This is a genomic window from Oerskovia sp. Root918 (genome assembly GCF_001428945.1).
GTDB lineage: Bacteria > Actinomycetota > Actinomycetes > Actinomycetales > Cellulomonadaceae > Oerskovia > Oerskovia enterophila.
Genome location: NZ_LMJG01000018.1, coordinates 1 through 56,709, shown reverse-complemented (window position 1 = coordinate 56,709; position 56,709 = coordinate 1). Strand labels below are relative to the sequence as shown.

Annotated in this window: 47 protein-coding genes (1 of these 47 only partly in view); 14 read left to right on the top strand and 33 right to left on the bottom strand. The window is 72.6% G+C overall.

Annotated features, from left to right (window positions below; genetic code table 11):
* Nucleotides 1-662: the 3' portion of an alpha/beta fold hydrolase gene (locus ASE27_RS19250; protein WP_056654507.1), read on the top strand. The gene continues 166 nt to the left of window position 1, outside the view; 662 of the gene's 828 nt are visible here — the last part of the coding sequence; its start codon lies off the left edge, out of view; it ends in the stop codon at nt 660-662.
* A 16-nt stretch (nt 663-678) separates the two neighbouring features.
* On the opposite strand, the gene ASE27_RS19245 is transcribed toward ASE27_RS19250, so the two are convergent.
* Nucleotides 679-1,356, bottom strand: coding sequence for an alpha/beta hydrolase (locus ASE27_RS19245; RefSeq protein ID WP_235535502.1), 678 nt, complete (start codon nt 1,354-1,356; stop codon nt 679-681).
* A gap of 104 nt (nt 1,357-1,460) precedes the next feature.
* Nucleotides 1,461-1,850 (bottom strand): YccF domain-containing protein, encoded by a 390-nt coding sequence (locus ASE27_RS19240; protein WP_056654502.1) that lies wholly within the window; start codon nt 1,848-1,850, stop codon nt 1,461-1,463.
* A 185-nt stretch (nt 1,851-2,035) separates the two neighbouring features.
* Here ASE27_RS19240 and ASE27_RS19235 point away from each other — a divergent pair, with 185 nt between their 5' ends.
* Nucleotides 2,036-2,806 carry a YggS family pyridoxal phosphate-dependent enzyme gene (locus tag ASE27_RS19235; protein WP_082609155.1) on the top strand — a complete coding sequence of 257 codons (771 nt, stop codon included), beginning with the start codon at nt 2,036-2,038 and terminating at the stop codon, nt 2,804-2,806.
* Nucleotides 2,807-2,999: 193 nt separating this feature from the next.
* Complete coding sequence (locus ASE27_RS19230) at nt 3,000-3,371, top strand: hypothetical protein (RefSeq protein WP_056654500.1); 372 nt, start codon at nt 3,000-3,002, stop codon at nt 3,369-3,371.
* Between the two features lie 101 nt (nt 3,372-3,472).
* Here the strand turns inward: ASE27_RS19230 and ASE27_RS19225 are convergent, their stop codons facing one another.
* The 7 genes from ASE27_RS19225 to ASE27_RS19195 form a co-directional block, all read right to left on the bottom strand.
* A complete protein-coding gene (locus ASE27_RS19225) occupies nt 3,473-4,447 on the bottom strand; it encodes an N-acetylmuramic acid 6-phosphate etherase (protein WP_082609154.1) in 975 nt (324 codons plus the stop codon).
* Nucleotides 4,444-5,760, bottom strand: coding sequence for an anhydro-N-acetylmuramic acid kinase (locus ASE27_RS19220; protein ID WP_056654498.1), 1,317 nt, complete (start codon nt 5,758-5,760; stop codon nt 4,444-4,446). The genes ASE27_RS19225 and ASE27_RS19220 overlap by 4 nt, the downstream gene beginning before the upstream one ends.
* A complete protein-coding gene (locus ASE27_RS19215) occupies nt 5,757-7,322 on the bottom strand; it encodes a glycoside hydrolase family 3 N-terminal domain-containing protein (protein ID WP_056654496.1) in 1,566 nt (521 codons plus the stop codon). Before ASE27_RS19215 ends, ASE27_RS19220 begins: the two co-directional genes overlap by 4 nt.
* Nucleotides 7,319-8,155, bottom strand: coding sequence for a carbohydrate ABC transporter permease (locus ASE27_RS19210; protein ID WP_369819027.1), 837 nt, complete (start codon nt 8,153-8,155; stop codon nt 7,319-7,321). Before ASE27_RS19210 ends, ASE27_RS19215 begins: the two co-directional genes overlap by 4 nt.
* A gap of 86 nt (nt 8,156-8,241) precedes the next feature.
* On the bottom strand, nt 8,242-9,249 hold the full coding sequence (locus tag ASE27_RS19205; RefSeq protein ID WP_056654494.1) for a carbohydrate ABC transporter permease: 1,008 nt from the start codon (nt 9,247-9,249) through the stop codon (nt 8,242-8,244).
* Nucleotides 9,250-9,256: 7 nt separating this feature from the next.
* A complete protein-coding gene (locus tag ASE27_RS19200; protein WP_056654492.1) occupies nt 9,257-10,564 on the bottom strand; it encodes a sugar ABC transporter substrate-binding protein in 1,308 nt (435 codons plus the stop codon).
* A 356-nt stretch (nt 10,565-10,920) separates the two neighbouring features.
* A complete protein-coding gene (locus ASE27_RS19195) occupies nt 10,921-11,970 on the bottom strand; it encodes a biotin/lipoate A/B protein ligase family protein (RefSeq protein ID WP_056654588.1) in 1,050 nt (349 codons plus the stop codon).
* A 211-nt stretch (nt 11,971-12,181) separates the two neighbouring features.
* Here ASE27_RS19195 and ASE27_RS19190 point away from each other — a divergent pair, with 211 nt between their 5' ends.
* Genes ASE27_RS19190 through ASE27_RS19180 form a run of 3 tightly spaced genes read left to right on the top strand, consistent with a single transcriptional unit; the run spans nt 12,182 to nt 17,147 of the window.
* Nucleotides 12,182-13,360 (top strand): N-acetylglucosamine kinase, encoded by a 1,179-nt coding sequence (locus ASE27_RS19190; protein WP_056654489.1) that lies wholly within the window; start codon nt 12,182-12,184, stop codon nt 13,358-13,360.
* The gene (locus ASE27_RS19185) at nt 13,357-14,244 is read left to right on the top strand and encodes a MurR/RpiR family transcriptional regulator (RefSeq protein WP_056654487.1); all 888 of its coding nucleotides are present in this window, start codon (nt 13,357-13,359) and stop codon (nt 14,242-14,244) included. The genes ASE27_RS19190 and ASE27_RS19185 overlap by 4 nt, the downstream gene beginning before the upstream one ends.
* Nucleotides 14,241-17,147, top strand: a complete 2,907-nt coding sequence (locus ASE27_RS19180; protein ID WP_056654486.1) for an FAD-binding and (Fe-S)-binding domain-containing protein — start codon at nt 14,241-14,243, stop codon at nt 17,145-17,147. Before ASE27_RS19185 ends, ASE27_RS19180 begins: the two co-directional genes overlap by 4 nt.
* A 100-nt stretch (nt 17,148-17,247) precedes the next feature.
* Here ASE27_RS19180 and cimA read toward each other — a convergent pair whose 3' ends face one another.
* Nucleotides 17,248-18,912 (bottom strand): citramalate synthase, encoded by a 1,665-nt coding sequence (cimA, locus tag ASE27_RS19175; protein WP_056654484.1) that lies wholly within the window; start codon nt 18,910-18,912, stop codon nt 17,248-17,250.
* Between the two features lie 386 nt (nt 18,913-19,298).
* Between cimA and ASE27_RS19170 the strand changes: the two genes are divergently transcribed.
* Complete coding sequence (locus tag ASE27_RS19170) at nt 19,299-19,868, top strand: hypothetical protein (RefSeq protein WP_056654483.1); 570 nt, start codon at nt 19,299-19,301, stop codon at nt 19,866-19,868.
* An 82-nt stretch (nt 19,869-19,950) separates the two neighbouring features.
* Here ASE27_RS19170 and ASE27_RS19165 read toward each other — a convergent pair whose 3' ends face one another.
* From ASE27_RS19165 to ASE27_RS19155, 3 genes are all read right to left on the bottom strand, one after another.
* Nucleotides 19,951-21,081 carry a branched-chain amino acid aminotransferase gene (locus ASE27_RS19165; RefSeq protein ID WP_056654480.1) on the bottom strand — a complete coding sequence of 377 codons (1,131 nt, stop codon included), beginning with the start codon at nt 21,079-21,081 and terminating at the stop codon, nt 19,951-19,953.
* 204 nt (nt 21,082-21,285) lie between these two features.
* Nucleotides 21,286-22,329, bottom strand: a complete 1,044-nt coding sequence (locus ASE27_RS19160; RefSeq protein ID WP_056654478.1) for a 3-isopropylmalate dehydrogenase — start codon at nt 22,327-22,329, stop codon at nt 21,286-21,288.
* Between the two features lie 122 nt (nt 22,330-22,451).
* Nucleotides 22,452-23,408, bottom strand: coding sequence for a thermonuclease family protein (locus ASE27_RS19155; protein ID WP_157257724.1), 957 nt, complete (start codon nt 23,406-23,408; stop codon nt 22,452-22,454).
* Nucleotides 23,409-23,749: 341 nt separating this feature from the next.
* On the opposite strand from ASE27_RS19155, the gene ASE27_RS19150 reads away from it, so the two are divergent.
* A complete protein-coding gene (locus tag ASE27_RS19150) occupies nt 23,750-25,012 on the top strand; it encodes an ROK family transcriptional regulator (protein ID WP_056654474.1) in 1,263 nt (420 codons plus the stop codon).
* A 132-nt stretch (nt 25,013-25,144) separates the two neighbouring features.
* Here ASE27_RS19150 and ASE27_RS19145 read toward each other — a convergent pair whose 3' ends face one another.
* From ASE27_RS19145 to ASE27_RS19120, 6 genes are all read right to left on the bottom strand, one after another.
* A complete protein-coding gene (locus ASE27_RS19145) occupies nt 25,145-25,990 on the bottom strand; it encodes a PIG-L deacetylase family protein (RefSeq protein ID WP_056654468.1) in 846 nt (281 codons plus the stop codon).
* Nucleotides 25,987-26,535: an ASCH domain-containing protein gene (locus tag ASE27_RS19140; RefSeq protein WP_056654466.1), complete on the bottom strand. Its 549-nt coding sequence runs from the start codon at nt 26,533-26,535 to the stop codon at nt 25,987-25,989. Before ASE27_RS19140 ends, ASE27_RS19145 begins: the two co-directional genes overlap by 4 nt.
* Before the next feature lie 417 nt (nt 26,536-26,952).
* A complete protein-coding gene (gene ilvC / locus ASE27_RS19135; protein ID WP_056654464.1) occupies nt 26,953-27,981 on the bottom strand; it encodes a ketol-acid reductoisomerase in 1,029 nt (342 codons plus the stop codon).
* Nucleotides 27,982-28,073: 92 nt separating this feature from the next.
* The gene (gene ilvN, locus ASE27_RS19130) at nt 28,074-28,598 is read right to left on the bottom strand and encodes an acetolactate synthase small subunit (RefSeq protein WP_056654462.1); all 525 of its coding nucleotides are present in this window, start codon (nt 28,596-28,598) and stop codon (nt 28,074-28,076) included.
* Between the two features lie 20 nt (nt 28,599-28,618).
* Nucleotides 28,619-30,538 carry an acetolactate synthase large subunit gene (locus tag ASE27_RS19125; protein ID WP_056654460.1) on the bottom strand — a complete coding sequence of 640 codons (1,920 nt, stop codon included), beginning with the start codon at nt 30,536-30,538 and terminating at the stop codon, nt 28,619-28,621.
* 440 nt (nt 30,539-30,978) lie between these two features.
* Nucleotides 30,979-32,796: an alpha-glucosidase gene (locus tag ASE27_RS19120; protein ID WP_082609152.1), complete on the bottom strand. Its 1,818-nt coding sequence runs from the start codon at nt 32,794-32,796 to the stop codon at nt 30,979-30,981.
* A gap of 131 nt (nt 32,797-32,927) precedes the next feature.
* On the opposite strand from ASE27_RS19120, the gene ASE27_RS19115 reads away from it, so the two are divergent.
* On the top strand, nt 32,928-33,392 hold the full coding sequence (locus ASE27_RS19115) for a GatB/YqeY domain-containing protein (RefSeq protein ID WP_056654456.1): 465 nt from the start codon (nt 32,928-32,930) through the stop codon (nt 33,390-33,392).
* 187 nt (nt 33,393-33,579) lie between these two features.
* On the opposite strand, the gene ASE27_RS19105 is transcribed toward ASE27_RS19115, so the two are convergent.
* Complete coding sequence (locus ASE27_RS19105; RefSeq protein WP_056654452.1) at nt 33,580-34,524, bottom strand: alpha/beta fold hydrolase; 945 nt, start codon at nt 34,522-34,524, stop codon at nt 33,580-33,582.
* A 123-nt stretch (nt 34,525-34,647) separates the two neighbouring features.
* Here ASE27_RS19105 and ASE27_RS19100 point away from each other — a divergent pair, with 123 nt between their 5' ends.
* Nucleotides 34,648-35,247: a TetR/AcrR family transcriptional regulator gene (locus ASE27_RS19100; RefSeq protein ID WP_056654450.1), complete on the top strand. Its 600-nt coding sequence runs from the start codon at nt 34,648-34,650 to the stop codon at nt 35,245-35,247.
* A 114-nt stretch (nt 35,248-35,361) separates the two neighbouring features.
* Here ASE27_RS19100 and ASE27_RS19095 read toward each other — a convergent pair whose 3' ends face one another.
* Genes ASE27_RS19095 through ASE27_RS19075 form a run of 5 tightly spaced genes read right to left on the bottom strand, consistent with a single transcriptional unit; the run spans nt 35,362 to nt 41,477 of the window.
* The gene (locus ASE27_RS19095; RefSeq protein ID WP_235534592.1) at nt 35,362-36,315 is read right to left on the bottom strand and encodes an NAD(P)-dependent oxidoreductase; all 954 of its coding nucleotides are present in this window, start codon (nt 36,313-36,315) and stop codon (nt 35,362-35,364) included.
* A complete protein-coding gene (locus ASE27_RS19090; RefSeq protein WP_056654448.1) occupies nt 36,312-38,243 on the bottom strand; it encodes a class I adenylate-forming enzyme family protein in 1,932 nt (643 codons plus the stop codon). The genes ASE27_RS19095 and ASE27_RS19090 overlap by 4 nt, the downstream gene beginning before the upstream one ends.
* Complete coding sequence (locus ASE27_RS19085; protein ID WP_200955988.1) at nt 38,240-39,523, bottom strand: cytochrome P450; 1,284 nt, start codon at nt 39,521-39,523, stop codon at nt 38,240-38,242. Before ASE27_RS19085 ends, ASE27_RS19090 begins: the two co-directional genes overlap by 4 nt.
* Complete coding sequence (locus tag ASE27_RS19080) at nt 39,520-40,329, bottom strand: glycosyltransferase family 2 protein (RefSeq protein ID WP_056654446.1); 810 nt, start codon at nt 40,327-40,329, stop codon at nt 39,520-39,522. Before ASE27_RS19080 ends, ASE27_RS19085 begins: the two co-directional genes overlap by 4 nt.
* Nucleotides 40,326-41,477: a 3-oxoacyl-ACP synthase III family protein gene (locus ASE27_RS19075; RefSeq protein ID WP_235535500.1), complete on the bottom strand. Its 1,152-nt coding sequence runs from the start codon at nt 41,475-41,477 to the stop codon at nt 40,326-40,328. The genes ASE27_RS19080 and ASE27_RS19075 overlap by 4 nt, the downstream gene beginning before the upstream one ends.
* A 99-nt stretch (nt 41,478-41,576) precedes the next feature.
* On the opposite strand from ASE27_RS19075, the gene ASE27_RS19070 reads away from it, so the two are divergent.
* Nucleotides 41,577-42,845 (top strand): cytochrome P450, encoded by a 1,269-nt coding sequence (locus ASE27_RS19070; protein ID WP_056654444.1) that lies wholly within the window; start codon nt 41,577-41,579, stop codon nt 42,843-42,845.
* A 91-nt stretch (nt 42,846-42,936) separates the two neighbouring features.
* Here the strand turns inward: ASE27_RS19070 and ASE27_RS19065 are convergent, their stop codons facing one another.
* Both ASE27_RS19065 and ilvD (ASE27_RS19060) read right to left on the bottom strand, forming a co-directional pair.
* Complete coding sequence (locus ASE27_RS19065; protein ID WP_056654442.1) at nt 42,937-43,599, bottom strand: VOC family protein; 663 nt, start codon at nt 43,597-43,599, stop codon at nt 42,937-42,939.
* Between the two features lie 181 nt (nt 43,600-43,780).
* Nucleotides 43,781-45,481 carry a dihydroxy-acid dehydratase gene (gene ilvD, locus ASE27_RS19060; RefSeq protein WP_056654440.1) on the bottom strand — a complete coding sequence of 567 codons (1,701 nt, stop codon included), beginning with the start codon at nt 45,479-45,481 and terminating at the stop codon, nt 43,781-43,783.
* Between the two features lie 85 nt (nt 45,482-45,566).
* On the opposite strand from ilvD (ASE27_RS19060), the gene ASE27_RS19055 reads away from it, so the two are divergent.
* The gene (locus ASE27_RS19055; RefSeq protein WP_056654438.1) at nt 45,567-46,172 is read left to right on the top strand and encodes a hypothetical protein; all 606 of its coding nucleotides are present in this window, start codon (nt 45,567-45,569) and stop codon (nt 46,170-46,172) included.
* Between the two features lie 72 nt (nt 46,173-46,244).
* Here ASE27_RS19055 and ilvD (ASE27_RS19050) read toward each other — a convergent pair whose 3' ends face one another.
* On the bottom strand, nt 46,245-48,107 hold the full coding sequence (gene ilvD, locus ASE27_RS19050; protein WP_056654436.1) for a dihydroxy-acid dehydratase: 1,863 nt from the start codon (nt 48,105-48,107) through the stop codon (nt 46,245-46,247).
* A 380-nt stretch (nt 48,108-48,487) separates the two neighbouring features.
* Between ilvD (ASE27_RS19050) and ASE27_RS19045 the strand changes: the two genes are divergently transcribed.
* On the top strand, nt 48,488-49,081 hold the full coding sequence (locus ASE27_RS19045; protein ID WP_157257722.1) for a DoxX family membrane protein: 594 nt from the start codon (nt 48,488-48,490) through the stop codon (nt 49,079-49,081).
* Between the two features lie 144 nt (nt 49,082-49,225).
* On the opposite strand, the gene ASE27_RS19040 is transcribed toward ASE27_RS19045, so the two are convergent.
* Nucleotides 49,226-50,788, bottom strand: a complete 1,563-nt coding sequence (locus ASE27_RS19040) for a peptide MFS transporter (protein WP_082609150.1) — start codon at nt 50,786-50,788, stop codon at nt 49,226-49,228.
* 86 nt (nt 50,789-50,874) lie between these two features.
* Here ASE27_RS19040 and ASE27_RS19035 point away from each other — a divergent pair, with 86 nt between their 5' ends.
* A complete protein-coding gene (locus ASE27_RS19035; RefSeq protein ID WP_056654434.1) occupies nt 50,875-52,263 on the top strand; it encodes a deoxyribodipyrimidine photo-lyase in 1,389 nt (462 codons plus the stop codon).
* A gap of 87 nt (nt 52,264-52,350) precedes the next feature.
* Here the strand turns inward: ASE27_RS19035 and ASE27_RS19030 are convergent, their stop codons facing one another.
* Genes ASE27_RS19030 through gatC form a run of 4 tightly spaced genes read right to left on the bottom strand, consistent with a single transcriptional unit; the run spans nt 52,351 to nt 56,274 of the window.
* Nucleotides 52,351-52,923, bottom strand: a complete 573-nt coding sequence (locus tag ASE27_RS19030) for a GNAT family N-acetyltransferase (protein ID WP_082609149.1) — start codon at nt 52,921-52,923, stop codon at nt 52,351-52,353.
* Between the two features lie 32 nt (nt 52,924-52,955).
* Nucleotides 52,956-54,464, bottom strand: coding sequence for an Asp-tRNA(Asn)/Glu-tRNA(Gln) amidotransferase subunit GatB (gene gatB, locus ASE27_RS19025; RefSeq protein WP_056654431.1), 1,509 nt, complete (start codon nt 54,462-54,464; stop codon nt 52,956-52,958).
* Complete coding sequence (gene gatA / locus ASE27_RS19020; RefSeq protein ID WP_056654430.1) at nt 54,461-55,978, bottom strand: Asp-tRNA(Asn)/Glu-tRNA(Gln) amidotransferase subunit GatA; 1,518 nt, start codon at nt 55,976-55,978, stop codon at nt 54,461-54,463. The genes gatB and gatA overlap by 4 nt, the downstream gene beginning before the upstream one ends.
* Complete coding sequence (gatC, locus tag ASE27_RS19015) at nt 55,978-56,274, bottom strand: Asp-tRNA(Asn)/Glu-tRNA(Gln) amidotransferase subunit GatC (protein WP_030152198.1); 297 nt, start codon at nt 56,272-56,274, stop codon at nt 55,978-55,980. The genes gatA and gatC overlap by 1 nt, the downstream gene beginning before the upstream one ends.
* Between the last annotated feature and the right edge of the window lie 435 nt (nt 56,275-56,709).

Sequence of the window (56,709 nt, the reverse complement as noted above, 5' to 3'; positions counted from 1 at the left end):
CGCGGGCCACGAACGTCGTCCCCGACCTGCCGGGATACGGCAAGAGCGAACGGTGGGACTACACGCTCGGGATCCCTGCCCTCGCGCACGCGCTCGTCAAGATCCTCGATGCCCTCGGGCTCGAGAAGGTGGTCCTGGTCGGCAACTCGATGGGCTGCCCCATCAGCCTCGAGGTCGCCCACAGCGCTCCGGACCGGGTCGAGCGCATCGTGCTCGTGTCCCCTGCCGGGGGTGTGCACAACCAGGGCCTCGGGCGGGCCATCCGGCAGCTCGCAGCCGACGGTCCGCGCGAGAGCCGGCAGATGGCGCGCGTGGCGGTCCCGGACTACGTGAAGTTCGGGCCGATCAACACGTTCCACCTGTTCAGCGAGCTGACCCGGTTCCCCTCGCTCGAGCGCATCATCACCTCGTCCGTGCCCACGCTCGCGGTCATCGGCAGCAGGGACCCGCTCATGCCGCCGCCTGCGCGCGTGCGGGAGGTGGGACGCCTCGCGGGCGACAACACCACGGTCGCCCTCATCGAGGGGGCCGCGCACGCGATCAACTTCAGCCACCCCGGTGAGCTCGCGCACGTGATCGGGTCCTGGTTGGACGGCGTCGAGATCGTCGACGACCCGGACTCCCCCGGCCTGACCCGCGTCCTGCAGCTCCCCCGCGACTGACCGCCCGCGGAAAGCCCTACGCCCCGACGATCCGTTCGAGCAGCAGCGCGTGCAGCCGGGGGTCGGCGAGCGGGCGGAAGTGGCCGGGGGTGTCGAGCACGACGTCCTGCGCGCCGTCGAGGAAGCTGCCCGCGGGGATGTGCGGATCCCACCGGCTGTGCACCGAGGTGATGCGCTCGTTCACGGCCCGCTCGGCGGACAGCGCCACGATCGTCGCGTCGTTCGGGATGAACGCGCGGACCGCGGGCGCGACGAACCAGCGCGCGTAGGCCGAGCCGGCGAAGGGCGTGTTGATCGCGATCATCGACGCGATCCGGTCGTCGGGGTCGTCGCGCACCATCGCGAGCTTGCCGATGAGCCCGCCCTTGCTGTGCGCGACGACGACCACGTCCCGCAGGTCGTGCTCGCGGACGTAGCGGCCGAGGACGGCGGCCCCGGTGGCGACGGGCCGGCGGTTGTCGCCGAGCTCGGGGAGCACGTGGACGGCCACGCCGTGCTCGTGCAGCAGGGTGGCGAGCGGCAGGAGGAAGTGCCACGACTCGTACACGCCCGGGACGAGCACGACGGGCGGACCGACCGGCTGTGCCGGGGCGCGCAGGTCGTCGGGGTCCACCCGGGACGTGATGCCCGCGGCCTGCCAACGGAGCACGCTGGCGTAGTCGAGCACGCGCCACCAGGTGCGTCGCAGGCTCAAGCTCGGACGCACCCCCTCGACTCCGCTCCCACCCCGCACGGCTCTCCCGTCGTCGTCACGTCAGGTCACCGTCGACGTCGGCGGCCCCACCCGATCCTGACGCCTCAGGTGCCGAAGCGCGCGTTCGTCGGCACGACCTGCTTGCCCAGAGGCAGGAGCGAGACGGGGATCATCTTGAGGTTGGCGATGCCCATGGGGATGCCGATGATCGAGACGAACAGCGGGATCGAGGTGATCACGTGCCCGATCGCGAGCCAGATCCCGGCGAAGATCACCCAGATCACGTTGCCGATCGTGGAGAACGCGCCGGCCGTCGGCTTGTCGACCACCGTGCGCCCGAACGGCCACAGCGCGTAGCCGGCGATGCGGAAGCTCGCGATCCCGAACGGGATGGTGATGATGAGGATGCAGCAGATGATGCCGGCCAGGACGTAGCCGAGCGCGAGCCAGAGGCCCGCGAAGATCAGCCAGATGACGTTGAGGATCGCGTTCATGCCCCGATTCTCCCCCAGCCCGGCCACCCGGAGGGGTCGGCCGCGCCACAGGACCTGCGCGGCCCGCGACCGCCCGGCTCGCCCCACCCCGGTGCGCCGCCCTCCCGGGGCGCGCGACGCCGTCGGGCAGGGCTCTCCCCGGCCCGGCGCGCGCCCGCCCGCCCGCCGAAAACTAGACTGCTCGCGTGTCCTCCCACCACTCCGCCCCCGGCAGCTCTCCTCTCGGCACGACCCCGACCATCGCCGACCGCTACGCCGCGGTCCGCGCGCGCATCGACGCCGCAGCCCTGGCCGCGGGCCGGACCCCGGAGGAGGTGCAGCTCCTCGTCGCGACCAAGACGCAGGACGCCGCGGCGGTCCGCGCGGTCGTCGCCGCGGGCGCGACGCTGATCGGCGAGAACCGCGTCCAGGAGCTCGTCGCCAAGGCCCCCGACCTCGCCGACCTGGTCGCGGACGGCTCCGTCCGGGTCCACATGATCGGGCACCTGCAGCGCAACAAGGTCAACCAGGTCCTGGCCACGGCCACGGGTGTCGAGTCGGTCGACTCGCTCGCGCTCGCCGAGGCCCTCGCGAGCCGCTGCGCGCGCGAGGGCCGCATGCTCGACGTCATGGTCCAGGTCAACGTGTCGGGCGAGGAGTCCAAGGCGGGGGTGGGGCCCGACGGCGCCGCGCACCTCTCCCGTCAGGTCGCCGCCCTGGAGGGTCTTCGCCTCACGGGGTTCATGACGATCGGGGCGAACTCCCCCGACACCGCGCTGGTGCGCGCCGGGTTCGAGCGGCTGCGCGAGATCCGTGACGAGGTGCTCGCGAGCGAGGCCCCGGGGACGGGAGAGGCGCGTGAGCTGTCGATGGGCATGAGCGGCGACCTCGAGGCGGCGATCGCCGAGGGCGCGACGATCGTGCGCGTGGGGACCGCGGTGTTCGGGGCACGTGCCGTCACCGCGCCCGTCGGTTGACGGGCCCGCGAGCCCGGCCGCCCGCGCGGCTGACCGGCCCGCACCCCCGGCCGTCCGTCCGTCAGGACTGCCGTCGATCCCGTCGACGGACGGGGCTGTTCACCACGACCGGTTGCCGCCATACTCGTCGTCGTCCTCGGACGCGCCTGCCCTGCCTGTGGGTCGGGCGCTCGGCCACGACGAACGGAAGACCATGGCCTCCACGCTCGACCTCCACACCTCCGCCCACCCGGACGCGGCGCGCGACATCGCCCACGCGACCCTCACCGAGGCGGGCGTCCGGCTCACCCCGACGGGCACGCACAGCGCCGACGGCGAGCGGGGCACCCGCTGGGTCACCCTGCTGTTCGGTGCGTTCGCGGGCAAGGCCAGCCAGCACCTGAAGATCCAGGTCAGCACGTTCGCGCTCGGCGACTCGGGCTCGATCGTGCGGGTCTCGCTCGTGAGCACGGGCATCGCGGCCGGTGCGATCGGCGCGGCACGGGCCCAGACGATCATCACCGAGCTCCAGGCGCAGGTCGCCGCGGCGCTGCCCGCTGCGGTCCCTGCGGCCGAGCCCCGGTAGGGACGACGGATCCCGGCGGTCGAGGTCGACCGCCGGGATCGGCGCGCACAGCAGTCAGGCGCGCGGGCTCGTCCTGCGCACACCCCGGGCGGCCTCGGTCCTCAGGCCCCCAGCAGCTCGAGCGCGCGGCGCACGCCGGGCGCCCCGGCCCCGCGCAGGGCCTCGCGCGCCTCGTCGACCCCGACGCCGGCAAGCAGCATGACGAGCGCGACGTGGATCTCGCCGCCGGCCCGGTGCAGGGTCTGCTCGCACTCGTCGGTCTCGAGCCCCGTGGCCTGGACGAGCATGCGCACGATCCGGGCGCGGAGCTTCTGGTTGGTCGGGCGGACGTCGATCATGAGGTTCGAGTAGGTCTTGCCGAGCCGGATCATGGTCGCGGTCGAGAACGTGTTGAGCACGAGCTTCTGCGCCGTGGCGGCCTTCATGCGGGTCGAGCCCGTGACGACCTCGGGGCCCGTGTCGAGCAGGATCGCGACGTCGACGCGCGACGCGAGGCGCGCCTGCGGGTTGGCGCTCACGAGCACGGTCGCGGCGCCGCGCTCGCGGGCGACGTCGAACGCGCCGCCCACGTAGGGCGTGCGGCCGCTCGCCGCGAGACCCACGACCAGGTCGCCGGAGCGCACCTCGTCGGCGTCGGCGCGACCGAGCTCGACGTCGTCCTCGGCTCCCTCGACCGCGAGCATCATGGCGCCCGCGCCCCCGGCGAGGTGCGCCTCGAACCACTCCTCGCCCACGCCGTACGTGGGCAGCAGCTCGACCGCGTCGAGCACGCCGAGGCGGCCCGACGTGCCGGACCCGAAGTAGTGCACCTTGCCGCCTCCGCGCAGCGCGGCCACGGCGAGGTCGACGGCCGCGGTGATGCGGTCGGCCTCGGCACGCACGGCGTCCGCGACGCCCGCGTCCTCGTCCGTGATGCGTCGCACGACCTCGGCCGTGGGCAGCAGGTCGATGTCCGTGGTGCGCAGGTTGCGCTCCTCGGTCGGCGACGCGAGCCGGAGCACCTCCTGCCAGTCCTCGGCGGCGGAGGCGTGCCCGGCCGAGAGCTCCCCCTGGGTGGCGGGGCGGGTGTCGGTCATCGGTGCGTTCCCTTCGGCATCGGGGCGAGCCCGAACGGGGTGTTGGCCAGCACGAGCCGGCGGATGGGCCCGGTGAACGCGGGCCAGATCAACGGGGTGGGCGGGGTGAGCGAGCCGAGCACGGTCGCACGGCGCGCCCCGGTCGAGCGTCGACGCTGCTCGCCCTTGGCGGTCCCGGCGACCCCATGGGCCGACAGGAAGCCGAGGAGCGCGAACAGGTACGCCTCCTTGGCGTCGATCGGCATGCCGAGCTGGTCGGCCGTGAGGAGTTCGCACCCCTCGGGCAGGTAGGCGCGCAGCCGTGCGAGCAGGGTCGGGTTGTGCGCCCCACCGCCCGAGACGACGACGCGACGCACCTCGCGCTGCGGGTCAGCCTCGCCGAGGGCCGGGTCGCGCGGGGCGCCGTGCCCGGCAGCAGCCTGCGCGACCGAGAGCAGGCCCTCCGCGATGGTCACGGCGGTGAGCTCGGTGAGCGTCGCGACGAGGTCGGCCCCCGTGAGGTCGGGGCGGACTGCGGCGAGCTTGCGCGGCACGTAGGTCGCGTCGAACAGCTCGCGACCGGTCGACTTGGGTGCCTTGGCCGCGAAGTACGGGTCGTCGAGCAGCGCGCGCAGCGCGGCCTGGTCCACGGTCCCGGTCGCGCCCAGGGCGCCGTCCCGGTCGTACGGCTCTCCCGTGAGCTGGCGCATCGTGAGGTCGATGAGGCAGTTGCCGGGCCCGGTGTCCCACCCGGTCACGGGTGCCTCGACCTCGCCGACGAGCGTGACGTTCGCGATCCCGCCGATGTTGAGCGCCGCGCTGAGCCCGGCCGGCGCGCCGTCCGGGGACTGCGGGTCGCGCCCGAGCCAGAGCGCGTCGAGCACGCTCACGAGCGGTGCGCCCTGCCCGCCCGCGGCGATGTCCGCGACCCGGAAGTCGCTGATGACGGGGCGGCGGGTGCGCTCGGCGATCCAGGCGGCGTTGCCGAGCTGGAGGCTGCCGTGCGCACGGGCGCCCACGACCCAGTGGTAGAGCGTCTGCCCGTGCGACGCGACGAGGTCGACGTCCCCGCCCGCGACGTCGTCGATGGCCTGGCGTCCGGCGCGGCCGAACTCCTGCCCGATGAGCGTGTCGAGCTGCGTGACCTCGCCCATGTCGACGGGGGCCGGCGGCAGCGCCTTGAGGATGCGTTCGCGCAGCGCGGCGGGCCACTCGTACTCCGTGTGCCCCAGCGGGCGCATGCGCAGGACCCCGTCGGGGCCCAGGTGGAAGTCGGCGGCGGCCGCGTCGATCGCGTCGACCGACGTTCCGGAGGACAGGCCGAGGACGATCATCGGGGCACCTCCGCGGTGGTGGTGGTCAGCTGCCCGACGGCGGCGCGCGCGTTGGCACGCCCGGTGCCGCACGCGACGACCACGGTGGTCTCGTCCCCGAACCAGGCGGGGACGGCGTCGGGGAACCCGGTGTGCACCGCGACGAGCCCGGGGCGCGCGGCACGCAGGGCGTCGAGCATGGCGGCCTCGCGGCTGCCGGGGACGGGTTCGCGCGTGATCACGACGAGGGGGCGGACGGGGTCGCCGGCGGGCCGGGCCGTCGAGACCGCGGCGAGAGTCGCCTCCCACCCGGCCGGGTCGGAGAAGACGTGGACCTCGGTGCCGGGGAACGTCGCACGGAGCGCGTTCTGGACGTGCTGGGCGGTGCGCCCGGCCGCGTGGTCGAACCGCTGGCGCAGGTCGATCACGTCGGGTGCGGGGCCGGAGGGGTCGAGGCGTGCGAGAGGTCCGTGCGTCCGCACGGCCCGCTCGGCGGCCTCCTGCCCGACGGCGGCGAGCGCCTCGAGCGCGGCGGTCGCCTCGGTCGGACCGCACGTCGCGCCCGTGGACGCCTGGAGCTCGCGCACCCGGCGCACCGTGCGCGCCGTGCGGGCCGCGGACTCGAGCAGGCGCTCGACCGTGACCCGGCCCTGCTCGACGGCCGCGAGGAGCGCGCTCTGCGCCTGGCGGAACAGCTCCTCGTCGTCCCGGCCTACCGTCGTGCCGAGGCACAGCAGGTCGGCGCCTCCCTCGATCGCCTGGACGGCGACCTCGCCGATCCCGTCGGCTCCCTTGACGGCCCCCATGTCCAGGGCGTCGGTGATGATGGGCCCCTCGAAGCCCAGCTCGCGCGCCACGAGGGCGGCCGCGGGCTCGAGCGAGACGGGCCGCGGGCCGATCGCCGGGACCAGCAGGTGCGCGGTCATGATCGAGTCGATCGCGACGTCGGGCTCGAAGGCCCGGACGAACGGTGGCAGGTCGCGCTCGCGGATCGTCTCGAGCGGGTCGTCGACCACGGGCAGCGACAGGTGGGAGTCCACGTCGGTCGCGCCGTGACCCGGGAAGTGCTTGCCGCACGCCCCGACCCCGGCGCGGTGCAGGCCCTGCACGAACGCGGCCCCGTGCCGGGACACCAGGTCGGGCGTCGCACCGAACGCGCGCACGCCGACCACGGGGTTCTCGGTCCGGGAGTTGACGTCGAGCACGGGCGCGAGGTCGAGGTCCACGCCCGTCGCGGCGAGCAGGCGGCCGAGCGCGAGCCCGACCCGCTCGGTGAGGTCCACGTCGTCGATCACGCCGAGGGCCGCGGCCCCCGGGATGCTCGACCCCGTGGCGGCCTCGAGCCGGCTGACGTCCCCGCCCTCCTCGTCGATCGCGATCAGCAGGTCGGGCGCGGCCTCGTGGAGGCTCGCCGAGAGCCTGGCCGTCGTGGCGACGTCGGGCGTGTTGTACGCGAAGTAGATGACGCCCGCGAGACCCTCCTCGCAGGCCGAGAGCAGCCAGGCCGGGGCGTCCGTCCCCGTGAAACCGGGGAGCAGGACGCCGTTGACGGCGCGCAGCGCGTCGTGGTGCACGGTGGTCATCCCTTCACCGACCCAGCGGTCAGGCCGGAGGACAGGTTGCGCTGCACGAGGACGAAGAAGACGATCACGGGCAGCGTGATGAGGGTCGAGGCGGCCATGACCGCGCCCCAGTCGGTCGTGTTCTCGCCGAAGAACTTCTGCAGGCCGATCGGCACGGTGTACTTGGCCGACTGCTGCAGGAAGGTCAGGGCGAAGATGAACTCGTTCCAGGCGGTGATGAACGAGAAGACGCTCGTGGCGACGACGCCCGGAGCGACGAGCGGCAGCAGGATCTTCCAGAACATGCGACCCCACGAGGCGCCGTCGAGGTACGCGGCCTCCTCGAGCTCGACCGGGACGGCCGCGACGAACCCGCGCAGCATCCAGATCGCGAACGACAGCGAGAAGGCGATGTAGACGATCGTCAGACCCAGGAGCGAGTTGAGCATGCCGAGGGTGCGCATCTGGAGGAACAGCGGGATGACGAGGGCCTCGAGAGGCACCATCTGCACCATGAGGACGAGCACGAGGATCGACTTGCGGAAGCGGAACCTGAAGCGGCTCACGGCCACCGCGGCGAGCAGTGCGAGCACCGAGGAGAACACGACGGCGCCGATCGCCACGACGATCGAGTTGCGGAGGTACTGGCCGAACCCGCCGTCGTCGATCACGGTCACGAAGTTGTCCCACGTGACGCCCGCGGGCAGGATCCGTGCCCCGCGGGTCGCGGCCTCGGGGTCGATCGCCGAGGAGAACATCCAGTAGGCCGGGAACAGCGCGAAGACGAGCAGCGCGACGATGCCCACGACCTTGCCCGCGGTGGGCAGGGGGCGCTTGCGCGCCTTGGTCCGCAGGACCTGCGGGGCACGCTCGTCGGCCGTTCCACCCGCCGTGCGGTCTCCAGCGCGCGGGGTGCTGGACGGGGTACCGGTCAGGGCGCTCACAGCTCCTCCTCCTTGAACAGGGTGCGCATGTACACGACGGTGATCCCGAGCAGGATCAGGGTGAGCAGCACGGCGATCGCCGAGCCCATCCCGTACTTGCCCTGCGCGAAGGACTGGATGTACGACCACACGCCGAGGTTGAAGACCTCCTTGTTGCCGCCGTTGCCGCCCGGCATCAGGTAGATCTGCGTGAAGACCTTGAAGTCCCAGATGGTCGACAGGATCGTGACGACCGCGAAGACGGGGCGCAGGATGGGCGCGGTGATGGCCCAGAACCGGCGCCAGGGAGTGGCACCGTCCATCATCGCGGCCTCGTGCAGCTCCTTGGGGATCGTCAGCAGGCCCGCGAGGACCGTGATCGCGACGAACGGGAAGCCGTGGTGCACCACGTTGAGCGTCGCGATCGCGTAGAAGCTCAGGCGCTCGGTGAACCAGTTGGTGGTCGCCGGGTCGATCAGCCCGACCGAGTCGAGCACCGAGGAGACCAGACCGTTGAGCGGGTCGAAGATCCAGATCCACACGTAGGTGCCGGTGATCGCGGGCACGGCCCAGGCGACCATGATCGCGGTCGAGCAGATCGTGCGCCAGAACGTCCCGAGGTTGTTGAGGAACAGCGCGACGGCCGTGCCCAGGACGACCGTCAGCACGACGCACGCGACCGCGAACCCGATCGTGTTGGGCAGGACGACAGTCCACAGGAACGAGTCGCCGAAGATCGCGGCGTAGTTGTCGAACCCGATGTAGTTCGACTCTCCCGAGGCGATCTGACGCAGGCCGTAGTCCTGCAGCGAGATCATCACGACGCGGACCAGGGGCCACAGGAGCAGGATGCCGAGGACGGCGAGCGCGGGGGCCAGGAGCAGCCAGGGGCGCAGCGGGGACTTGTGGCCGAGCAGGCCGTGCATGCCGGAACGGCGGCGCGGGGTGGACGAGGGGGCCGGGGCCGGGGCCCGGCGCGTCAGCTGGTCGGCCGACGCGCCGGGAACCGAGTGCAGATCTGCCATGGGTTCGTCAGGACCCGAAGGTCTCGTTCATGTCGGCGGCCGCGGTGTCGGCGGCCTCCTGCACCGTGGCGCTGCCCGAGAGGATCGACTGCAGCATGGTCTCGAGCGTCTTCTTGCCCTGGATCTGGCCGTAGAGCGGCGTCACCGGGACCGAGGCGCCGGCCTCGACCATCTGCTGGGCGAACGGCGCGACGAGCGGGTCGTTCTCCTCGATGACCTTCTCGAGGAGCGAGGTCTGACCCGGGAAGTAGCCGGACTGGTTGCCCCACTCCTCGGCGAACTTGCCCGTGGTCATCATCTCGACGAACTCCCACGCGAGGTCCTGCTTCTCGCTGGCCGCGAAGACGCCCAGGTGCGACCCGCCGAGGAACGAGTCCGACAGCCCGTCGGTCTCGCCCGGGATCGGGAACGCGCCGATCTTGTCGGCCATGTCCGGGACGTCCGTGAGGATCTTGCCGGGGGTCCAGCTGCCGGAGATCATCATGCCGACGTTGCCCTGCTCGAAGTTGGAGAGGAGGTCGGTCTCCTTCCACGTCGTGGCCGCCGCGGTGGACAGCCCCGCCTCGGTCGCGAGACCGGTGTAGAACTCGAGGCCCTTCACGGAGTCCGCGGAGTTGATCTCGGACTTCCAGGTGTCACCGTCCTTGACGGCCAGGTCACCGCCTGCACCCCAGATGAAGGGCATGGCGCCGTACTGGCTGTCGCCCGCGATGGGGAAGGGGATGAGGCCGGGGTTCGCGGCCTTGAGCGTCTCGGCCGCGGTCTGCAGCTCGGCCCAGGTCGTCGGAACCTCGATACCGGCCGCCTCGAAGAGGTCCTTGCGGTAGATGACCGAGCGCACGCCCGCGTACCAGGGCATGCCGTACTGGGCGCCGTCGAGCGTGCCCGACTCGACGAGCCCGGGGACCAGGTCCTCCTCGAGGCCCGCGTCCTTGATCTTGTCCGAGAGGTCGGACAGTGCGCCGACGTCGGCGAACTCCCCGGTCCACGTGGTGCCGAGCTCGGCGACGTCCGGCGTGGTGTTGCCCGCGATGGAGGTCGTGAACTTGTCGTGGGCGCTGGCCCACGGCTGGAACTCGATCTGGAGGTCCGCGCCCGTCTCTTCCTTGAAGGCGGTGGTGACCTCGTCGAAGAAGGCGTCCCCGTCGGGGTTGGTGCCCTCCATGATCCAGACCGTGAGGGTCTCGCCGGAGTGGTCGGCGGCGGCTGCGTCCCCCGTGCTCTCGCCGCTGCTGCTGTCCCCGCCGCCACACGCGGTGAGGCCGAGCGCCAGGAGGAGTGTGCCCGTGACGGCCACCGTGCTGCGTCGCTGCATGCCGTGACTTCCTTTCTGGTCGGCTGCCGCGTCGCGGCCAGCCGTTCGTCCCTGCGGACCTGATCGTTCGCGGGGCACCGGATCCTCGGGCCCCTTCGACTCTGAAACAAACTTACATCAGGTTGGGTGTTCGTGAAGATTACCGCCACAACCGGGCAGAGGGAAGCCGGTCGCGAAGTTGTGACACGTTCTTAACCTGGACGTCGCACGGGGGCGCGCAAGGGCGCACGGCGCCCCGGTAGCCACGCGGGCGCGCAGTGCACGGGCTCGCGCTGCAGCGCACACACGACAGCCAGGACAGGCGGGAGCCGCCGGGCCGCCCGGCACGCCGTCGCCGCCGCCCAGCCCCTACCGCGTCACGGCACGCGCGCGGTCCACTCCGGGGTCCCGAACTTGGTGCGCACGAGCTCCTCGGCCTGCGCCCGCTCGTCGGGCGTGACGCCACCCTCGACCGTGCGGTACCGCGAGCGGAAGTGGGCCTTGAACGCCTCGATGACGTCCTCGCGCGCCATGCCGGTCTGCGACCGCAGGGGGTCGACGCGCTTGTTGGCGCTCTTGGTGCCCTTGTCGCTCATCTTCTCGCGGCCGATGCGCAGGACCTCGAGCATCTTGTCGGCGTCGATGTCGTAGGCCATGGTCACGTGGTGCAGCACCGCTCCCCCGCGCAGCCGCTTCTGCGCGGCCCCCGCGATCTTCCCGGCCGGCGACGCGATGTCGTTGAGCGGCTTGTAGGTCGCCTCGACACCGACGTCGGCGAGCGCCCCCAGCACCCAGTCGTCGAGGAACGCGTAGGACCGCTCGAAGCTCAGCCCCTCGACGAGCGAGGCGGGGACGGTGAGCGAGTAGGTGATGGTGTTGCCCGGCTCGACGAACATGGCCCCGCCGCCCGAGATGCGCCGGACCACGGCGATGCCGTGCTTGTCGGCCCCTGCGGGGTCGACCTCGTTCCGGAGCGACTGGAACGAGCCGATGATGACCGCCGGCGCGCCCCATTCCCAGATGCGCAGCGTGGGGCCGCGCCGCCCTGCGTCGAGCTCCTCGGTCAGCACCTGGTCGAGCGCGAGGTGCATCGCGGGCTGCTCGGGGCCCTCGTGGATGATCTCGAAGACGTGGTCGTCCCACCCGGTCGCATGGCCGAGCGCGCGGCGCACCGCGATCGCCACGGCCTCGGGAGAGAACCCGACCATGGTGATGTCGTCGGTCAGGACGGACTCGACGGCTCGGGTCAGGTCGGCGACGGTCGAGGTCTCGGGCAGTCCCGTCAGGGCCGCGTTGATGTCCTCGAGGGCGTCGTCGGGCTCGAGGAAGAAGTCGCCGCTCAGCGCGACGCGTGACAGCCTCCCGTCGTCCGTCTCGACGTCGACCGCCACGAGCTTGCCACCGGGAACCTTGTACTCGCCTCTCATGGTGACCACGGTACGTCGCGCGACGCACGCCCTGCCCCACCGCGGGCCCTCGCGACCACCCAGCACCCGTGACGTGAACCACAAGGAGTAGTAGCCTCCAAGCAGCACCGCACCGCGGGCCCGAGGCGCGCTCGGCACGGAGTTCCCCGACACCTGTGGAAGTTTTCTCCGCAGTCCCGTCCTGTTCTGAAATTTCATGCCAGAATGAGGCGTGACCTGGACGCCGGACGTCGACCCCGCCCGCACCGAGAGCCGCACGCACCCCCTCGCGGCGTCCTCGGGACCTCCGCGCTGGCTCGTCGCGATCGACGTGGGCGGCAGCGGCAGCAGGCTCGTCGCGACCACCGTGCCGTCCGGCGCCCGGCCGGACGCCGTCCACCCCGCGGTCTCCTCCGGCGACGCAGCGCACCGCACCGAGCTCACGGGGCGCAGCGTCGCGATCGGCCCGGACGGCAGCGACGTCGCCGACGTGGTGCGCGACCTGTGCGCGTCGTTCGTCGCGGCCACGACCGGGTCCCACGGCGCACCCCCGGTCGTCGCCGCGGCCGCGGTCGGCGCGACGGGCCTCGCCACGCTCGTCCCGGACCCCGCCACGGTGCACACCGCGCTCCGCACGACCCTCGCGGCGGACCGCACGGCCGTCGCGGCCGACGCCCTGACGGCCCACCTGGGCGCCCTGGGCGGGCGCGCGGGGGCCGTGGTCGCGGTCGGCACGGGTGCGATCGCGCTGGGCACCGACCTCCGCCACGTCTGGCGTCGCACCGACGGCTGGGGGCACCTCCTGGGCGACCTCGGGTCGGCCTCGTGGATCGGCGCCCACGGGCTGCGGGCCGCCCTCGCGGCCCACGACGGCCGCGCGACGGGTGGCTCGCGTCCGCTCCTCGCCGCGGCGCAGGCGCGGTTCGGCCCCGTCCCGACCTGGCCCGTCCAGCTCTACACACGCCCCGACCGAGCACAGGTGCTCGGTTCCTTCACGCCCGACGTCGCCGCTGCCGCCGCGGCGGGCGACCCCGCGAGCGTCCAGATCCTCACCGAGGCGGGCCGGCACCTGGCCGAGACGCTCGCGGCAGCGCTCGTCCCCGGCCTGCCGCCGCTCGCCGCGGCGACGGGCGGGGTCCTCGCAGCCGGCCCGTCCCTGACGGGCGCCCTCTCGCGCCGGTTCGCGGCCCTGCGCCCCGACGCCGAGCTCGTCCCGTCCGCGGGCACCCCGCTCGACGGCGCGCTCCACCTCGCCAGGCTGCTCACCGAGGGCACCGCGGCGGGCGGCGCGGCCGCTTCCACCGCACCCGCCGCTCCCCTCGTCGCCCACGCTCCGTGGCTGAGCCTCGGCGACGAACCCCCTGTTCCCGCACCGTCCACGACCACACCGATCACAGGAGATCCGACATGACAGGTGACGGACTCGTCCGCATCCGACAGGCGCTGCCGACGCTGCGCCCCGCCGAGGCCCGGATCGCCGAGGCGGTCCTCGCGGACCCGACCGCCGTCGTCGGGTCGACGATCAACGAGCTCGCCGCGCGCGCGGGCGCCTCGCAGGCGACCGTCGTGCGGTTCTGTCGGGCGATCGGCTACGCGGGCTACCCCGAGTTCCGGATCGACCTCGCCCAGGCGACGTCGCGTCGTGAGATGGAGATGGAGCGCTCGAACGTCGCGCACGGCGAGATCAACGAGACGGACACGGCCGAGGACGTCGTCGCGAAGATCGCGTTCCATGAGGCCCGGACCATCGAGGAGACCGCGCGCATGCTCGACCTCGCGGCGCTCGAGCAGGTCGCCGCGGCCGTCGCGGCGGCGCCGCGGGTCGACGTGTTCGGCGTCGGGTCGAGCGGGCTGACGGGGCAGGACCTCGCGCAGAAGCTCCAGCGCATCGGGCTCGTGTGCTTCGCGTCCCCCGACCCGCACCTCCAGCTCCAGTCGGCCGCGCTGCTCGGCCCGGGCGCGGTCGCGATCGGGATCTCGCACAGCGGGCAGACGGTCGAGACCAACCACGCGCTCGGCATCGCGCACCGGCGCGGGGCGACGAGCGTGGCGATCACCAACTTCCCCGAGTCGCCCCTCGCGCAGGAGGCCGACGTCGTGCTGGGCACCACCGCACGCGAGACGCAGTTCCGCTCGGGCGCGCTGTCGAGCCGCATCGCTCAGCTCGCGGTCGTCGACTTCCTCTTCGTCCGCGTCGCCCAGCGCCTGTACGACCAGACGAGCGCCAACCTCAAGGCCACCTACGACGCGGTCCAGCCCCACCGGCTGGACGGAGAGCGCAAGGCACGAGCATGACGACCGTCTCCGCCGCCACGACGCGGGCTCTCGAGATCCGCACGGACCTGCTGACGCGTGTCGCCCAGGCCCACGACGCGTCGCACTACCTGCTGCGCCCCGAGGCGGTCGCGCGCGCGCAGGACGTGCCCGACGTCGTCGCCGCCTTCGCCGAGGCCCGTCGCCGCGGGCTCCCGGTCACGTTCCGCTCGGGCGGGACGAGCCTGTCGGGCCAGGCGTCGGGCGCGGGCCTGCTCGTCGACACGCGCACACGCTTCACGCGCGTCGAGGTGCTCGACGACGGCGCACGCGTGCGCTGCCAGCCGGGCGTGACGCTGCGCTCGGTCAACGGGCGGCTCCTGCGCCACGGGCGACGCCTGGGCCCCGACCCCGCAAGCGAGATCGCGTGCACGATCGGTGGCGTCGTCGCGAACAACTCCTCGGGCATGGCGTGCGGCACGGTCGACACCGCGTACCGCACGATCGAGTCGATGACGCTCGTCCTGCCGAGCGGCACCGTGCTCGACACGGGTGCGCCGGACGCCGACGAGCGGCTGCGTGCGCTCGAGCCCGCGCTGCACCGCGGCCTGGCCGGGCTCCGCGACCGGGTCCGGGCGAGCGCGGCCATGCGCGCGACCATCGCGCACCAGTACTCGATGAAGAACACCATGGGCTACGGCGTCAACGCCTTCGTGGACCACGAGTCGCCCGTCAAGATCCTCGAGCACCTGGTGGTGGGGTCCGAGGGGACGCTGGCCTTCGTGGCCGACGTGACGTTCCGGACCGTGCCCCTGCTCCCCGCGGCCTCGACCACGCTCCTGGTCTTCGACGCGCTCGAGCAGGCGACCGAGGCGCTCACGACCGTCACGGACTCGGGCGCGCGGGCGATCGAGCTGCTCGACGCCGCGTCGTTGCGCGTCGCGGCGGCCGACCCGCTCGCCGACGCGTCCATGCGGGCCTTCGCGACCGCGACGACCCAGACGGCGCTGCTCGTCGAGTACCAGGCCACGAGCGCCGCGGGGCTCGAGCCGTTCGAGGAGGCCGCTCGGGCCGTCGTCGGCTCGCTCGACCTCGCGACGCCCGCCGGGCTGACGCGCGACCCCGCTGCCCGCGGACGGCTGTGGCGCGTCCGCAAGGGCCTGTACACCGCGGTCGCGGGAGCCCGCGCCCCGGGCAGCACTGCCCTGCTCGAGGACCTGGTCGTGCCGGTCCCCGACCTCACCGCGACGGTCCGCGACCTGGGCGGGCTCTTCGCGCAGCACGGCTACGACGACGCCGTGACGTTCGGGCACGCCAAGGACGGCAACCTGCACTTCATGATCACCCCGCGCCTGTCCGACGACGGCGAGCTCGACCGCTTCGCGGCCTTCACCGAGGACATGGTGGGCCTGGTGCTCGGCCGTGGCGGCTCGCTCAAGGCCGAGCACGGCACGGGCCGCATCATGGCGCCGTTCGTCCGGCGGCAGTTCGGCGACGACCTGTACGCCGTGATGCGCGAGGTCAAGGCCCTGTGCGACCCCGAGGGCATCCTGAACCCCGGCGTGCTCCTTACCGACGACGACGAGGCGCACCTGCAGCACCTCAAGCTCGTGCCGCCCGTGGGGACGGCCGCGGCGGGAGACCTCGCGGCCGTCGTGGACCGGTGCGTCGAGTGCGGGTACTGCGAGCCCGCGTGCCCGTCGCGGACCGTCACGACGACCCCCCGGCAGCGCATCGCTCTCCTGCGCGAGATGGTCACGGCCGCCCCGGGCGAGCTCCGCGAGCTCGAGCGCGCGTACGAGTACTCCGCGGTCGACACGTGCGCGGTCGACTCGCTGTGCGTGACCGCGTGCCCGGTCGGGATCGACACGGGCAAGGTCATGAAGGTCCGGCGCGCGCAGCGCCACGGGGTCGTGGTCCAGCGCGCCGGGCGCGTGGCCGCCGACCACTGGGGTGGCGCGGTCACAGGCCTGCGCGGAGCGCTCGGCGTGGTCGACCTGGTGCCCACGCCCCTGGTCACGGCCGCGTCGAAGGTGGGGCGCGCGGTGCTGGGCGACGACGTCGTGCCGCTCGTGGGTCCCGACCTGCCGGGCCCGGGGCCACGCCGGGTCTCCCCCGGCGACCGTCCGGCGCACGGACCGGCGAGCGTCGGCGTCGAGGCAGCTGCCGGTGCGAGCGTCGTCTTCTTCCAGTCGTGCATGGGCTCGCTCTTCTCGCCCGCGGAGGCCTCGCCCAGCCCGGGCGGCGTCGGGCCGGCGTTCCTCGCGCTGTGCGAGCGCGCCGGGATCTCGGTCGCGATCCCCGAGGGCGTCGGGGGCCTGTGCTGCGGCACGCCCTGGGTCTCCAAGGGCCTGACCGACGGGGCCACGGCGATGGCCGAGCGGACCTTCGACGCGCTCTGGGAGGCCACGGACGGTGGCCGCCTGCCCGTCGTCTCGGACGCGTCGAGCTGCACGCACGGCCTCGAGGGGGTCGGCTCGCACCTCGTGGGCGAGGCGCGCGAACGGTTCGAGCGGCTGCGCGTGCTGGACGCCGTGACGTTCGTGCGGCACGACGTGCTGCCCGCGCTCGAGGCGACCGGGCTCGACCCTCGGACGACGGGCAGCACGCTGGCCTCGCTCGTGCTGCACCCCACGTGCTCGTCGATCCACCTGGGGGTCGTCGGCGACCTCGAGGCCGTCGCGCGCGCGGTGGCCGACGACGTCGTGCTCCCGCTCGACGCGGGGTGCTGCGGCTTCGCGGGCGACCGCGGGATGCTCCACCCCGAGCTGACGGCCGCGGCGACGCGTGCCGAGGCCACCGAGGTCGCGGCCCACGCTCGCGAGCACGGCCGTGCGGACGCGTACGCGTCGAGCAACCGGACGTGCGAGATGGGTCTGAGCCGGGCGACGGGCGAGGACTACGTGCACGTCGTCGAGCTGCTCGAGGCCGCGACCCGCGCCTGACCGGTCGCACCCCGACGTGTCAGAGGGAGCGCGACCCGGAGGTCACGCTCCCTCTGACACGTGATCGCGTACGCCCGGAGTCAGGGCGCAGGCTGCTGGTTCAGCGCGGCTGCACGTCCGCGTGGATCAGCCCGTAGATCGCGGAGTCCGTCAGCGCCTCCCAGGCCGCCTCGATGAGGTTCGGTCCGACGCCCACCGTCGACCAGGAGGTCGCCCCGTCGGTCATCTCGATGAGGACGCGCGTGATGGCGTCCGTGCCCTGCTCGGTGTCGAGGATGCGGACCTTGAAGTCGATCAGCTCGAACGCCTCGATCTCCGGGTACACGCGTCGCAGGGCGAGCCGTAGCGCGTGGTCGAGCGCGTTCACGGGTCCGTTGCCTTCGCCCGTCTTGACGATGCGCTTGCCGCCGGCATGCAGCTTGACGGTCGCCTCCGCCGTCGCCTCGGTGCCGCGCCCCCCGGCCCGCTCGACGATCGTGCGCCAGCTCTCGACCCGGAAGAACTGAGGCCGCTCGCCCGCGATCTCCTCGCGCAGGAGCAGCTCGAACGAGGCGTCAGCCGCGTCGTACGTGTACCCGCGGGCCTCCGCCTCCTTGACCCGGTGCGTCACGCGCGAGAGGACGTCGCCCTGGTCCGACAGGTCGAAGCCCATCTCACGGCCCTTGAGCTCGATCGAGGCGCGGCCCGCCATGTCCGAGATGAGCATGCGCATGTCGTTCCCGACGAGCGTGGGCTCGATGTGCTGGTAGAGGTCCGGGTCGACCTTGATCGCCGAGGCGTGCAGCCCGGCCTTGTGGGCGAACGCGCTCGCCCCGACGTACGGCTGGCGCGCGTACGGGGAGATGTTGGTGATCTCGCTGATCGCGTGCGCGATGCGCGTGGTCTCCTGCAGGCCGCCGTCGACGAGCAGCGTGCGCCCGTGCTTGAGCTCGAGGTTCGCGACGACCGTGATGAGGTCCGCGTTCCCGGTGCGCTCGCCGTAGCCGTTGACCGTCCCCTGGACGTGCGCGGCGCCCGCGGCCACGGCCGCGAGCGAGTTCGCGACCGCGCAGCCCGAGTCGTTGTGCGCGTGCATGCCGAGGAGGGCGTCGCCGGCCTGGGCGAAGAGCCCGTCCGGGATCCCGACGGCGTCGCGCAGCTCCGTGACGATCTCGCCGACCCACTCGGGCAGCATGCCGCCGTTGGTGTCGCACAGCGCCACGACCTCCGCACCGGCCGCGAACGCCGCCTCGACCGCAGCGCGCGAGTAGGCCGGGTCGAACCGGTAGCCGTCGAAGAAGTGCTCGGCGTCCAGGACCACGCGGCGCCCCTCGGCCACGAGGAACGCGACCGTGTCGGTGATCATGGCGAGGTTCTCGGCGCCCGTGGTCCGCAGCGCCCGCTCGGCGTGGCGGATGTCGGACTTCGCGACGAGCGTCACGACGGGCGCCTGCGACGCGACGAGGGCGAGGACCTGCTGGTCGTCCGCGGCCTTGATCCCGGCCTTGCGCGTGGCGCCGAAGGCGGCCAGGACAGCGTTCTTGAGCGTGAGCTCCTTGGCCGCGCGCGAGAAGAAGTCGGTGTCCTTGGGGATGGCCCCGGGCCAGCCGCCCTCGATGAACCCCACGCCCAGCTCGTCGAGCAGGGGGGCGATCGCCAGCTTGTCGGCGACCGAGAGGTTCATGCCCTCCTGCTGCGCACCGTCGCGCAGGGTCGTGTCGTAGACGTGGAAGGTCGAGGATGCGCTCGCTGTGGCAGGAGCTACGGGGTTCACCTGGGAAGTCATCGTGCCGCTCTCTGGGGAGAATCTCGGGGTCCAGCGGTGCCGCCTGGGCGAGACCACTCTAGGTGGATCAGGGCGGGACGCTTCCGCGCGCCACCGGTTCCTCCTCGTTCCCACGCGCCGGGCGGTCGCTCTCGTGAAGCTCGTGCCCGGCGCTTCGAAGCCCGACGGGGGTGGTGTCAGGCAACAAAAAAACCCCCCGAGGGTGCGGGAGGTTTGCGCGTCCGGTGTGATGTCCGGGCGCGCTACTCGATAATGAGGTGGGAGACGAGGTGTGTCACAGAACACATGCTGCCACAGCAGCCGCGAGGATGGAACGGTGTCCACGGACTGAGCACCCCGACCAGTGAGCGCCCGGAACGGCAGCCTGCAACGACAGGAGACGCATCATGAGCGACCCGAACTTCCCGCCCCGCCCGAACGTCCCGCAGCCCGGCCATCCCCAGGGCGTGCCGCCGGCGATCCCGCCCGTGGTGCCGCCCGACCCGCGCGCCGACTACCCTGCGCCGCACGAGCCGGTCAACCCGGCCGACCCGCGCCTCGCGGTCGAGGTGGGCCGCTTCTGGGCCGGGGCAGCCGCCACGGCCCTGGTCGCCGCGCTCATCGGCCTCGTGGCGGTCATCATCCTCGAGCGCATCTTCTCGTTCACGCTCGTGCCGCCGCCGGACATCTTCACGACCGGCTCGCACCAGGCGGCCTTCGCGATCGACGGAGCGATCCTGGCCCTGCTCGCGGCGGGCCTGCTGCACCTGCTGATCCTCACGACGCCCCGGCCGCGGGCGTTCTTCGGCTGGATCATGGCCCTCGTGATCGTCGTCATCACGGCGCTGCCGTTCGCCTGGACGTCGGACGCGACGTCGGCCGCGCTGTCCGGGCTCGTGAACCTGCTGATCGGGGTCGCTGTCTGGTCGCTGCTCGCGGGGGTCGCGGGCAGGACGATCGTGCGCCGGGCGCTCTGAGCCCCCGATACGCCGCGTGCGGGGCAGCTCTCGCCGACCGGCGAGAGCTGCCCCGCACGCGGCGGGACGTCGGCGACGGACCTCAGGCCAGGCGCGTCATCCAGCCGTGGCGGTCGGCCGCACGGCCGTTCTGGATGTCCGTGAGCTCGCCACGGATCGCGAGCGTGAGCTCGCCCGCGCCGCCGTCGGCGATCGTGTGGTCGAAGTTCGACCCGCCCAGGCGACCGATCGGGGTGACGACCGCCGCGGTGCCGCACGCGAACACCTCGGTCACAGCCCCCGACCGGATGTCGGCGAGGAGCTCCTCGAGCGGGATGCGACGCTCGTTCACGTCGTGCCCGCGGTCGGTGAGGAGCTGGATGATCGACGAGCGCGTCACGCCCTCGAGGATCGAGCCCGTGAGCTCGGGCGTCTCGACCGAGCCGTCCGCCTTGACGACGAACACGTTCATGCCGCCGAGCTCCTCGAGGAAGGTGTTCGTCGACGAGTCGAGGAAGCAGACCTGCTCGAAGCCCTTCTCCTGGGCGAGCGTCTGCGGCAGGAGGCTCGAGGCGTAGTTGCCGCCGCACTTGGCGTCCCCCGTGCCTCCCGCGCCGGCGCGGCTGTACTCGCGGTCGACCCAGATCGAGACGGGCTTGACACCCCCCGAGAAGTACGGGCCCACGGGCGAGGCGATCACGAGGTACTCGGCCTCGAGCGAGGCGCGCACGCCCAGGAACGACTCCGAGGCGTACATGAACGGACGCAGGTAGAGGCTCGCCTCCTCGCCGTCCGGGACCCATTCGATGTCGGTGCGCACGAGCGCGGTGATCGAGCCGATGAAGTCGTCGACCGAGAGCGCGGGGAGCGCGAGACGGTGGGCCGAGCGGGCGAAGCGGGCTGCGTTGGCCTCGGGACGGAAGGTCCACACGGACCCGTCCTGGTGCCGGTACGCCTTGAGACCCTCGAAGATCTCCTGGGCGTAATGCAGGACCGCGGTGGCAGGGTCGAGCTGGAGCGGACCGTACTTCTCGATGCGGCGGTCGATCCAGCCGTCGGTCGCGTTCCAGCTGATCCGGGCCATGTGGTCCGAGAACACGGTGCCGAACTTCGGGGCGGCGATCGCTGCGGCCCTCGCCTCGGGAGAGGTGGGGGTGTCCGAGGGGCGGATGTCGAAGAGCGCGACGAGGTCCTCGGCCGAGGAAGCGGGCTGCGCTGTGAGGGGGGAAGTCATGTCATGGGCCTTTCACCTGGCGACCCGGGTGGGTTCCTCGCCTAGTTTTCCATGACGGAGCGCCTCGTGGCGCCCGCAGGGCGGGCGAGAACTCCCGGGTCTTCGAAGAGGACGTGGGAGCGGTGAGGACGGCAGAGGGTGTGCGCCGCCGCCCGACCCCCACATGGGGGACGAACGGCGGCGCGACGGCGTGTCGGGGACCGATCAGCCGGCGACGCGGGCAGCGAGCTCGCGCCCCACCTCGGCCGTCGACCGTACTCGGCTCCCCCGCTCGGCGAGGTCCGCGGCGACCGCGGCCTCGACGCGCTGCGACTGCTCGGTCAGGCCGAGGTGGTCGAGCAGCATCGCGACGGACAGGACCGTGGCGGTGGGGTCCGCCTTGCCCTGGCCCGCGATGTCGGGGGCCGAGCCGTGCACCGGCTCGAACATGGAGGGGGCCGTGCGGTCCGGGTTGATGTTGGCCGAGGCTGCGAGGCCGATGCCGCCGGTGATCGCGGCGGCCTGGTCCGTCAGGATGTCGCCGAACAGGTTGTCGGTGACGATGACGTCGAATCGCGACGGGTTCGTCGTGAGGAAGATCGTGGCGGCGTCCACGTGCAGGTAGTCCGTGGTGACGTCCGGGAACTCGGCGTTGACGGCCTCGACCGTGCGACGCCACAGGTGACCGGCGTGGACCAGGACGTTGTGCTTGTGCACGAGCGTCAGGTGCTTGCGGGGGCGTGCCTGGGCGCGGGCGAAAGCGTCGCGCACGACGCGCTCGACGCCGAACGCAGTGTTCACGGAGACCTCGGTCGCGATCTCGTGCGGCGTGCCGACGCGCAGTGCGCCGCCGTTGCCGACGTACGGGCCCTCGGTGCCCTCGCGGACGACGACGAAGTCGATCTCGCCCGGGTCCGCCAGCGGGGACTTCACACCGGGGTACAGCTTGCCCGGGCGGAGGTTGACGTAGTGGTCCAGCGCGAAGCGCAGCTTGAGCAGCAGGCCGCGCTCGAGGACGCCCGACGGCACCGTGGGGTCGCCGATCGCGCCCAGGAGGATCGCGTCGTGGGTGCGGATCGCCGCGAGGTCCTCGTCGGTGAGGGTCTCGCCGGTCGCGTGCCAGCGGCGCGCACCCAGGTCGAAGGGGGTCGTGGAGACCTTGACGTCGGAGCCCGTGAGAGCCGCCTCGAGGACCGCGAGGCCCTGCTCGACGACCTCGATGCCGATGCCGTCTCCGGCCACCACTGCCAGTTCGATGTTGCGCGTCATGCGATGAACGCTACGCCCGGGCGCCAGTCCTCGGGACGCCCATCTCACGCCTCGAACGCTCCGCACCGCGCGATCCGCGGCCTTCCGCGCCTCGCAGCACGGCAGCGCGCCTGGATGCGCTCTCAGCCGATCGGCAGCTTCGTCACACAGTCGATCTTGGTGTATGGCCGCCCCTTGGCGTCGATCGACGTCCCGCCAGAACCATAGGCTCGGCAGCCCGTGTACCCGTCCTTGCCACCCGACGAACCGGAACCGGTCGTCGCGGACCCGCCGCCGGTCGAACCGTTCGCGGCAGAACGATCGGCAACCGCCTTGTCGGCCGCAGCGCGTTCGGCTGCCGCCCGCTCGGCTGCCACCGCTGCGAGTCGCTGCTCCTCGGCGACCCTCGCGGCTTCCACCTCTGCCGCGATCCGCTGCTCCTCGGCGACTCGGGCCGCTTCCGCCGCGAGTCGCTCCTCCTCGGCGAGCCGGGCCGCCGCTGTCGACGCGATCAACCTCTCGACCTCGGCACCAGCGGCAGCGCGCCGGTCGACCAGGCGGCCGAGCACCGCGGTACCGGCCATCGACCTCGCCAGCGGGTTCCCGTCCCCGGCAAGCACACGATCGACGACCCCGCCCGCCACGGCCAGGGCTGACAGCGTCGCACCGTAGGCATTGATCTCTTCAAGGGTCGCCCCCGCCACGGGTTCGGCGGTGGCGGCCGCTGCGACCTGCGCCTCGAAAGAGGTGACCTGACCAGGCAGGGTGCAGGTGGTCTCCGACGAGTACAGCCCGACCCCTGCTTCCTCGGCCTCGGCCCGCGCCTTGTCCACCTCGGCGAAGAAGCGTTCGTTGGGTTGGACGAGGATTGCGTCAGCGAGCCCCGCGCGTGCCATCTCGGCGTTGACGAAGGTCTCGTCGGTGAAGACGCCGGCCAGCTCTCGACCGTAGGAGTCCGTCCGCTCCTCGTCGTAGGCGAGGCCGACCGCCGTGCCGACCGGGAGCAGCCGGGCGAGGTGTTCGGCAGCCTCAGGACCGAGGCACTCGACGGCCTGGTCGGGATCGACCGACTCGGGGGCATCGATGTTGAGAAGCCGCACACGTCGGCTCTCTCCGTCGACCAGGACGTCGATCGTGTCCCCGTCGACGATCCGCTCGACGGTCGCCTCGGTGTGCGGCGCCGACGACCGGCACCCGCTCAGGGACACCGCGACCGTTGCGAGCGCCACGGTGAGGCAGAGGGCCCGCCGACACGAGGAAGGAGACTTCACGATGACGTCCGTTCGTGAGGGAGGAGGGCTACGGTCAAGAGTCCGAGACGGGGCGAGGCCCCGGGCCGCCTAGCACTCGCAGCCGACCCCAGGTCTCAACTTGCACAAATCGCCAGAGTAGGTAACTCTTAGGAAACTTTCCTAAGACGCCGGCAGAGAGGCCGAAAGACGTGTCCCGCACGCACATCCCGGGGACACCGGGACTGCTCCGCACGATCAACGACCGCGCGGCGCTCGAGCTCCTGCTCGACACCGGCCCCATGACGCGGTCCCAGATCGGCGACCTCACCGGCGTCTCCCGCCCTACATCCTCCCAGATCGTCGCCCGCCTCGAGGCCGCTGGGCTGATCGAGGCGACGGGAGCGGTCCAGGGCGCGCGGGGCCCGCAGGCCGTCATGTACGCCGCCCGCACGGACGTCGTCGTGGGCCTGGCTCTCGACGTCCTCCCGACGGGAGTGCGGGCGAGCGTCGTCGATGCCCGCGGGAACGTCCTCGGCTCCGCCGACGTCCCCACGTCCGCGGAGCGCACCGCCGTCCGCGACGTCCGCGCCGCGTGGGACGCGGCCTGCTCGGACGCGGGCGTGCCGGTCGAGCGCGTCGGCACGATCGTGGCCGGGGTCCAGGCCGCGGCCGACCCGGTCAGCGGCGACCTCTGGCTCGTGGGCGACCTGCCGGGGTGGCCCCTGCTCGGCGTCCGTACCCTCCTCGAGGAGGAGTTCGGCGTCCCTGTCCGGATCGAGAACGACGTCAACCTCGCCACGATCGCCGAGCGCGACGCGGGCCGACGCACCGAGAAGAGCTTCTCGCTGCTCTGGCTCGGCGGTGGCATCGGCCTCGGCACGCTGATCGACGGGTCGCTCCACCACGGCGCGACCGGGGCTGCGGGCGAGCTCGGCTACCTGCCGGTCCCCGTGACGGTCCGCGAGTACGACGACCACTCGATGAACCTGCAGGACCTCGTGGGCGGTCGCCGCTTCGAGGAGCTCGCCGCACGGTACGGCGTGCCGGGCACGACGTACGCCGAGGTCCTCGCGGCCATGGCCGCCGAGCCCGACAGCCCCGCGGTCGTGGCGCTCGTCGAGGACTTCGGGCGTCGCGTCGCCGCCGTGGTGCAGCCGGTCGTCGCGGTCGTCGAGCCGCACCTGCTGGTGCTCGGCGGCCCCACGTGCATCGCGGGCGGGCAGCGGCTCGCGGACGCGACGCGCAGCCACCTTCTCGACACCGAGCAGGGCGTGGCGCCCATCGCTCCGACGCTGGTGCCGGTCGCCCCCGTGCTGCGCGGGGCCGAGGCCGTCGTCGCGGCCGACGTCCGCTCCCTCCTGCTCGACCGGGTCTCGCTGCACCTCGCGGACCACGGCGCACCGCCCGTCACGTCTTCGGCGGTCCGCCCCAGCACGACGACCGGCGCCCTCGCGCCCTCGCACTCGGGGTAGTTCCTCTCACCTGCCCCGACGGGTGGTGGTCGCGGCCTGGGACGGCGACCACCACCCACCCTCACGCAGCCGTCGCCGGCCTGGCCCGACGGCGGAGCGCGCCTCTCGCCGTCCGCTCGCCGAGGAACCGGCTCACCCCAGCAGTGCGCGCACCTCGGCGGCCGTGGTCGCCCGCCCGTAGTCGGCGAGCTGGAACGACTCGGCGTACTCCCCCACGGGGTCGAGGCCCGCTGCGGCGACCGCCGCGCGCACCTCGGGCTGGGTGCACAGGTACGGCGCCCAGTGCTCGAGCACGAACTCCCGCTGCCCCACGGGGTCGCTCGCGGGCGGCACCTGGTCGAGCAGCCCGCGCTGCCAGGGCGCGAACTCCAGGAACTGCGAGGCGTGAGCCAGGCAGGCCCGCAGCTTGGCCTCGATCGTGCTGCTCACGTCCACCACCACGTCGTGCCGGTGGTGCGCGAGCGCGTCGTGGTCCGGCATGAGCAGGCACACGGGTGGGGTCTCCAGCGCAGGGACGCGGGGCACGACGTTCGCCAGCCCGACGACGGAGACCGCCTCGCGCACGAGGCGTCCGGCCGCGCGGTTGTCGAGGTGGCCGGGGCACTCGTCGTGGAACGTGACGACCAGGTCCGCCTGCCAGCGGCGGATCCTGGCGACGACCTCACGACGGAGCGCGATGCTCGGCACGAGCTCGCCGTCGTGCTCGTCGAGGATCTCGTACTCCTGCACGCCGAGCTCGCGCGCCGCGGCGAACGCCTCGACGGCGCGTCGGCGCGCGAGGGCCTTGCGCGGAGTCGACCAGTGCCCGGCGTCGCCGTTCGTCAGCGACAGGAACTTCACGCCGTGGCCGGCCAGGGCGAGTCGTGCGGCGATGCCACCCGCGTACTCGTCGGGCTCGTCGGGGTGCGCCGCGACGACCAGGACGCGCAGCCGGTCGGCGAACAGGCCCGGGGCCCCGTGCGGTTCCGGTGGGGTCATCGCGGACGCGGGAACCGCAGCTCGAAGCGCTCGCAGACCACGGGCATGTCCTCGCGGAACTCGTGGTCGACCAGGACCCTCGTGAAGTAGTCGCGGTGCCCGGCACGCCACGCCTCGAGCGACCGGTCGTCCTCGCCCTCGGCCGCCGCGAAGTCGGCGTCGACCTGGTCGAACGGCACGATCTCGACGGACGTGGTGCGGATCAGCGCACGCGGGTGGCCGTCGCCGTCCAGGATGATGGACAGCTCGCCGACGGCCGGGACGGGGGTCTCCTCGTCGTACTCCCAGTGCGAGGACGAGGTCGCGGTCTTCTCGCCCGAGAGCACTGCGTGGAGCAGCCCGTCGGCGAGCTCCGGGTTGTCGCCGAACGACCACGCGGGGGGCGGCACGGTCGCGGAGACCCCGAACCCGGTCACCACGCCCACCTTGCCCTCGCCGGCGCGCACCCGCGCGGTCTCCCAGAACTCCAGGAGCTCTGCTGCTCGCGGGTCCTCGCTCGTACCGGCGCTCGTGCCGTCTGCCCTGCGGTCGATGTCGTCGCTCATGCGTCCATGGTGGACCACGGAACGCCGGACTGCCCGTCTTGTCGCACTTTCACCGGCGGATGTCGCACAGATTCCACCCGGCCGACCGTCTCGCCCGACCAGTACGTCCCCTTGGCGAACCGGCACGGCCCCCCGGCGCGAGCACCTGTCGTCCTGGCGGACCGACCCGTCACCCTCAACCGAGCCCCGCCGCCCCCCGCACGACCACGGACGGAGCCGCGACCCGAGCTCCCGAGGAGGCACCGCCGTCGGGCACCCGCGCGCGCACGGGCGACCCGACAACACAGAGGCGGGCGGCGCCTGCCGCGCGATCGTGGTCGGGTCTGGCGGGAGGCCGCCAGGCCGGATGAAGATCGCGCGGTAGGTGCCGCCCGCCTCGAAGGTGAGCCACTCACCCCGCGTGAAGCGAGGCGAAGGTCAGCGACCGACCGAGCCCTCGGTGTAGTCGTCGTCGCCTGACTTCGCCCACGCGAACATCCCGCGCAGCTCGCGGCCCGTGGCCTCGATCGGGTGCGCCTCGCCCTTGGCGCGGAGCTCCTTGAACTCGGGGGCGCCCGCGTCCTGGTCGTCGATGAAGCGCTTCGCGAACGCCCCGTTCTGGATGTCCCCGAGGACGGCCTTCATGTTCTCCTTGACCCGCGGGTCGATCACGCGGGGGCCCGAGACGTAGTCGCCGTACTCGGCCGTGTCGGAGACCGACCAGCGCTGCTTGGCGATGCCGCCCTCCCACATGAGGTCGACGATGAGCTTGAGCTCGTGCAGGACCTCGAAGTAGGCGATCTCCGGCTGGTAGCCGGCCTCGGTGAGCGTCTCGAAGCCGTACTGGACGAGCTGCGACACGCCGCCGCACAGGACGGCCTGCTCGCCGAACAGGTCGGTCTCGGTCTCCTCGGTGAACGTCGTCTTGATGACGCCGGCACGCGTGCCACCGATCGCCTTCGCGTACGAGAGCGCGATGTCCCACGCCTGGCCCGACGCGTCCTTCTCGACGGCGATGATGTCGGGGATGCCACGGCCCGCGACGAACTCGCGACGCACCGTGTGGCCCGGCGCCTTGGGGGCGACGAGGATGACGTCGACGCCCTCGGGGGCCTCGATGTAGCCGAAGCGGATGTTGAAGCCGTGCGCGAACGCGAGCGTCTTGCCCGGAGCCAGGTTCGGCTTGATCTCGTCGTTGTAGATCGAGCGCTGGTGCTGGTCCGGCGCGAGGATCATGATGAGGTCGGCCCACTGGGCGGCCTCTGCGACCGTCTTGACCTCGAAGCCCTCGTCGGTCGCCTTGGCGATCGACTTGGAGCCTTCCTTGAGTGCGATGACGACCTGGACGCCCGAGTCGCGAAGGTTCTGCGCGTGCGCGTGCCCCTGGCTGCCGTAACCGACGACCGCGACCTTCTTCTGCTGGATGATCGAGAGGTCGGCGTCGTCGTCGTAGAAGAGCTCTGCCACGGTGTTACTCCTTGGGTTCTTGAGGTGGTGACGAACACGATAGTTCGACGTCGGTGGGCGACGTGGGGGTGTCCACCGGCGGGGGGACTGGGTCAGGCGGACCGGTGGGCGCGGTCGAGCGCTCGGTCGGTGATGGAGCGGGCGCCGCGGCCGACGGCCACGGTGCCGGACTTGACGATCTCACGGACCCCGTAGGGCTCGAGCGCACCGAGGAGGGCGCTCAGCTTCTCAGGGGTGCCCGTGGCCTCGATCGTCACGGCGTCGGGGACGACGTCGACGACCTTGGCGCGGAACAGCTCGACGACCTCGAGGACGCCCGTGCGGTTGGCGCCGTCGGCACGGACCTTGACGAGCAGCAGCTCGCGCTGGACCGACGAGGCCTGGTCGAGCTCGACGATCTTGATCACGTTGACGAGCTTGTTGAGCTGCTTGGTGACCTGCTCGAGCGGGTTCTGGTCGACGTCGACGACCACGGTGATGCGCGAGATCTCCTCGTGCTCCGTGGGGCCCACGGCGAGCGAGTGGATGTTGAACGCGCGCCGGGCGAACAGGCCCGCGACGCGCGTGAGCACGCCGGGCTTGTTCTCCACGAGCACGGAGAGGGTGTGACGGGACATGGTTGCGGCTCTCCCCGGTCTCAGTCTTCGCGGTCCCACGCGGGCGAGATGCCGCGTGCGTACTGGATGTTGTCGTTGCTGACGCCCGAGGCGACCATGGGCCACACCATCGCGTCGCGCGAGACGTTGAAGTCGACGACGACGGGACGGTCGTCGATCTCCATGGCGCGCTTGATGGCCGCGTCGACCTCGCTCTTGGACTCGACCCGGATGCCCTCGCAGCCGTAGGCGTCGGCGAGCTTCACGAAGTCCGGCACGCGCTGGGTACCGCGGCCCGTGTGGAGGTCGGTGTTGGAGTAGCGGGACTCGTAGAACAGGGTCTGCCACTGGCGGACCATGCCGAGCGAGGAGTTGTTGATCAGCGCGACCTTGATGGGGATCTCGTTGATCGTGCAGGTCGCGAGCTCCTGGTTGGTCATCTGGAAGCAGCCGTCGCCGTCGATCGCCCAGACGGTCTTGTCGGGCTGGCCGACCTTGGCGCCCATCGCGGCCGGGATCGAGTAGCCCATGGTGCCGAGGCCGCCCGAGTTGAGCCACGTCTTGGGGTGCTCGTAGCGGATGAACTGCGCGGCCCACATCTGGTGCTGGCCGACGCCCGCGACGTAGATCGAGTCGGGGCCGGAGATCTCGCCCAGGCGCTGGATGACGTGCTGGGGCGCGAGGTGACCGTCCTCGGGCTCGGAGTAGCCGAGCGGGTAGGTCTCGCGCCAGTCGTCGATCTGGTGCCACCAGGCACCCAGGTCCGGCTTGCCCTTGACCGCGTGCTCGCGCTCGAGCTCGGGCACGAGGTCCGTGAGCACCTCGCGCAGGTCGCCCACGATCGGGACGTCGACCTCGCGGTTCTTGCCGATCTCGGCCGGGTCGATGTCCGCGTGCACGGTCGTGGCGTTCGGCGCGAAGCTCGACAGCACGCCGGTCACGCGGTCGTCGAAGCGTGCGCCGAGGGCGACGATGAGGTCGGCCTTCTGGAGCGCCGCGACCGCGGGGACGGTGCCGTGCATGCCGGGCATGCCGAGGTTCTGGGGGTGCGAGTCGGGCAGCGCGCCGCGAGCCATGAGCGTGGTCACCACGGGAGCGCCGGACAGGTCCACGAGGCGGCGCAGCTCGGCCGAGGCGCCCGAGCGGATCGCGCCGCCGCCCACGTACAGCACGGGGCGCTTGGCCGTCGCGAGCAGGCGCGCGGCCTCGCGGATCTGCTTGGAGTGCGGCTTGGTCACGGGGTGGTACCCGGGCAGCTGGAGCTCCTGGGGCCACGAGAACGTGGTGCGGGCCTGCATGGCCGACTTCGCGATGTCGACGAGGACCGGCCCGGGGCGCCCGGTCTGGGCGATGTGGAAGGCCTCGGCGATGACGCGCGGGATCTCGTCCGGGTCGGTCACGAGGAAGTTGTGCTTGGTGATCGGCAGGGTGATGCCGACGATGTCCGCTTCCTGGAAGGCGTCGGTCCCGATCAGGGACGCGCCGACCTGGCCCGTGATCGCCACGAGCGGGATCGAGTCCATGTTGGCGTCGGCGATGGGCGTGACGAGGTTCGTCGCGCCGGGGCCGGAGGTCGCCATGGTCACGCCGACGCGACCGGTCGCGTGGGCGTAGCCCGATGCCGCGTGGCCGCCGCCCTGCTCGTGGCGCACGAGGATGTGGCGGAGCTTCTTGGAGTCCATGAGCGGGTCGTACGTGGGCAGGATCGCGCCGCCGGGGATGCCGAAGACGACGTCGACACCGGCTTCCTCGAGGGAGCGGACGATCGACTGCGCGCCCGTGACCTCCTCGGGCCCGACGACGGAGCTCACCGCACGCTCGCCGGGCACCGCAGCGCGGGCTCGGCTCTCGGGGCGGGCTGCGACGCTCGCGGGGGACGGGGCTGGCTTCGGCGCCGCGGCCTCGCCGGCGGGCGCGGGCGCGCCCTGCGTCGGCGGTGCCGGGTGGGGACCCTGGACCATCGGTATCTCCTGTTTCTCGGTGGCGGCTGGCTGCCACCGGCTGGATCGAGCTCACCGTGGTGGTGCTGGTACTGCTCTTGCTGCTGGTGCTGCTCTCCGTGCTGTGCGGTCGCGGTGTGGTGCGACGAGGTGGCCGCTTCCGGGGCGGGGTGTGCCCGGAGGGAGGGGCCGTGACAGTCGTGGTCGTGACATGAAAAAACCCCTCGTACCCGGTGAGGGCTCTTCGAGGGGTGAGCGCGCTGACGAGACCTGGTTGCTTGGCCTCAGCCGGCGCGCTCAGGAAGTACTACGAGAAGGATCGTCTGCACGTTGTGCACACTACGCCCTTGCCCGAGGGATGTCATGCGTCGAGCCGGACGTCTCAGGGAATGGGACGTCCGGCCCGACGGCGGTGGCCCGCCCGGGTGCGACGGGGCTCCTCCCGGCGGTCCGGGACGGGCTCACGACCTCCTGAGGACCACGCCTTCCCAGGCGCGCAGCACACCGGCTCGGCGCGCGGCCGCGTCGTCGTGCGTCGCGATCAGCACCTCGGCGCCCTCCCAGCCGGCCAGGACCTCCGGGGGAACCTCCTGCTCGGCGCCGCCCACGTTGACCAGGACGAGCAGCTCGTCGCGCGACGCCGTGCTCGCGGCGGACGCGACGCCGTCGGGCCCCTCTGCGGGCGCGGGCAGGTCGAGCGTGCGCGTGAACGCGTAGACGGCCTCATGGTCGGGTGCCAGCATGTGGAAGTCACCCAGGGCCACGACCGGGACGTCGTGGCGCAGCGCGACCAGGCGGCGGTAGAAGTGGAAGACCGAGCCGTCGTCGGCGCGCTCGGCCTCCGCGTTGATCGTGACGTGGTTCGGGTTGACCGCGAGCCACGGCGTGCCCGTCGTGAAGCCCGCGTGCTCCGACGCGTCCCACTGCACGGGCGTGCGGGCGTTGTCGCGGCTCATGGCGCGCAGCGCGACGAGCATCTGCTCCTCGGTCGCGACGCCCGCGTCGACCAGCTCGTGGAAGTGCCCCAGGGACTCGATGTCCTGGTACTGGTCGATCGACGTGAAGCCCGCGTTCGTCATCCCGAGCTCCTCGCCCTGGTAGACGTACGGCGTCCCGCGGTGCAGGTGCAGCAGCAGCGCGAGCGCCTTGCCCGAGGCGACGCGGTGCTCGCCGTCGTCCCCGAACCGCGACACGATGCGCGGCTGGTCGTGGTTGTTCCAGTAGAGCGAGTTCCAGCCGCGCTCCGCGAGCCCCACCTGCCAGCGTCCGAACGTCGCCTTGAGGTCGGTCAGACGCAGGGGCTTGACGTCCCACTTGCTCGATCCGTGGTCGATCCCCACGTGCTCGAACTGGAACACCATGTCGACCTCGTGGCGCTCGGGATCCGTGAAGAGCACGCCGTCCTCGATCGTGACGCCCGGGGCCTCCCCCACCGTCAGGAGCTTCTCGGGCCGCCCCGCGAAGACCTCGCGGTGCATCTCCTGCAGGAACTCGTGCACCCGCGGACCGCTCGTGTAGTACGGGCTGCCGTCGCCGTACGCGCCGTAGTGGACCTCGCCGTCGGGCAGGCCCGGGACCTTGCTGATGAGGTTGATGACGTCCATGCGGAACCCGTCGACGCCGCGGTCGAGCCACCACGTCATCATGTCGTGGACAGCCCGGCGCACGTCCGGGTTCTCCCAGTTCAGGTCCGGCTGCTTGCGCGAGAACAGGTGCAGGTAGTACTCGCCCGTCGCCTCGTCGTAATCCCAGGCGGGGCCTCCGAAGAACGACCGCCAGTTGTTGGGCTCCGCCCCGGGCGTGCCGGGCTCCATGCCCTCGCGGGCCGGGCGCCACCAGTACCAGTCGCGCCGGGCGTCGGTGCGCGAGGCACGCGACTCCCGGAACCAGGCGTGCTCGTCCGAGGAGTGGTTCACCACCAGGTCCATGACGACCCGCAGGCCCCGGTCGTGCGCCGCGGCCAGCAGGCGGTCGAAGTCCTCGAGCGTCCCGAACATCGGGTCGATGTCCTGGTAGTCGCTGATGTCGTACCCGTTGTCGTCCTGCGGCGAGCGGTACACGGGCGAGAGCCACACGACGTCGACGCCCAGGGCCACGAGGTGGTCGAGCCGCTGCTCGATCCCGGGCAGGTCGCCGATCCCGTCGCCGTCCGAGTCCTGGAAGGACCGTGGGTAGACCTGGTAGACCACCGCGCTCGTCCACCAGGGTGGCTCTCCTGCGGACCAGCCGCCGACCGGTCGCGGGGCAGGGGCAGTGGTCGGTTCCGTCGATGCACTCACGTCGTCGAGCCTCTCACCGCTCCCGGTGGGGTGCGCGCCGGGACGCGCCGGGCGGCCCCGACGTGTCCCCGGCGGCGGCGAGAACCGCAATCGCGTAGGAACGGAGGCCCCGCACCAGGCACCATTGACCCATGACCACCACCATCGAGCGGCTGACCGCCGACCTCACCACCGCCATGAAGGCCCGCGACGACTTCGCCAAGAACACCCTCCGCCAGGTCATCGGCGCCGTCCGCACCGCGGAGAAGTCCGGCTCCGCGGCGCACGAGCTCAGCGACGCCGAGGTCCAGACCGTCCTGGCCGCCGAGGTCAAGAAGCGCCGCGAGAGCGCGCAGATCTACCTCGACGCCGACGCGCCCGAGCGCGCCGAGAACGAGACCGCGGAGGCGGACTTCATCGAGAAGTACCTGCCCGCGAGCCTCACGCCTGCCCAGCTCGACGCGCTCGTGGCCGACGCGATCGCCTCGACCGGCGCCTCGTCCATGAAGGACATGGGCAACGTCATGAAGACCGCGACGGCCGCCGCGAGCGGCATCGGCCGGGTCGACGGCAAGGCGCTCTCGCAGGCCGTGCGTCAGGCGCTCGCCGCGCTCTGAGTGCCGGCCCGCTCCGGCTCGGTCGACCGGGCGACGACCACCCTGGGCTGGCAGGAGCAGGCCGCGAAGTGCGCGTACGCACGACCGTCCCGCACGACGACGCGATCCGCGGAGGGACCTGCGGAGTCGGCGGCAAGACCCCTCGAGACCGCCTGATGGCGAACGGCGGGGGTCTTGCCGTCATGCACTACTTGCTGTCGACGTGAGCGACCGGATCGTTGCTCTCAATGAATGCAGTGCGGACCGCAGGCCAGCTGGTCTCATCGACGTTCAGGGCGGTCCGAAGGTACGCAGTGCTCATCCGCTGAATGATGGCGACCCTCTCCGGGTTCTCGTCGGTGGTCTCGGCGACTTCGTGCCCGACGATCCCTCCCAGCGAGTGCTCGGCTCCGTGGAAGGTGAGGAGGTCGGTGGCGCCGGGGCTGCAGGTATAGGCGTCGGTGAACCAGTCGGGTCCGCGGCTGGACATCGTGGACTGGTCGTGGTCGCCGGCGATGACGAGGGTCGGCGTGGTCAGCTCCTGGAACGAGGGGCGCATGAACGGGAAGCTCGCCTGTGCGAACGGGTGCAGGTCATCGCCGCCGACGCCGGTCGCGGCGAAGAGAATGCCCGCGGCGACACGATCGTCGGACATGTCGTCGCCGACCTGGCCCGATTCGTCGAAGATCCGTGCACCGAGGAGCGACTGCGCGGTCTGTCCACCCCAGGAGTGACCGGTAGCGGCGACCCGGCTGCGATCGATACGGCCGGCGAGCCCTGGCACGGCGGCCTCGATGGTGTCGATCTGGTCGAGGATGCGTGCGAGATCCGCGATCCGCTCGGTCCAGATTCTCGGAAAGACGGGGTGGTCGAACCCGAAGCCGTTCCGGCGAGAGTCCAGGTGCGTGGGCTGGATCACGACGAACCCTCGAGAGGCCCAGAACCCGGTGAGCGGCGCGTACCCGTCGAGGTTCCATCCGTTGCCGTGGGAGAACAGCACCACGGGCAGGTCTGTGCCGGTCGCTGGTGCCGAGACACGCACCTCCAGCGGGACCGGTCTGCCCGGCGCAGACAGTGCGATCGGAGCGACCGACACGACCGGCCTCCCGGCACCGATGATGCCGTCCAGCGTGCTGACGATTGATGAAGTCATGAGAAGTACCTCTCCGAGGAGCTGCGCTCTGCGATACTGGTTATCGGAGCAACGTTCCGCAACGTTACGGAACGTCGCTCCGTAATGCAAGGGCGTGCGATGGGAAGGTGTGAGGACGAAGCCATGGTTGACGCCGAGAGGGAGCAGTCGCACGGCGCGCGACCCCAGCAAGCGGGCCGTCCGCGTCGAGATCAGCAGGTGCTGCTCGACGCGGCTGCAGCAGTGTTCGTGACCTCCGGCGTCGACGCTCCGGTGCGGGAGATCGCGGCGAAGGCTGGCGTCGGTGTGGGGACGATCTACCGTCACTTTCCGACGCGTCCCGAGCTGGTGGTGGCGGTGTACCGGCACCAGGTCGAGGCATGTGCCGATGCAGGCCCACGACTGCTCGCGGAGAGCGCGACACCCGAGGCGGCACTGCGGGCATGGGTTGCCTTGTTCGTGGAGTTTCTCGTCACCAAGCACGGGCTCGCTGGCGCACTGCAGGGAGACGGCGCTGGGTCCGACGCTCTGCATGCCTACTTCGTCGGACGCCTCGTGCCGGTGTGCGGCGTCCTCCTCGAGGCAGCGCTCGAGTCCGCAGGCAGAGCTCAGCCGGTTGATGCGTACAACGTGCTCAAAGGCATCGGCAACCTCTGCATCGGTGCCGCGAACGACGCCCGCTACGACGCCACCGTCCTCGTGCAGCTTCTCGTATCGGGTGTGCTCAGCCCAGAAGCTCGCTGACCCCGACCTCTCGCCTCCGCGCGCGGAGCACGACGGGAAGCGCTGCGAGAACACGCCACTCGCTGCCGCCGTTCGCGGGCAGGCGCGGAAGGGCTGAGCCCCGGGCCCCCGCCCTCACCACACCTCCGCGCCCACGAGCGACGTGGCCCGCGGCTCGACCCCCAGGACCTCGCGCAGCACCGTCAGGTCGTAGGTCCGCTCGACCGCGAGGTGGCTGACCGCGTACCGCGTGAGCCGCGGCGGCTCGGTCCGTCGTGTCCAGCGCGAGAGAGCCTCGGCGCACGCGGCGAGCACCCACCCGGGGCGCGCCGGGATCCCGGCGAGCGTGACGTCGTCGTGCCCTCTGCGGCGCAGGAGCTCGACCAGGACCTCGCCCAGCACCACGGGCTCGGCGTCGGCGACGTTGACGACGAGCGCCCCGCCGCCCGGCAGGTCGACCGTCGAGGCCGCGAGCGCCGCGTCGACCAGGTTGTCGACGTGCGTGAGCGACTGGGGCGCAGTCCCGTCGCCGACCAGGACGAGCCGTCGCCCTCGGACCGCTGCCTCGATGCGCGGGAGCAGCGTGGTGTCGCCGGGGCCGTAGACGGCGTGCGGGCGCAGGATCACGACCGGTCCACGACCGGGGGTCCGGGCGTCGGCGACGAGCACGCGCTCGGCCGCGGCCTTGGTACGGCCGTAGGCGTTGAGGTAGCGGTCGACGGGGGCCTCGTCCTCCTTCCCACGGACCGTGGGCGTGTACGGGTCGTAGACGCTGCCCGAGGACACGTGCACGCACCGGGCCGCGGGGAACGTGTCGCGCACGGCACGCGTGCCCTCGACGTTGGTCGTCCAGGCGACGTCAGGTACCGCCCAGTCGGAGACCGCGGCCCCCGCGTGCACGACCACGTCGAGCGCGGGCGGGTCGTCGAGCGGGCCCGCGGCCAGGTCCCACGTCCGGTGCTCGGCCCCGTCGACGTGCGCGTCGCGTCGCGAGAAGGTCCACACGCGGTGCCCGTCGGCCACGGCGCGGCGGGCGACCGCTCCCCCGACGAATCCCGAGGCCCCCGTGACCCCGATCCGCAGGCTCACGTGGTGCTCGCGCTCGCCCCGGGCGCCGCGCCTGCGAGGTGATGGGCGGCCGCACGGGACAGGGCCGCGCGGTCGGGCTTGCGGCTGCGCCCCGCGAGGGGCAGGCGGTCGGCGTGCAGCACGTGGTCCGGCAGCGCGCCGTGGTCGAGCACGCCCGGCAGGGCCGCGCGCACGGTACGGACGAGCGGGTGGTCGCCCGTCAGGACGGGCCCCTCCCCCTGCCCGACGGCGGCGCTCACTGCGGGCGCGAGGGCTGCGCCCGTCGCGGGGGTCGCCGGTGCCGCGGCTGCCGAGGACGTGCGCGGAACCTGCGCTCCTTCGGCGTCGACACCACCCGAACCGTCACCGTCACCGTCAGGGTCGCCGGCTCGGCGAGGGTCCCCCGTGCCGGGCCCGCCCTCGGTGCTCGACGTCACGACGAGCACCACCTTCTCGTCCCCGTCGTCCTGGAGGACCCCCACGAGCGAGGCCTCGCCGACCCCGGGCAGCGCAGCCAGGCGCGGCTCGAAGAGTCCGGGGTAGATGTTCACGGTGCCGCGGATGATCATGTCGCGCGTGCGCCCGACGAGCACGATCCGTCCCCGCTCGTCGAGGTAGGCGAGGTCGCCGGTGCGGTGCTCGGTCACGGGTGGCTGCCCGCCGTCGAGGTGCGACAGGTATCCCGTCATGAGCGAGGGACCGCGCAGCACCAGCTCTCCCACGGGAGGGTGCAGAGCCGGGACCGGCGCTCTCCCGGGGGCGGAGCCGTCCTCGTCCGGTTCCACGGCGCTCGTGTCGATGGTCGCCTCGATCCCTGCCAGCGGGAGCCCGACCAGGTCCCCGTCGCCCGCGTGCGCGAGCTTGTCGTCGGCCTCGACGACCGCGACCGGGAGGATCTCGGTCGTGCCGTAGACCCCGATCCACCGCGTGCCCGGGAGGAGGCGGCGCGCGCGGTCGAGCAGGGGGCGCGTCACCGGGGCGCCCCCGACGAGCGCGACCTGCGGGCCACGCGCGGGGGCACGTCCGGACTCGACCGCGTCGAGCAGGAGCGTGAGGTCGGCGGGCACGAGGTACGTCCCGGCCTCCCCGGCTGCGTGCCGGGCGAACGTCACGACGTCCTGCCCCGGGGTGCCCGGCGGGACGGACCACGTGCCGCCCGCGAGGAGGGCCGGGATCCCGAGCAGCATCTGGTCGGTGTGCACGACCCCGCCCGGCTCGAGGGAGAACGCCCCGGCCAGCAGCGCGCACCCGGAGCCCAGCGAGCCCACCGAGTGGACCACGGCCTTGGGGTCGGAGGTCGTGCCGGACGTGAAGACCACGAGCGCCTCGGCGTCGAGCGGCAGGTCCGTGACGGGGGGCGCGCCGGCGACGAACCGGCGACGCCCGCCTCGGTGCCGCCCCGTCGCGAGCGAGCGCGCGGACAGCGAGTGGCCCGGGACCCCAGGAAGGCGCCTGCCCGAGTGGACATGGCGCAGCGGCAGGCTCGCGTAGTCCGGCAGCAGGAGGCCACGCGACCTGGCCACGTGCCGCAGCGGACCGCGCGAGATCGCGTAGAGCAGCGCCTCGGTCATGGCCCAGCGAGGGTCGGCCGCGGTCACGCGCGCCCCGAACAGCTCGGGGGTCGAGCCCGGGTCGACGAACACGATGACGCCCCCGAGCCGCACGACCGCGAGCGCCAGGACGATCCCCTCGGGCCGGGGTCGGACCGAGAACAGCACGCGGTCCCCCGCGCGCAGCCCCTCGCGGTGCAGGGCGTCGGCCGTGGCCTCGACCCGGCGCAGCAGCTCCCTGTACGTCAGCTCCTCGCGCACGTGGTCGTGCGGGACGCGGTCCGCACGCACCCGGTGGATGGGTCGCGACCACCAGCGCAGCGCCACCGCGTCGCCGAGCCGTCCCCGCGCGTGCGTGCCGATGGTCTCGATCAGGTGCTCCGTCGTCGGGCTGTTCATGCCGTCTCTTCCCCTGTTCCGCGTGCTGCTGGCTGCTCGCCGTCCACCGGGCGCGCCTCGATCTCGAGGCGCCGGTAGGACGGGATGAGGACTCCCCGCGCGACCTCGCGGTCGGTGACCGCGAGCGTGCGACCCGCCGCCGCGAGCGGGCGCAGCGCGTCCAGGACCGCGCCCACCTGGGCCATGGCGAGCGGCATGCCCAGGCAGAAGTGCGGGCCCGCGCCGAACCACAGGTTGCGCAGGACGGGGTCCGCGTCCTGGTCGGGCGCGAACGGCCCACCCGCCCGGCAGCAGGTCACGGTCGCGATCACGACCCGCTCCCCGGCCCGCACGGGCACGGCGCCCACGCGGTGCGCCGAGCGGACCGACCGCAGCATCGCGGGCGTCGGGACCGTGACGCGCAGCGCCTCCTCGACGACCCGTCCGCGCAGCGGGTCGCTCGGCTCGGCCCGCAGCAGGCGGTCCGTCCAGCCCGTGTCGGTCGCGAGCGCGACCAGGCGCGGCGTGAACGACTGGATGGTCTCGGTGCCCGTCATGACGAACGCCCCGACGGCTCCGAGCGCCTCGCGCTCGCTCAGGCCCAGGCCGCGCATGCGCCCGGGGACCGTCGAAGGGTCGCCGTCGCGGTACGCCGCGCGGGCGGGCTCGCTCAGCCGGTCGAGGACCTCGCGCGCGTAGCGGACCTGGGTCGGGGTGAGGCGGCGCCGGTGCAGGCGCACGAGACCGACGACGGACTGGGCCGCGACCATCGCGTCGCGCACCGCGGCGTCCGTGGGCGGCAGCCCGGTCATGCGGCAGATCACGGTGCCCGCGAGCGCCCCGACCTCGCTCACCAGGTCCACGGTCTCGCCCGCGAGCAGGCGCGGCGCCAGCGTCCCCAGCGAGGCCCCGGCCTCGGTGGCCGTGAGCTGCGCGACCGAGCGCGGGGTGAAGAGCCCCGAGAGCGCCCGCCGCAGCGTCGCGTGGTCCTCGCCCTCCATGTTGAGCAGGACCGACGGGCCCAGCACGGGGGTCCACAGGTCCGAGGGCGCTCCCGGGCCGACCTTGGAGAAGTGCTCGGTGTCGAGCAGCACCTCGCGGGCCGTCGCGGCGTCGTTCACCACGACCCCGAGCCCCGGGACGCGCACGACCGGTCCGCGCCGGGCGAGCGTGCGGAACGCCGGGTAGACGAGAGGGTGCGCGCCGCGCTGGACGCGCTCCTCCCAGCGGTGGGCGGCGCGGGCTGCGGCGTCCTCGGCCGAGGCCGGGCGGCCCCTCCGCACCGTCGACGGCGCCGTCATCGGATGTCCACGACCTCGGGCTTGTAGCGGTGGTCTGCGTACCAGCCCAGGGTCCGCACGAGCCCCCAGGCGTGCGCACGACGCGTCGAGGCCCGCACCACGACCTCGGGGTGCGCCCCGTAGGCCGACGTGAGGCGCCGCACCTCGTTGACCAGGGCACGGTCCTCGTGGAGGTCCTCGATCGCGGTGCGCGGGAAGCCGCCCGCACGCTCGTAGAGGTCGGCGGTGATGGCCATGTTGCACCCAGGCGCCATGACGTACGGGCCGAGGTAGGACGGGTCCTGGTTGCCCGGGCGGAACTTCCCGAACGTGCTCGCGAGACTCACGGCCCCCGAGAGGACGGCCTGGCGGACGCGCGAGACGGGCAGGTCGTCGGTGCGCGCCACGATGCGCCCGGCCACGAGGTCGTGCCCGACGGCGAACGCCGCCTTCACGCGGACCGTCCAGTCCGGCGGGGGGACGCAGTCCGCGTCGGTGCGCGCGAGGTGGGTCGCCCCCGCGGCGATCGCCGCGCGCATGCCCGTGTCCGCCGCGGCGCCCGTGCCCTTCTGATCCTCGGTCACGAGGCGCCAGCGCGGCTCGTCCCAGTCGGCGATGGTCGTCCGGACGAGGTCCGGGGTGCCGTCGGTCGAGCCGTTGTCGACCACGACCAGGTCGAAGTCACGGTCCTCCTGGGCGCGCAGGGCACGCAGCGTCGTGAGGATCCCGTGCTCGTGCGCCTCGTCGAGGGCGGGGACGACGACCGCGAGCCGGACCGGGGGCGCCTCGTGGGGCGCACCGTCCGCCCCGGGCGCGTGCGCGCTCACAGCCGGACCGCCATGGCGCCGATGCTGATCCCGCCCGCGAGACCGACCAGGAGCACCACGTCCCCCGGTCCCACGCGGCCGCTCTCGAGCGCGGTCACGAGCTGGAGCGGAAGCGTCGCGGAGGCGACGTTGCCGTGCTCGGCGACCGTGACGATCGTGCGGTCCTCGGGCAGCCCGAGGGCTTCGTGGACGTCGGCCAGGTGGGCGACCGCGACCTGGTGCACGGCCACGAGGGCCACGTCGTCCCACGTGAGGCCCGCGCGCACCAGCGCGTCGAGGATCACGCCGGGGCCCAGCGCGAGGAAGGCGTCGCGCAGACGGGACCCGTCGATCTCGAAGTAGGTGCGGTCGAGGTCGCGCGGGAACGCCGTGCCCCCACCGGGGAGCATGCCGACGTCCCAGTGGCTCGACTCGGCGCCGAACGCGCTCGCCAGGATGCCGCGCGGCCTGTCGCCGCACGCACCGCTCCCGGGCGCGGACCCGAGCCGGTCAGCGGCCCCGGCCGCCGGCTCCGACCCCTCGCCGTGCCCCGGCGCGCGCTGGACCAGGACCGCCGCGCCGGCGTCGGACATCGTGTAGCCCGGGGCCGACAGCAGGTAGGTCGCCCGGTCCGGGACGTCCCACCGGACAGCGCGCGAGGGTGCTTCGCCGCACGCGACCAGGACCGTCGCGTACCGGCCTGTCGCGACGAGGGCCTCCGCGACCTCGATCGCGTTGAGGACCGAGTTGCACGCGTTCTTGACGTCCATGACCGGGGCGCGGACGCCCAGCTTGGCCGCGACGATGTGGCTCGTGGCGGGCTCGACCATGTCCTGGCTCGCGGAGGCGAAGATCAGCAGGTCGACGTCCGCCACGTCCAGGCCCTGAGCCGCGAGCAGCGTGGCCGACGCGGCGACCGCGAGGTCCGAGGCGTTCCAGTCGTCCGGCAGGACGTGGACCTGCTGCACCCCGGTCAGGCGCGAGACCATCGGCAGGCGCGGCACCGCGCCCGGTCGGCTCGACCGGGCGAGCGCACGCTCCGCGTCGGCCACCTGGACCGTGCGCTCGGGCAGGTGGACGCTCACCCCGGCCAGGACGGCGGCAGGAGCCGAGGCGATGGTCGGTCGGGCGCCCGAGGGGCGCACGGAGAGGTCGGCGAGGATCGGCACTCGCGACAGCGTAGCCACGGAACCGGCGTCGTCGGGGGTTTTCCACGGGTGAGAACTCCCCATCCCGCGGGCGGCCCCCGATGCGTCAGACTGTCGGGCATGCTTCCCACGACCCGCCACGAGGTGGACCTCCTGCGCCGTGCCCGACCAGGCATGGCCGCCGTGCTGCTCGGCGGTCACCTCGCGCGCCGGCTGCCCGGCCCGCCCCTGCGCAAGGTGCCCGGGCTCGGCTGGGTCACGGCGGACCCGGTCGTCGCCCGCACGGTCCTGGGGGACCACCGCTCGTTCACGATCGTGGGCGAGGGCGGGGTCGGGCACCTGTGGGCGCAGATCCTCGGCGACTGGGTGCTCGACCTCTTCGACGGCCCGGGCCACCACGACCTGCGCTCGCGCTCACGCGAGCTGTTCACCGAGGGCAGCTCGGCCGAGCTCGTCGACGGGGCGTGGTCGGGGCCGCTCGCCGACGCCCGGACCGCGCTGCGGGAGGGAGCGACGGTCGACGTCGCACGGCTGGCCCGCGTGCTCGTGGGCCGCATGATGATCTCGCTCCTCGGCGTGCCGGCCCCCGTGGACCGCGCGCCGGGCACGGAGGCCTGGCCCACCGACGACGACGCGCTCACGGTCTTCGAGACGGGCGAACGCCTCGCGACGATCGCCCTGGGCAGCGCAGGCTCGACCCACCTGTCCCCCGGACAGGTCGTCGCGGCCCGCGAGATCGTAGCCGAGCTCACGCGAGGGGTGCCCGCAGGCTGGCGCGACGCCCCGGGCGACACGCTCCTCGGCCGGTGCCGCGAGCTGGGGCTCGGCCTCGAGGAGACCACGGGGCTCGCGTGCCTGCTCATGGTCGCGGGCACCGAGACCTCGGCCTCCGCGATGGCCCGGACCACCGCTCTGCTCGTCGACACGGGCGAGCAGCACCGTCTCCTGGACCTGATGCGCACCGACGCCGAGCGCGAGGCCGCGGGACAGGTCCGTGGCCCCGGGGAGCCCGACGCGGTCGAGAACGCCGTGCGCGAAGGGCTACGGGTCACGAGCCCCGCCTCGGTCATCGGTCGGGGCGTCGCGGCCGACGTCGAGGTGGCAGGCCGCCGGCTCGCCGAGGGCGAGCGCATCATGATGCTCGTGTGGAGCGCGAACATCGGCGCCGGCCCGTTCCGCGCCGACCGCCCCTACGTGCGCGAGAGCCGCCAGCTGTGGTTCGGGGCGGGCCGCCACCTGTGCCTGGGTGCGGCCCTGGCCCGCGCGGAGATCGGTGCGCTGCTGCGCACGCTGTGGGGAGACGGGGAGAGCCTGCGGATCGTCTCGCGCAGCGCGCAGCGCGAGGTCCTCATCCCGTCCTACCGGACCTTGGTCGTGGCCCGGGCGTGAGGTCACCGCACCGCGGCGCGCCCGAGCGGGAGGCGGCCTGAGGTCATGCTCCCCCGTTGCGCGTCGGACGACTCTCGCGCCGGACGATCGCTCAGTCGCGCCCGCGCCAGGTGCACAGGCACGCCTCGTTGCCCTCGACGTCCGCGAGGACCCAGAACGCCGGCGCCCGCCGGTCGGAGACGAGGTGCCCGCCCGCGGCGATGGCCGCGGTCACGCGTGCCTCGACCTGGTCGTGCGGGACCGTGACGTCGAGGTGGATGCGGTTGCGCTGGGGGCGCGGCGCATCCATCTGCTGGAACCAGACCGGTGGCCCGTACCCGGCCGCGTCCCCCAGACCCAGCCCCTCGTCCTCCTCGGGCCCGTCGACGTAGCCCAGGACGGCCTTCCAGAACGGGCGCACCGCAGGCCTGTCCAGCGCGTCGATCGCGACCTCGACCTCGATCAGGCCGTCGGTCTCGGCGGGGAGGTCGAGCTCCTTGGCCGCCAACGAGATGCGGCGGGCCAGCGTGAGGTCCCGCCTGCTCAGGCCACCCACGTCGTGCGACGACGTCCGGACGGTCACGGTCGCGTAGCGCAGGTCGACGTCCGGATGGTGGTTCATGCCCTCGGCCAGCTCGCCGATCGCGTCGACCAGCTCGACGCCCGCGGTGAACGAGCCCGTCCGGAACCGGGTCTGCGCCGTGCCGAGCAGCACGCGCCAGTCCTCCACCCCGTCGCTGTCGTGGAACTGTCTGGCGGTGATCTCGTCGCTCATGGCTTCTGCTCCGGTGCGGTGTCGCGCGGACGGGGACCCTGCGGAACGTCGGGGCGAGCCGGGCGTCGCGGGCCCCCGCTGGTCGGACCAGCGACGTCCCGAGGCGAGCGTTCCTCGTCCAACTATCCCGCAGCCCGGGGCGCGTCGCCAGCACGCGCGACCAGCGCACCGAGCGCGTCGCCTACTCGAGGATCGCGCCGCGCGAGGCCGACTGGACGAGCTTGGCGTACTTGGCCAGGACCCCGCGCGTGAACTTCGGGGCGAGCGGCGCCCAGCCCTCCTTGCGGGCCTCGATCTCGGCCTCCTCGACGAGCAGGTCGAGCGTCTTGCGTGCGACGTCGAGCCGGATCCGGTCGCCGTCGCGCACGAACGCGATCGGTCCGCCGTCGACCGCCTCGGGCGCGACGTGGCCCACGCACAGCCCGGTCGTCCCGCCCGAGAACCGTCCGTCCGTCAGGAGCAGCACGGTCTTGCCGAGGCCCGCTCCCTTGATGGCTCCCGTGATCGCGAGCATCTCGCGCATGCCCGGCCCTCCCTTGGGCCCTTCGTAACGGATCACGACGACGTCGCCGTCCGTGATGGTCCCGTCCTCGAGGGCGTCGAGCGCCGCGCGCTCGCGCTCGAACACACGGGCCGTGCCCTCGAACACGTCCGAGTCGAAGCCCGCGGACTTGACCACGGCCCCCTCGGGCGCGAGCGAGCCGCCCAGGATGGTGATGCCGCCCGTGTGGTGGATCGGGTTGTCGAGCGCGCGCAGGATCTTGCCGTCGGGGTCCGGGGGGTCGATCTCCGCCAGGTTCTCGGCGACCGTCCGGCCCGTGACCGTGAGCGCGTCGCCGTGGATCAGCCCGGCGTCGAGCAGCGCCTTCATGACGACGGGCACGCCGCCGATGCGGTCGACGTCGTTCATGACGTACCGGCCGAACGGCTTGAGGTCGCCCAGGTGCGGGACCTTGGCGGCGACGCGGTCGAAGTCATCGAGCGTCAGCTCGACCTCGGCCTCGTGCGCGATCGCCAGCAGGTGCAGGACCGCGTTGGTCGAGCCGCCGAACGCCATGACCACGGCGATCGCGTTCTCGAACGCCTCCTTGGTCATGATGTCGCGCGCCGTGATCCCGCGGCGCAGCAGCTCCACGACGGCCTCGCCCGAGCGGTGCGCGAAGTTGTCGCGGCGGCGGTCCGCCGAGGGCGGCGCGGCCGAGCCGGGCAGCGACATGCCCATGGCCTCGGCGACCGAGGCCATGGTGTTCGCGGTGTACATGCCGCCGCACGCGCCCTCGCCCGGGCAGATGGCCCGCTCGATGCGGTCCAGGTCCCCCTTGCTCATGAGTCCGCGCGAGCACGCGCCCACGGCCTCGAACGCGTCGATGAGCGTGACGTCCTTCTCCGTGCCGTCCTCGAGCTTGACCCAGCCGGGCATGATCGAGCCCGCGTAGAGGAACACGCTCGCGAGGTCGAGGCGCGCGGCGGCCATGAGCATGCCCGGCAGCGACTTGTCGCAGCCCGCGAGCAGCACCGACCCGTCGAGCCGCTCGGCCTGCATGACGGTCTCGACCGAGTCGGCGATCACGTCGCGCGACACGAGCGAGAAGTGCATGCCCTCGTGCCCCATCGAGATGCCGTCGGACACCGAGATGGTGCCGAACTGCAACGGGTAGCCCCCTCCCGCGTGCACGCCCTCCTTGGCCCCCTGCGCGAGCCGGTCGAGCGACAGGTTGCACGGGGTGATCTCGTTCCAGGAGCTCGCGATGCCGATCTGGGGCTTGACCCAGTCGTCGTCGCCCATCCCGACGGCGCGGAGCATGCCGCGCGAGGCCGTGGCCTCGATGCCGTCGGTCACGGTCCGGGAGCGGGGCTTGATGTCGATGTCGTCGCTGGCCATACCCGAGTATCTCCTCGCGGGTGAGGTGCGGCCACAGCGCGCGTGGCGTCTCGCGTCGATGGCCCCCGTGCGGCAGGATGCCGCGATGATCACGACGCACCCCGCCCCACGCCGCCCCGGTCCGTCTCAGAGCGGATCGCCCCTGGCCTCCTGGCGCGGCGCCGTGCTGGCCCCGGCCGTCGCGCTCGTCCTGGTCTCCACGGCCGCGTGCTCGGGCTCGACCGAGCCGCCGACAGCACCGGCGACGACGACCGTCCCGGAGGTGACCGCCGACGTGCCACCCGAGGCGACAGCTGGTACGGCCCCGGCGGACCCCGAGGCCGCGCCGGAGCCCGACGACGCCGGCGAGTCCCCCGAGGCGAGCTTCCGCGCCTGGCTCGCCGCGAGCCGCGCACCCGCGGTCGAGACCGCCTGCGGGTACATGTCCCCCGCGCTCGTCGACCGGATGGTCGCGGAGATGACCGCGCAGGGGTGGCCCGGCATCACGGACTGCGCGTCGATGATCACGACCACGGCCGAGCTCTTCGCCGCGGTCGGCGACGTCGCGGAGGTCGAGATCGCAGTCCGCGAGGAGCGCCCCGACGCGACCGTGCTGTCCGTCGCCTACGCGAGCGGCGACTGCGGGTCGGCCGTCATGGTCCCCGAGGGCGCGAGGTGGATCATCACCGAGCAGTCCGAGGAGCAGTGCTGACGGGTTGCCCCTGACGCGACGACGGGCCCGCCCCCTCCTGGGGGCGGGCCCGTCGTCGTGCGGGCGGGCGGCTCAGCGGCGCTTGAGCAGCGACACGTCGCGCACCGCGCCGCGGTCGGCCGACGTCGCCATCGCGGCGTAGGCCTGCAGCGCGGGCGAGACGTAGCGGTCGCGGTCGACAGGCTGCCAGGGGTTCTCGCGCGCCTCCATCTTGGCGCGACGCTCGGCGAGGACCTCGTCGGGCACGTTGACGCGGATGAGGCGCGTGTCGACGTCGATCTCGATCTCGTCGCCGTCCTCGACCAGGCCGATCACGCCACCGGCCGCGGCCTCGGGCGAGACGTGGCCCACCGAGATGCCGCTCGACCCGCCCGAGAAGCGGCCGTCGGTGATGAGCGCGCAGACCTTGCCCAGGCCACGGCCCTTGATGAAGGACGTGGGGTAGAGCATCTCCTGCATGCCGGGACCACCTGCGGGGCCCTCGTAGCGCACGACGACCACGTGGCCGGGCTCGACCTGCTTGGTGAGGATCTTCTCGACGGCCTCGTCCTGCGACTCGCAGACGAGCGCCTTGCCGACGAAGTGGAACACGTCCGGGTCGACGCCCGCGGTCTTGAACACCGCGCCGTCCTCGGCGAGGTTGCCGCGGAGCACGGCCAGGCCGCCCTCGACCGTGTACGCGTGCTCGAGGTCGCGGATGCAGCCGTCGGCCGCGTCGGTGTCCAGGTGGTCCCACCGGTTCGACGTCGAGAACGCCTGCGTGGTGCGGACCCCGCCGGGGGCCGCGTGGAACAGCTCGACGGCCTGCTCGGTCGCCTTGCCTCCTCGGACGTCCCAGTCGTCGAGCCACTCGCGCAGCGTCGGGGTGTGCACCGACGTCACGTCGTGGTCCAGGAGCCCGGCGCGGTCGAGCTCGCCCAGGAGCGCAGGGATGCCGCCCGCGCGGTGCACGTCCTCCATGTGGAAGTTCGGGTGGTTCGGCGCGACCTTGGACAGGCACGGGACCTGGCGGCTGATGCGCTCGATGTCGGTCAGGTCGAAGTCGATCTCGCCCTCCTGCGCAGCGGCGAGGATGTGCAGGACCGTGTTGGTCGAGCCGCCCATCGCGACGTCGAGCGTCATGGCGTTGGCGAACGCGGCCTTGGTCGCGATGTTGCGGGGCGCGGCCGAGTCGTCCTCCTCGTCGTAGTACCGGCGCGCGAGGTCGACGATCGTGCGGCCGGCCTCGAGGAACAGCTCACGGCGGGCGGAATGCGTCGCGAGGGTCGAGCCGTTGCCGGGCAGGGACAGGCCCAGGGCCTCGGTGAGGCAGTTCATCGAGTTCGCGGTGAACATGCCCGAGCACGAGCCGCACGTGGGGCACGCGGCCTCCTCGACCTGCGCGAGGGCCTCGTCGCTGACGTTGTCGTCCGCGGCGTAGTTGATCGCGTTGACGAGGTTCAGGCGCGTCGAGGCCACACCGTCGGCGACGACGACCTTGCCCGCTTCCATGGGTCCGCCCGACACGAAGATGACCGGGATGTTGAGGCGCAGCGCGGCGTTGAGCATGCCGGGCGTGATCTTGTCGCAGTTGGAGATGCACACGATGGCGTCGGCGCAGTGCGCGTTGACCATGTACTCGACCGAGTCGGCGATGAGGTCGCGGCTGGGCAGCGAGTAGAGCATGCCCGCGTGCCCCATCGCGATGCCGTCGTCGACCGCGATGGTGTTGAACTCCTTGGAGACGCCGCCGGCCTCGCGGATCGCGGACGCGACCAGGTCGCCCATGTCCTTGAGGTGGACGTGGCCCGGTACGAACTGCGTGTACGAGTTCGCGATCGCGATGATCGGCTTGCCGAAGTCCTCGGAGCCCATGCCGGTGGCGCGCCAGAGCGCGCGGGCTCCGGACATGTTGCGGCCGTGGGTGGACGTCCGGGAGCGCAGGGGGCGACTCATGGCGGTTCAGCTCCTTCACGTGGTGCTGCGGCCTGGGAGGTGACCGCTCGGACACACTACGCCCGCCCTGGACCCCGCAGGTCGGGGCGTCCGGCTCGTGGTCCACACCAGGGGCAGCGCTTCCACGACGGCCCGGATGTGCAATCCCCCTACGTAGCACCACCGATACGGGAAAACCCGTCAATCTGCCCAAAAGGTTGCAGGGAACTTCACCCGGGTGGTTAGTTGACAGGGCTGCTCGGGCCCCACCGCCACTGGCCTGCAGAGGCCGATCCCCTCGACCACGAGGGGACCGCGGTCCCCGCCGGCAGCACCTCGTCCCGCACCCCGGCGCCCCGCGCCTTCCGACGGACGACCCATCGACCAGGGAGACCAGCCCCATGAGCCAGGCCACCGCTGCACCGACCCGGAACCCCCGCTCCACCCCCGCCTCGACCGACTCGTCGGCCGACCCCACGGACGCCCCGGGCACGACCCCGAGCTCTGTCGTCACGCTCGCAGCAGCCCGCCGCGCGCTGGCCGTCCTGCGCATCGCGATCTCGCTCGTGTTCCTGTGGCCCGTGCTCGACAAGACCTTCGGCCTGGGCTACGCGACCCCTACCGAGCGAGCGTGGCTCAACGGCGGCTCCCCGACCCAGGGCTACCTGTCCTCGATCTCGGGTCCGTTCGCCGACACGTTCGGCGCCCTGGCGGGCCCTGTGACCGACTGGCTCTTCATGCTCGGCATGGGCGCGACGGGCCTCGCGCTCCTCCTGGGAGTCGGGACGCGCGTCGCCGCGGTCTCGGGCACGCTCCTCATGGCGCTGCTGTGGGCCACGACGTGGCCCGTGGCTGCGGGCTCCACCAACCCGGTCGTCGAGGACCACGTCGTGACCGCGCTCGTCGTGATCGTCGTGGCGCTGACCCGGGCGGGCAGCACGTGGGGGCTGGGCGGGGTCGCCGAACGCGTGGGCGTGCCGGCCTGGATGCGCTGAGGCGACCTGTCGCCCGTCAGGCCCGACGGCGTCTCGCGCCCGGGTGCAGCGACGCACCCGGGCGCGTGACGCCGTCGGGCGCGCGGCTCGGTCCGTTCCGCCGGGGCGTCCCCGCAGCGTGGCACCGCCGGCTACCGTCCACCGCTAGTGCGCGGGCGACGCCGCCTCCTGCGCGTCCGCGTGGCGGATGTGGCGCGTGACCCACGGGGCGAGCGCGAACAGGACCAGCGCGAACGCCATGGTGATCGCGCCGACGATCCCGAAGTAGGCGGTGTCCGACGCCCCCTGCGTGACCTGGACGATCTGGGCCGTGATGGCCTGCCCTGCCGCGGGGGCCAGGAACCAGAGCGCCATGGCCTGGCTGCGGAACGCCTTGGGCGCGAGCAGCGTCGTCGCCGCCAGCCCCACCGGGGACAGGCACAGCTCGCCGAGCGTCTGGATGACGTACACCGAGACCAGGACCCAGGCTGGGGCCTTCTCGTCCGCGAAGATCGCCGACGCGGCCGAGAGCCACACGAACGAGAGGGCCGCGAGCGTCAGTCCCATCGCGAACTTCACGGCCGTCGGCGGGCGGTCCTTGGTCTTGACCCAGATCCACGCGAACACCGGCGCCAGGACCACGATCGAGAACGGGTTCACGGACTGGAAGAACGCGGGCTCGATCGCGATGCCGAAGAACGAGAGCTCGGTGCGGTTCTTCGCGAAGCTCGACAGCGTCGTGGCCGCCTGCTCGAAGATCATGAAGAACAGCATGGCCGCAACGAAGAGCGGGATGTACGCCGTGAGCCGCGAGCGCTCGGGGGCCGTGACCTTGGGCGAGCGGAACATCACCAGGAAGTAGGCGATGGGCGCCGCGAACGCGACGTAGGACAGCGTGTCGATGAACGTCGAGATGCCGAACGCCCCCGACACCGCCCAGGCGATGAGCGTCGCGACGACGAGCCCCGCGAGGATGAAGAGGCCGATCCGGACGAGCTTCGGGTACTCCTCGCGCGTGAGCGGGTTGGGCACCGAGTCCCCCGCACCGCCCAGGTACTTGCGCCCCGCGACGAAGAACACGAGTGCGATCGCCATGCCGACCGCCGCGACCGCGAAGCCCGCGTGGTACCCCCACTGCCGGTTGACGAACCCGACGATGATCGGCGAGAGGAGCGAGCCCAGGTTGATGCCCATGTAGAAGATCGAGAACGCCGAGTCGCGGCGCGGGTCGTCGCGCGAGTACAGCTCGCCCACCATCGAGGACACGTTGGGCTTGAGCAGCCCGGTGCCGAGCGCCACGAGCGCGATCCCGAACATCGAGAACCCGGCGCCCGGGATCGTCAGCGAGACGTGCCCCGCCGCGATGACGATGCCCCCGTACAGGACCGAGCGCCGCGAGCCGATGACCCGGTCCGCGAGCCAGCCTCCGACGACCGACAGCAGGTACACGCCCGTGCCGTAGATCGAGACCAGCGCGAGCCCCGTGACCTCGTCGAGGGCCAGCCCGCCGTCGGCGATCGAGTCCGTCAGGTAGAAGAGCAGGATCGCGCGCATCCCGTAGTAGCTGAACCGTTCCCACAGCTCGGTGGTGAACAGCGTCATGAGCCCGATCGGGTGACCGAAGAACGCGTGGTCGCGCGGGACCCGTCCGGCGGCAGGGGCCGCCTCGGCCTCGAGCCGGGGGTCCGGGAGGTCGGGCTGGACGGGCCGCTCGTCGTTGCCGCTCATGGATCGATGCTGCCACCGGCCCGTGGCCGTGGCGACTGGTGGCGGCCCGTGCGCGCGCGAGGAGCGACCCCGGCTAGCGTGGGCGGATGCCCTCCCCTGCACCGACCGTCCTGTGGTTCCGTCGCGACCTGCGCCTGGCCGACAACCCGGCCCTGGGCCAGGCCGTGGGCGAGGCGCGCGCGGCGGGGAGCGACGTCGTCGGGCTCTACGTCCTGGACCCCGCGCTCTGGGCGTCGGCCGGGCCCGTGCGCCAGGCCTACCTCGCCCGCAGCCTGCGCGAGCTCGACGCCTCGACCGGAGGCCGGCTCGTGGTGCGCCACGGCGACCCGCGCGAGGTCGTGCCCGCGGTCTGCGCCGAGGTCGGCGCGCGCTCGGTCCACGTCGCCGCGAGCTACGAGCCCTACGGGCGTCGCCGGGACGACGCGGTCGAGGCGCTCCTCGCGGAGCGCGACGTGAGCCTGCGCCGCACGGGCTCGCCCTACGCGGTCGCGCCGGGGCGCGTCCGGACGCGCGGCGGGACGCCCTTCCAGGTCTTCACGCCGTTCCGGTCGGCGTGGCTCGAGCACGGCTGGCGGGCCCCCGCTCCCCTGCCCGACGACGTCGCGTGGGCAACGCTCGCCTCGGACGGTCTCCCGGACGCGCCCGAGGCGGGGGCGCGGCTGCCCGCTGCGGGCGAGGCCGCGGCCCTCGACCGCTGGCACGCGTTCCTGGCCGACGGCCTCGCCGACTACCCGACCGATCGCGACCGGCCCGACCTCACCGGGACCTCGTACCTCTCGCCCGCGCTCAAGTGGGGCGAGATCCACCCCCGGACGCTGCTCGCGGACCTCGCGTCGGCGGTGCGCTCGGGGTCGGTGCCCGAGGGCTCCGCTGCGACCTACCGCTCGGAGCTCGCGTGGCGCGAGTTCCACGCGGATGTCCTGTTCCACCACCCCGGGGCGGTGCGGCGGTCGCTGCGCACCGTGGTCCCCGAGGACGCGTGGGCCACGGGCGCCACGGAGGACGCGCTGCTCGCCGCGTGGTGCGAGGGCCGCACGGGCTACCCGATGGTCGACGCCGGGATGCGCCAGCTCCTCGGCACGGGGTGGATGCACAACCGCGTCCGGATGCTCGTCGCGTCGTTCCTCGTCAAGGACCTGCACGTGCGCTGGCAGCGCGGGGCCGAGCACTTCATGGCGCACCTCGTCGACGGCGACGTGTCGCAGAACCAGCTCAACTGGCAGTGGGTCGCGGGGACCGGGCGCGATGCCGCGCCCTACTTCCGGATCTTCAACCCGGTCACGCAGGGCCTGACGTTCGACCCCGACGGCGCCTACGTGCGCGAGTGGGTGCCCGAGCTGCGCGGCATCACCGGCAAGGCCGTCCACGAGCCGTGGAAGATCGCCGGGGCCGCTCCCGGGTATCCCGAGCGGGTCGTGGACCACGCGGTCGAGCGCAAGGTGTCGCTCGCGGACTTCGAGCGGGGCCGGCAGTGATGCCCGGAGACGTCAGGACGAGCACGACCCGGAGGTCGCGCTCGTCCTGACGGCCCGTGCCCGGGCGGGTGCTGGTGCTGGTGGTGCTCAGAGCCCGGCGCGGAACTCGTCCTCGAGGATGCTCATGACGATCGCGTCGGCCCAGCCGTCGCCGTCCCGGAACGCGTCCCGGAGCCGGCCCTCCTCCCGGAAGCCCAGCGACTCGTAGAGCATGCGAGCCCGAGGGTTGATGCTGAGCACGTCGAGGCTCACGCGGTGCAGGTGCGGCCCCTCGGGGTGGTCGAACGCGAAGCGCAGGACCTCGAAGATCGCCTCGCGCCCGTACCCGCGTCCCCGGTAGTTGGGGAGCAGGGCAAGGCGGAGGTTGGCCGAGAGCGCGTGCTCGTCGATGTCGTTGAGCACGATCTCGCCGAACATCTCGTCGCTCACGAGCTGGCCGTCCCGCTTGGCCGGCGAGGTGACGGCCCAGTCGTAGCGACCGTCCCTGTCGCTGACCGTGGCCGCCCACTGCTCGATCTGCTCGCGCGTGAACTCGGCCGTGGTCCCCGTGAGCCGGTTCGACTCCGGGTCCTGCACGGACTCCCACATGCGCTCGGCGTCGCGCGCCTCGATGGGTCGCAGGCGCATCATCTCGCCGTAGAGCTCCGGTCCGCGTGTCACGCGACCACCTCCGTGGTGCTTCGGGGCACGGATCAACCGATCCGCTCGATGACCAGCTCGCGGACGCGCCCGGCGTCGGCCTGGCCCTTGGTGGCCTTCATGACCGCTCCGATGATCGCACCGATGGGACCCATGTTGCCCGAGCGAACCTTCTCGACGATGTCGGGCTGGGCCGCGAGGGCTGCGTCGATCGCCTCGAGGAGCGCGCCGTCGTCCGAGACGACCTCGAGCCCGCGGGCGACGACCACGGCCTCCGGGTCGCCCTCGCCCGCGAGGACACCCTCGAGGACCTGGCGGGCCAGCTTATCGTTGATGCGGCCCGAGTCGACGAGCGCCTGGAGCTGGGCGATCTGCGCGGGCGTGACCGCGATCTCGGCGAGCTCGGTCTCGCTCGTCTTGGCGTAGCGGGCGAGCTCGCCCATCCACCACTTGCGTGCGGCCGCGGGGCTCGTGCCGGCCGCGACGGTCGCCTCGATGAGGTCGAGCGCACCGGCGTTGACCACGTCGCGCATCTCGGCGTCGGCGTAGCCCCACTCCCCCTGCAGGCGGTTGCGGCGAGCGACCGGGAGCTCGGGCAGCGTGGCGCGGATCTGCTCGACCCAGTCACGGCTCGGCGCGACGGGCACCAGGTCCGGCTCCGGGAAGTAGCGGTAGTCCTCGGCGTCGGACTTCACGCGACCGGCCGTCGTGATCGAGGTGTCCTCGTGCCAGTGGCGCGTCTCCTGGATGACCGTGCCGCCCTCGTCGAGGACGGCAGCCTGGCGCGAGACCTCGTAGCGGACCGCGCGCTCGATCGAGCGGAACGAGTTCACGTTCTTGGTCTCCGTGCGCGTGCCGAGAGGCGACTCGGGGGTCGCGCGCAGGGACAGGTTCACGTCGGCACGGACGTTGCCGCGCTCCATGCGCGCCTCCGAGACGTCGAGCGCACGGAAGATGTCGCGCAGCGTCTGGACGTACGCGCGAGCGACCTCCGGGGCGCGCTCGCCCGCGCCCGTGATGGGGCGCGTGACGATCTCCACGAGCGGGATGCCCGCACGGTTGTAGTCGACGAGCGAGTACTCGGCACCGTGGATACGACCGGTCGCACCACCCACGTGGGTGTTCTTGCCGGCGTCCTCCTCCATGTGCGCGCGCTCGATGTCGACGCGGAAGATCGTGCCGTCCTCGAGCTCGACGTCGAGGTAGCCGTCGAACGCGATGGGCTCGTCGTACTGCGACGTCTGGAAGTTCTTGGGCACGTCCGGGTAGAAGTAGTTCTTCCGGGCGAAGCGGCAGGACTCGGCGATCTGGCAGTTGAGCGCGAGCCCGATCTTGATCGCGTACTCGACGGCCTTGCCGTTGACCACGGGCAGCGCACCGGGCAGGCCGAGGCTCACCGGGGTGACCTGCGTGTTGGGCTCGCCACCGAACTCGACCTCGGCCGCGCAGAACATCTTGGTCCTGGTGCCGAGCTCGACGTGCACCTCGATGCCGATGACCGGGTCGTAGCGGCGGATGGCCTCGTCGTAGTCGACCAGGTCCACGGTTGCGTGTGCGCTCATCGCGCGACCTCCAGCTCCGGGGCCTTGGCCAGCAGCGGCCCGCCCCACGTGTTCTCCAGGGCGGCCTCGAGAGCGGCGCCCACGCGGTACAGACGGTCGTCGGCCTTGGCCGGCGCGAGGATCTGGAAGCCGACGGGCAGGCCGTCGTCCGAGAGACCGTTCGGCAGCGACATGCCCGGGACGCCCGCGAGGTTGGCGGGGATCGTCGCGACGTCGTTGAGGTACATCGCGAGCGGGTCGTCGAGCTTCTCGCCGAACTTGAACGCCGTGGTGGGAGCCGTCGGGGAGACCAGGACGTCCGCCTGGGCGAACGCCGCGTCGAAGTCGCGCTGGATGAGCGTGCGGACCTTCTGCGCGCTGCCGTAGTAGGCGTCGTAGTAGCCCGCCGACAGTGCGTACGTGCCGAGGATGATGCGGCGCTTGACCTCGTCGCCGAAGCCCTGGCCGCGGGTCGCGGACATGACGCGCTCGGCCGTGATGGGGCCGTCCTCGGGCTCGACGCGCAGGCCGAAGCGCATGCCGTCGAACTTGGCGAGGTTGCTGGACGCCTCGCTCGGCATGATCAGGTAGTAGGCGCCGAGCGCGTACTTGAAGTGGGGGCACGAGACCTCGATGATCTCTGCGCCGAGCGACCGCAGCAGGTCGAGCGACTCGGCGAAGCGAGCGCTCACGCCCTCCTGGTAGCCCTCGCCGGAGAGCTCGGAGACGACGCCGACCCGCAGGCCGCGCAGGTCACCGATCGCGCCCTGGCGGGCCGCGTCGACGAGCAGCGGGAGGTCCTCGTTGATCGAGGTCGAGTCGCGGGGGTCGTGTCCGCCGATGAGCTCGTGCAGGAGCGCCGAGTCGAGGACGGTTCGCGTGACGGGGCCCGCCTGGTCGAGCGAGGACGCCATGGCGATGAGGCCGTAGCGGGACACGCCACCGTAGGTGGGCTTGACGCCGACCGTGCCGGTCACGGCGCCCGGCTGACGGATCGAGCCGCCGGTGTCCGTGCCGATCGCGAGCGGGGCCTCGTAGGCGGCGACGGCCGCGGCCGAGCCACCGCCCGAGCCGCCGGGGATGCGGTCGAGGTCCCACGGGTTGTGGGTGTTGCCGTACGCCGAGTGCTCCGTGGAGGAGCCCATCGCGAACTCGTCCATGTTGGTCTTGCCGAGGATCGGCAGGCCCGCGGCGCGGATGCGCTCGACGAGCGTCGCGTCGTACGGAGGGATCCAGCCCTCGAGGATCTTGGAGCCGGCCGTCGTCGGGAGACCCTTGGTCACCACGACGTCCTTGACCGCGATCGGCACGCCCGCGAGGGGGTGCAGGTCCTCGCCCGCGGCGCGGCGCGAGTCGACGTCGCGAGCCGTCGCGAGGGCGTCCTCGGTGCTCACGTGCAGGAACGCGTGGACCGCCGTGTCGACGTCACCGATGCGGTCGAGGTGCGCCTGCGTCGCCTCGACGCTGCTCACCTCGCCAGAGACCAGGTGCGCGGCGAGGTCCGCGGCACTCAGCCGCGTCAGGTCGTTCGTCATCATTCCTCCCCGAGGATCTGCGGGACGCTGAAGCGTCCGTCTTCGCTGGCCGGTGCTGCGGCGAGGACGTCCTCGACGGGCAGGGGCGGCACGGGGACGTCGTCTCGGAAGACGTTGGTCAGCGGGAGCGGGTGGCTCGTGGCGGGGACGTCAGGAGTGGCGACCTCGCTCACCTGGGCGATCGCATCGACGATGACGTCGAGCTCGCCGGCGAGGCGGTCTAGCTCCTCGGGCCGGAGGTCGATGCGGGCCAGCACGGCGACGCGCGCGACCTCATCACGGGAGATGGTGGACATGGTCGCCAGTCTAGTGCCCGGCGCCCGCGCCTACGGGGGCGTCCGGACCGGCGTGGGTGGGATGACGCACCGCGCCCCACCGCCGCGCCTCACCGCGCGCACCCACTCTCTCGGGGAGTTGTCAGAAGGTGAGCGGGGTATGGCCCGGTGTGGTTCTGACACCTGATCGGGGTGGTGGTGTTGTCAGAAGGTGGGCGGGGTATGGCCCGGTGCAGTTCTGACGACCGAGCTCTGGGTACAGAAGTGCCCCGGGCACAGGTGTGCTCGGGGCTGGGTGTTCATGGCCGTCTGCGTTGGCGGGCCGGCGGTCCGGGTGTGTCTTGTGGCTGGATTGTTTGGGGGTGTGCCAAAGGCCCACCCCGTGTGGGGTGGGCCTTTGGTGAATGGTTGTCCGGCGGCGACCTACTCTCCCACCCCGTCTCCAGGGCAGTACCA

What these genes read in the sequence shown, in the direction of transcription:
- ASE27_RS19040 (WP_082609150.1), bottom strand. Translation starts at nt 50,788, where the DNA reads ATGAGCGGCAACGACGAGCGGCCCGTCCAGCCCGACCTCCCGGACCCC.
- ASE27_RS19085 (WP_200955988.1), bottom strand. Translation starts at nt 39,523, where the DNA reads ATGACGGCGCCGTCGACGGTGCGGAGGGGCCGCCCGGCCTCGGCCGAG.
- gatC (WP_030152198.1), bottom strand. Translation starts at nt 56,274, where the DNA reads ATGTCCACCATCTCCCGTGATGAGGTCGCGCGCGTCGCCGTGCTGGCC.
- ASE27_RS19225 (WP_082609154.1), bottom strand. Translation starts at nt 4,447, where the DNA reads ATGACCGACACCCGCCCCGCCACCCAGGGGGAGCTCTCGGCCGGGCAC.
- ASE27_RS19035 (WP_056654434.1), top strand. Translation starts at nt 50,875, where the DNA reads ATGCCCTCCCCTGCACCGACCGTCCTGTGGTTCCGTCGCGACCTGCGC.
- ASE27_RS19045 (WP_157257722.1), top strand. Translation starts at nt 48,488, where the DNA reads ATGAGCCAGGCCACCGCTGCACCGACCCGGAACCCCCGCTCCACCCCC.
- ASE27_RS19065 (WP_056654442.1), bottom strand. Translation starts at nt 43,599, where the DNA reads ATGAGCGACGAGATCACCGCCAGACAGTTCCACGACAGCGACGGGGTG.
- ASE27_RS19070 (WP_056654444.1), top strand. Translation starts at nt 41,577, where the DNA reads ATGCTTCCCACGACCCGCCACGAGGTGGACCTCCTGCGCCGTGCCCGA.
- ASE27_RS19170 (WP_056654483.1), top strand. Translation starts at nt 19,299, where the DNA reads ATGAGCGACCCGAACTTCCCGCCCCGCCCGAACGTCCCGCAGCCCGGC.
- ASE27_RS19195 (WP_056654588.1), bottom strand. Translation starts at nt 11,970, where the DNA reads ATGAGAGGCGAGTACAAGGTTCCCGGTGGCAAGCTCGTGGCGGTCGAC.
- ASE27_RS19125 (WP_056654460.1), bottom strand. Translation starts at nt 30,538, where the DNA reads ATGGTCCAGGGTCCCCACCCGGCACCGCCGACGCAGGGCGCGCCCGCG.
- gatA (WP_056654430.1), bottom strand. Translation starts at nt 55,978, where the DNA reads ATGACGAACGACCTGACGCGGCTGAGTGCCGCGGACCTCGCCGCGCAC.
- ASE27_RS19140 (WP_056654466.1), bottom strand. Translation starts at nt 26,535, where the DNA reads ATGAGCGACGACATCGACCGCAGGGCAGACGGCACGAGCGCCGGTACG.
- ASE27_RS19105 (WP_056654452.1), bottom strand. Translation starts at nt 34,524, where the DNA reads ATGACTTCATCAATCGTCAGCACGCTGGACGGCATCATCGGTGCCGGG.
- ASE27_RS19205 (WP_056654494.1), bottom strand. Translation starts at nt 9,249, where the DNA reads ATGGCAGATCTGCACTCGGTTCCCGGCGCGTCGGCCGACCAGCTGACG.
- ASE27_RS19090 (WP_056654448.1), bottom strand. Translation starts at nt 38,243, where the DNA reads ATGAACAGCCCGACGACGGAGCACCTGATCGAGACCATCGGCACGCAC.
- ASE27_RS19220 (WP_056654498.1), bottom strand. Translation starts at nt 5,760, where the DNA reads ATGATCGTCCTCGGCCTGTCCTCCGGAACGTCGGTCGACGCGATCGAC.
- ilvD (WP_056654436.1), bottom strand. Translation starts at nt 48,107, where the DNA reads ATGAGTCGCCCCCTGCGCTCCCGGACGTCCACCCACGGCCGCAACATG.
- ASE27_RS19055 (WP_056654438.1), top strand. Translation starts at nt 45,567, where the DNA reads ATGATCACGACGCACCCCGCCCCACGCCGCCCCGGTCCGTCTCAGAGC.
- ASE27_RS19115 (WP_056654456.1), top strand. Translation starts at nt 32,928, where the DNA reads ATGACCACCACCATCGAGCGGCTGACCGCCGACCTCACCACCGCCATG.
- ASE27_RS19200 (WP_056654492.1), bottom strand. Translation starts at nt 10,564, where the DNA reads ATGCAGCGACGCAGCACGGTGGCCGTCACGGGCACACTCCTCCTGGCG.
- ilvN (WP_056654462.1), bottom strand. Translation starts at nt 28,598, where the DNA reads ATGTCCCGTCACACCCTCTCCGTGCTCGTGGAGAACAAGCCCGGCGTG.
- ASE27_RS19100 (WP_056654450.1), top strand. Translation starts at nt 34,648, where the DNA reads ATGGTTGACGCCGAGAGGGAGCAGTCGCACGGCGCGCGACCCCAGCAA.
- ASE27_RS19240 (WP_056654502.1), bottom strand. Translation starts at nt 1,850, where the DNA reads ATGAACGCGATCCTCAACGTCATCTGGCTGATCTTCGCGGGCCTCTGG.
- ASE27_RS19160 (WP_056654478.1), bottom strand. Translation starts at nt 22,329, where the DNA reads ATGACGCGCAACATCGAACTGGCAGTGGTGGCCGGAGACGGCATCGGC.
- gatB (WP_056654431.1), bottom strand. Translation starts at nt 54,464, where the DNA reads ATGAGCGCACACGCAACCGTGGACCTGGTCGACTACGACGAGGCCATC.
- ASE27_RS19145 (WP_056654468.1), bottom strand. Translation starts at nt 25,990, where the DNA reads ATGACCCCACCGGAACCGCACGGGGCCCCGGGCCTGTTCGCCGACCGG.
- ASE27_RS19180 (WP_056654486.1), top strand. Translation starts at nt 14,241, where the DNA reads ATGACGACCGTCTCCGCCGCCACGACGCGGGCTCTCGAGATCCGCACG.
- ASE27_RS19215 (WP_056654496.1), bottom strand. Translation starts at nt 7,322, where the DNA reads ATGACCACCGTGCACCACGACGCGCTGCGCGCCGTCAACGGCGTCCTG.
- ilvD (WP_056654440.1), bottom strand. Translation starts at nt 45,481, where the DNA reads ATGGCCAGCGACGACATCGACATCAAGCCCCGCTCCCGGACCGTGACC.
- ASE27_RS19230 (WP_056654500.1), top strand. Translation starts at nt 3,000, where the DNA reads ATGGCCTCCACGCTCGACCTCCACACCTCCGCCCACCCGGACGCGGCG.
- ASE27_RS19185 (WP_056654487.1), top strand. Translation starts at nt 13,357, where the DNA reads ATGACAGGTGACGGACTCGTCCGCATCCGACAGGCGCTGCCGACGCTG.
- cimA (WP_056654484.1), bottom strand. Translation starts at nt 18,912, where the DNA reads ATGACTTCCCAGGTGAACCCCGTAGCTCCTGCCACAGCGAGCGCATCC.
- ASE27_RS19165 (WP_056654480.1), bottom strand. Translation starts at nt 21,081, where the DNA reads ATGACTTCCCCCCTCACAGCGCAGCCCGCTTCCTCGGCCGAGGACCTC.